The organism is uncultured Streptococcus sp. (genome assembly GCF_963528215.1).
GTDB lineage: Bacteria > Bacillota > Bacilli > Lactobacillales > Streptococcaceae > Streptococcus.
The window spans coordinates 1-48,622 of record NZ_CAURVL010000013.1 but is presented as its reverse complement, the minus strand read 5'-3'; the positions used below and the strand labels follow the sequence as shown (position 1 = coordinate 48,622).

General features: G+C 42.8%; 43 protein-coding genes and 1 other annotated feature. Of the genes, 9 read left to right on the top strand and 34 right to left on the bottom strand.

Annotated elements, in window-relative coordinates; genetic code table 11:
• The 9 genes from RWS24_RS06765 to RWS24_RS06725 all read right to left on the bottom strand — a co-directional run.
• On the bottom strand, positions 1 to 95 hold a 95-nt coding region (locus RWS24_RS06765; protein ID WP_314366265.1), incomplete at its 3' end, for a 50S ribosomal protein L27.
• 17 nt (positions 96 to 112) lie between these two features.
• Entirely contained in the window at positions 113 to 457 is a 345-nt protein-coding gene (locus RWS24_RS06760; RefSeq protein ID WP_314366263.1) for a ribosomal-processing cysteine protease Prp, read from the bottom strand.
• A 15-nt stretch (positions 458 to 472) separates the two neighbouring features.
• Positions 473 to 787, bottom strand: coding sequence for a 50S ribosomal protein L21 (gene rplU, locus RWS24_RS06755; protein WP_002904398.1), 315 nt, complete (start codon positions 785 to 787; stop codon positions 473 to 475).
• 34 nt (positions 788 to 821) lie between these two features.
• Positions 822 to 909 (bottom strand) — a sequence feature (ribosomal protein L21 leader region).
• 171 nt (positions 910 to 1,080) lie between these two features.
• Positions 1,081 to 1,602 (bottom strand): isoprenylcysteine carboxylmethyltransferase family protein, encoded by a 522-nt coding sequence (locus RWS24_RS06750; RefSeq protein ID WP_314366261.1) that lies wholly within the window; start codon positions 1,600 to 1,602, stop codon positions 1,081 to 1,083.
• Between the two features lie 21 nt (positions 1,603 to 1,623).
• Complete coding sequence (thiI, locus tag RWS24_RS06745) at positions 1,624 to 2,838, bottom strand: tRNA uracil 4-sulfurtransferase ThiI (RefSeq protein ID WP_314366260.1); 1,215 nt, start codon at positions 2,836 to 2,838, stop codon at positions 1,624 to 1,626.
• 3 nt (positions 2,839 to 2,841) lie between these two features.
• A complete protein-coding gene (locus tag RWS24_RS06740; RefSeq protein WP_314366259.1) occupies positions 2,842 to 3,984 on the bottom strand; it encodes a cysteine desulfurase family protein in 1,143 nt (380 codons plus the stop codon).
• Between the two features lie 99 nt (positions 3,985 to 4,083).
• Positions 4,084 to 5,994: a fructose-1,6-bisphosphatase gene (locus tag RWS24_RS06735; RefSeq protein ID WP_314366257.1), complete on the bottom strand. Its 1,911-nt coding sequence runs from the start codon at positions 5,992 to 5,994 to the stop codon at positions 4,084 to 4,086.
• Between the two features lie 41 nt (positions 5,995 to 6,035).
• The gene (locus RWS24_RS06730; RefSeq protein WP_314366255.1) at positions 6,036 to 6,854 is read right to left on the bottom strand and encodes a pyruvate, water dikinase regulatory protein; all 819 of its coding nucleotides are present in this window, start codon (positions 6,852 to 6,854) and stop codon (positions 6,036 to 6,038) included.
• Between the two features lie 5 nt (positions 6,855 to 6,859).
• A complete protein-coding gene (locus RWS24_RS06725) occupies positions 6,860 to 7,489 on the bottom strand; it encodes a CBS domain-containing protein (protein WP_002930293.1) in 630 nt (209 codons plus the stop codon).
• A gap of 245 nt (positions 7,490 to 7,734) precedes the next feature.
• On the opposite strand from RWS24_RS06725, the gene ppdK reads away from it, so the two are divergent.
• Both ppdK and RWS24_RS06715 read left to right on the top strand, forming a co-directional pair.
• Positions 7,735 to 10,356 carry a pyruvate, phosphate dikinase gene (ppdK, locus tag RWS24_RS06720; protein ID WP_314366252.1) on the top strand — a complete coding sequence of 874 codons (2,622 nt, stop codon included), beginning with the start codon at positions 7,735 to 7,737 and terminating at the stop codon, positions 10,354 to 10,356.
• A gap of 184 nt (positions 10,357 to 10,540) precedes the next feature.
• Positions 10,541 to 10,957: a DUF6556 family protein gene (locus tag RWS24_RS06715; protein ID WP_125337395.1), complete on the top strand. Its 417-nt coding sequence runs from the start codon at positions 10,541 to 10,543 to the stop codon at positions 10,955 to 10,957.
• A gap of 70 nt (positions 10,958 to 11,027) precedes the next feature.
• On the opposite strand, the gene RWS24_RS06710 is transcribed toward RWS24_RS06715, so the two are convergent.
• The 8 genes from RWS24_RS06710 to RWS24_RS06675 form a co-directional block, all read right to left on the bottom strand.
• The gene (locus RWS24_RS06710) at positions 11,028 to 12,098 is read right to left on the bottom strand and encodes an ABC transporter substrate-binding protein (RefSeq protein ID WP_061595209.1); all 1,071 of its coding nucleotides are present in this window, start codon (positions 12,096 to 12,098) and stop codon (positions 11,028 to 11,030) included.
• Positions 12,095 to 12,868: an ABC transporter permease gene (locus RWS24_RS06705; protein ID WP_002900472.1), complete on the bottom strand. Its 774-nt coding sequence runs from the start codon at positions 12,866 to 12,868 to the stop codon at positions 12,095 to 12,097. Before RWS24_RS06705 ends, RWS24_RS06710 begins: the two co-directional genes overlap by 4 nt.
• On the bottom strand, positions 12,865 to 13,671 hold the full coding sequence (locus tag RWS24_RS06700; protein WP_314366247.1) for an ABC transporter permease: 807 nt from the start codon (positions 13,669 to 13,671) through the stop codon (positions 12,865 to 12,867). Before RWS24_RS06700 ends, RWS24_RS06705 begins: the two co-directional genes overlap by 4 nt.
• Complete coding sequence (locus RWS24_RS06695) at positions 13,652 to 14,809, bottom strand: ABC transporter ATP-binding protein (RefSeq protein ID WP_223311349.1); 1,158 nt, start codon at positions 14,807 to 14,809, stop codon at positions 13,652 to 13,654. The genes RWS24_RS06700 and RWS24_RS06695 overlap by 20 nt, the downstream gene beginning before the upstream one ends.
• 180 nt (positions 14,810 to 14,989) lie before the next feature.
• Entirely contained in the window at positions 14,990 to 15,895 is a 906-nt protein-coding gene (murB, locus tag RWS24_RS06690) for a UDP-N-acetylmuramate dehydrogenase (protein ID WP_314366245.1), read from the bottom strand.
• A gap of 107 nt (positions 15,896 to 16,002) precedes the next feature.
• The gene (locus RWS24_RS06685) at positions 16,003 to 16,914 is read right to left on the bottom strand and encodes a hypothetical protein (protein WP_314366243.1); all 912 of its coding nucleotides are present in this window, start codon (positions 16,912 to 16,914) and stop codon (positions 16,003 to 16,005) included.
• Between the two features lie 122 nt (positions 16,915 to 17,036).
• Positions 17,037 to 17,903 carry a homoserine kinase gene (thrB, locus tag RWS24_RS06680; RefSeq protein WP_314366241.1) on the bottom strand — a complete coding sequence of 289 codons (867 nt, stop codon included), beginning with the start codon at positions 17,901 to 17,903 and terminating at the stop codon, positions 17,037 to 17,039.
• A 1-nt stretch (position 17,904) separates the two neighbouring features.
• Entirely contained in the window at positions 17,905 to 19,191 is a 1,287-nt protein-coding gene (locus RWS24_RS06675) for a homoserine dehydrogenase (RefSeq protein ID WP_314366239.1), read from the bottom strand.
• Between the two features lie 140 nt (positions 19,192 to 19,331).
• On the opposite strand from RWS24_RS06675, the gene RWS24_RS06670 reads away from it, so the two are divergent.
• Positions 19,332 to 20,297, top strand: coding sequence for a polysaccharide deacetylase family protein (locus RWS24_RS06670; protein WP_314366237.1), 966 nt, complete (start codon positions 19,332 to 19,334; stop codon positions 20,295 to 20,297).
• A 105-nt stretch (positions 20,298 to 20,402) separates the two neighbouring features.
• On the opposite strand, the gene RWS24_RS06665 is transcribed toward RWS24_RS06670, so the two are convergent.
• From RWS24_RS06665 to RWS24_RS06630, 8 genes are all read right to left on the bottom strand, one after another.
• Positions 20,403 to 21,359 carry an ABC transporter permease gene (locus RWS24_RS06665; protein WP_314366236.1) on the bottom strand — a complete coding sequence of 319 codons (957 nt, stop codon included), beginning with the start codon at positions 21,357 to 21,359 and terminating at the stop codon, positions 20,403 to 20,405.
• A 1-nt stretch (position 21,360) separates the two neighbouring features.
• Positions 21,361 to 22,455, bottom strand: a complete 1,095-nt coding sequence (locus RWS24_RS06660) for an ABC transporter permease (RefSeq protein ID WP_072073878.1) — start codon at positions 22,453 to 22,455, stop codon at positions 21,361 to 21,363.
• Entirely contained in the window at positions 22,448 to 23,983 is a 1,536-nt protein-coding gene (locus RWS24_RS06655) for an ABC transporter ATP-binding protein (protein ID WP_314366233.1), read from the bottom strand. Before RWS24_RS06655 ends, RWS24_RS06660 begins: the two co-directional genes overlap by 8 nt.
• Positions 23,984 to 24,122: 139 nt before the next feature.
• Positions 24,123 to 25,178, bottom strand: coding sequence for a BMP family protein (locus tag RWS24_RS06650; RefSeq protein WP_002895645.1), 1,056 nt, complete (start codon positions 25,176 to 25,178; stop codon positions 24,123 to 24,125).
• Between the two features lie 71 nt (positions 25,179 to 25,249).
• Positions 25,250 to 25,639: a cytidine deaminase gene (locus RWS24_RS06645; protein WP_002906685.1), complete on the bottom strand. Its 390-nt coding sequence runs from the start codon at positions 25,637 to 25,639 to the stop codon at positions 25,250 to 25,252.
• A complete protein-coding gene (gene deoC, locus RWS24_RS06640) occupies positions 25,626 to 26,288 on the bottom strand; it encodes a deoxyribose-phosphate aldolase (RefSeq protein WP_314366232.1) in 663 nt (220 codons plus the stop codon). Before deoC ends, RWS24_RS06645 begins: the two co-directional genes overlap by 14 nt.
• Before the next feature lie 17 nt (positions 26,289 to 26,305).
• Positions 26,306 to 27,583, bottom strand: a complete 1,278-nt coding sequence (locus tag RWS24_RS06635) for a pyrimidine-nucleoside phosphorylase (RefSeq protein ID WP_314366231.1) — start codon at positions 27,581 to 27,583, stop codon at positions 26,306 to 26,308.
• Position 27,584: 1 nt separating this feature from the next.
• Complete coding sequence (locus RWS24_RS06630; RefSeq protein WP_314366230.1) at positions 27,585 to 28,172, bottom strand: class I SAM-dependent methyltransferase; 588 nt, start codon at positions 28,170 to 28,172, stop codon at positions 27,585 to 27,587.
• Positions 28,173 to 28,266: 94 nt separating this feature from the next.
• Here RWS24_RS06630 and coaA point away from each other — a divergent pair, with 94 nt between their 5' ends.
• The 3 genes from coaA to RWS24_RS06615 all read left to right on the top strand — a co-directional run bounded on the left by coaA (position 28,267) and on the right by RWS24_RS06615 (position 30,073).
• Positions 28,267 to 29,187, top strand: coding sequence for a type I pantothenate kinase (gene coaA / locus RWS24_RS06625; RefSeq protein WP_314366228.1), 921 nt, complete (start codon positions 28,267 to 28,269; stop codon positions 29,185 to 29,187).
• Positions 29,188 to 29,257: 70 nt separating this feature from the next.
• Positions 29,258 to 29,494, top strand: coding sequence for a 30S ribosomal protein S20 (rpsT, locus tag RWS24_RS06620; protein ID WP_002895661.1), 237 nt, complete (start codon positions 29,258 to 29,260; stop codon positions 29,492 to 29,494).
• Positions 29,495 to 29,551: 57 nt separating this feature from the next.
• Positions 29,552 to 30,073 carry a DNA topology modulation protein gene (locus RWS24_RS06615; protein ID WP_314366226.1) on the top strand — a complete coding sequence of 174 codons (522 nt, stop codon included), beginning with the start codon at positions 29,552 to 29,554 and terminating at the stop codon, positions 30,071 to 30,073.
• A 14-nt stretch (positions 30,074 to 30,087) separates the two neighbouring features.
• Here the strand turns inward: RWS24_RS06615 and RWS24_RS06610 are convergent, their stop codons facing one another.
• Positions 30,088 to 30,663, bottom strand: a complete 576-nt coding sequence (locus tag RWS24_RS06610; RefSeq protein ID WP_002895666.1) for a TetR/AcrR family transcriptional regulator — start codon at positions 30,661 to 30,663, stop codon at positions 30,088 to 30,090.
• Positions 30,664 to 30,797: 134 nt separating this feature from the next.
• On the opposite strand from RWS24_RS06610, the gene RWS24_RS06605 reads away from it, so the two are divergent.
• Together RWS24_RS06605 and RWS24_RS06600 are read left to right on the top strand one after the other, a co-directional pair.
• A complete protein-coding gene (locus tag RWS24_RS06605; RefSeq protein WP_314366223.1) occupies positions 30,798 to 31,640 on the top strand; it encodes a DegV family protein in 843 nt (280 codons plus the stop codon).
• Positions 31,641 to 31,744: 104 nt separating this feature from the next.
• Positions 31,745 to 32,518, top strand: coding sequence for an XRE family transcriptional regulator (locus tag RWS24_RS06600; RefSeq protein WP_314366222.1), 774 nt, complete (start codon positions 31,745 to 31,747; stop codon positions 32,516 to 32,518).
• Between the two features lie 82 nt (positions 32,519 to 32,600).
• On the opposite strand, the gene RWS24_RS06595 is transcribed toward RWS24_RS06600, so the two are convergent.
• The 3 genes from RWS24_RS06595 to RWS24_RS06585 all read right to left on the bottom strand — a co-directional run bounded on the left by RWS24_RS06595 (position 32,601) and on the right by RWS24_RS06585 (position 38,075).
• Positions 32,601 to 34,238 carry a hypothetical protein gene (locus RWS24_RS06595; protein WP_314366220.1) on the bottom strand — a complete coding sequence of 546 codons (1,638 nt, stop codon included), beginning with the start codon at positions 34,236 to 34,238 and terminating at the stop codon, positions 32,601 to 32,603.
• Entirely contained in the window at positions 34,228 to 34,971 is a 744-nt protein-coding gene (locus RWS24_RS06590; protein WP_125445124.1) for an ABC transporter ATP-binding protein, read from the bottom strand. The genes RWS24_RS06595 and RWS24_RS06590 overlap by 11 nt, the downstream gene beginning before the upstream one ends.
• Before the next feature lie 152 nt (positions 34,972 to 35,123).
• A complete protein-coding gene (locus RWS24_RS06585; protein WP_314366218.1) occupies positions 35,124 to 38,075 on the bottom strand; it encodes a CocE/NonD family hydrolase in 2,952 nt (983 codons plus the stop codon).
• A 179-nt stretch (positions 38,076 to 38,254) separates the two neighbouring features.
• Between RWS24_RS06585 and RWS24_RS06580 the strand changes: the two genes are divergently transcribed.
• Positions 38,255 to 39,724, top strand: coding sequence for an alpha-amylase (locus RWS24_RS06580; RefSeq protein ID WP_314366217.1), 1,470 nt, complete (start codon positions 38,255 to 38,257; stop codon positions 39,722 to 39,724).
• A 45-nt stretch (positions 39,725 to 39,769) separates the two neighbouring features.
• On the opposite strand, the gene RWS24_RS06575 is transcribed toward RWS24_RS06580, so the two are convergent.
• From RWS24_RS06575 to RWS24_RS06555, 5 genes are all read right to left on the bottom strand, one after another.
• Complete coding sequence (locus RWS24_RS06575; RefSeq protein ID WP_314366216.1) at positions 39,770 to 42,628, bottom strand: MucBP domain-containing protein; 2,859 nt, start codon at positions 42,626 to 42,628, stop codon at positions 39,770 to 39,772.
• 12 nt (positions 42,629 to 42,640) lie between these two features.
• The gene (locus RWS24_RS06570) at positions 42,641 to 43,756 is read right to left on the bottom strand and encodes a glycosyltransferase (RefSeq protein WP_314366214.1); all 1,116 of its coding nucleotides are present in this window, start codon (positions 43,754 to 43,756) and stop codon (positions 42,641 to 42,643) included.
• Between the two features lie 98 nt (positions 43,757 to 43,854).
• A complete protein-coding gene (locus RWS24_RS06565) occupies positions 43,855 to 44,892 on the bottom strand; it encodes a M42 family metallopeptidase (protein ID WP_314366212.1) in 1,038 nt (345 codons plus the stop codon).
• Between the two features lie 210 nt (positions 44,893 to 45,102).
• Positions 45,103 to 47,502, bottom strand: coding sequence for an SHIRT domain-containing protein (locus tag RWS24_RS06560; protein ID WP_314366211.1), 2,400 nt, complete (start codon positions 47,500 to 47,502; stop codon positions 45,103 to 45,105).
• 411 nt (positions 47,503 to 47,913) lie between these two features.
• Positions 47,914 to 48,622 (bottom strand): FtsX-like permease family protein (locus RWS24_RS06555; protein WP_314366208.1); only part of this gene is annotated, 709 nt, incomplete at its 5' end.

Here is a 48,622-nt window from a genome sequence, read left to right as displayed (position 1 = left end):
AGACGTTTCGCTTGTGAATCACGTCCGTTAGATGTAGAACCTCCACCTTTTTTGTGGGCGAATAGTTGCAAGTTAGCAAGATTCATTTTTAACATAATGTTTTTCCTCCGTGTTAGTTTTCTGTGATAACTCTGGTTTGGACGAACTCAGATGAGTCCTCCGATAAGTTTGCCATTCCTAGGAAAAATGATTCAAAGAAAAGCTGAGTCATTTCTCTTTGGTGCGACGGTATATCCTGAGGAATTTCAACCTTCAGATAACCGCCTTCTATTTCGTTTAATTCTAAGTTTGGTTCGTAGCCTGCGAATTTCTCAACTGAATTGACAAAATTAATGGCGAGCGTCGAAACGGACGCACACACGACATCATAGCCGTATTCGCCACTCGCGGCGTGACCTGTGATTTCTGCACGCCTCAGTTCGCCATCTTCGGCTCTTTCAAAGACTGCGTGTATCATTTAATCTCCTTAAAATTAAGCGTTGATAGCGTTGATGACAACCTTAGTGTATGGTTGACGGTGACCTTGTTTACGATGGCTACCTTTTTTAGGTTTGTACTTGTAAGTAACAACCTTCTTTTGCTTGCCTTGTTTTTCAACAGTTCCGACAACAGAAGCTCCAGCAACAAGCGGAGTTCCGACAACAGTGTTTTCACCACCAACAAGAACAACTTCGTCAAAAGTAACGTCTTGACCAGCTTCAGCGTTTAACTTTTCAACGTAGATTGCTTGACCAACTTCAACTTTAACTTGTTTTCCGCCAGTTTTAATGATTGCGTATGTGCTCATTATGCACCTCCTATGATTTTTTAGGGTTTCCCCGAATTTTGTGAAGACTCGCCTAGCATCGTGGGACGAACCACTTCTATCTCACAGAGTGAGCAACGATGTTCGCGCGGTTGCACAGGAATGTGCATAGTCAACTCTATAAGTATAGCACTTCTGCAGCTCTTTAGCAAGCTTTTTTATCTCATGAAAACGGATTTTCACGGATTATCTTTAGATTTTATCCACTAATGAACAAAGACTATTTCTGTTATCCGCTAACTGCTTTATTAAATAATTATTAGTTCAGAAAATTTCTAAATATAACGCCGCACCCTATCTTGATAGTCTTGGTAAGACTTTCCGAATTTTTCAAGACACCAGCGCTCCTCGGAGAGGATAATCCAGTGGGCCGAAGTCTGAAAAATGAATAAAATCAGAAAGAAAATCATTGACTTAGTCAAAAAAGCTATTCCTAAAAAACAAACAAAGTAAGCTACATACATGGGATTACGGGAATAGCGATAAAGACCCTTTGTATTCATGCCGTTTGCATTTGGTCTAGCGAAATCCCTCATACTGATAGCACACAAAGCCAAACCAAGCAGGTAAATAGCTATACCAGCATAAAAGAAAACAGAAAAATCAAACTTAATTTCAAGCAAAAAAGGAGTTATGAACAAGGCTAGATTACTCAATTGATAAATCATATAAGCTATCTTTTCCTTTCCCTGGATTGGTGCAAAATAAGCTGCGCGTGACAAAGCATTTTTTCCAAAATGACTTAATAAAGGAAAACGAATCAGCAGAAAAGGAATTAAGAGAAAAACAGCAAGCATAAACGTCACCTTCTCTCGCTTTTACAAGAGCCCCTCAATCAGCTCATCAACTTCGTCGGTCTCAGCTTCTGGTCTGATTTCTGTAATCATGATTCCTGCAACAGCGCGCTCCACCAAGCCTTCAACATCCAGGTAAGTTTCGTACTTCTCAGCATTCTTGATTTTCGGATTAGTTTTAGGTCGGTCTGGAGCAAAAATGGTACAGCAGTCTTCAAATGGCTGGATGGAAATTTGGAAAGTATCGATTTTTTCAGCAATGTCAATGATTTCCAGCTTATCCATGGTCACGACAGGACGAATAACCGGTGTATTGGTCACTGCGTTGATAGCTTGCATACTTTCAATCGTTTGACTTGCTACCTGACCGAGACTTTCTCCGTTGATGATGACTTGAGCGCCCCGCTCCTCTCGAATCCGGTCCGTAATACGCATCATAAAGCGACGAGTCAGTGTCATCAGGTAGGCTTCTGGAGCCTTGGCCTTGATTTCCTCTTGGATCTCAGTAAAAGGCACTTCAATAAACTGGATATTACCGCCAAACTTGGTCAGTTTCCGTGTCAAATCCTGAGCTTTTTTCAAAGCACCTGGACTGGTGTAAGGCGGACTGGCAAAGTGAACCGCCTCAATATCCACACCGCGCTTAAGAGCCAGATAGCCAGCCACTGGTGAGTCAATCCCACCAGAAAGCATGAGCATACCTTTTCCTGAAGTGCCAACCGGCAGTCCTCCAGCACCACGAATCGTTTCATACGAGATATAGGCCGCTTCTTCACGAATTTCGACCCGCAGCTCAATATCTGGTGCTTTCATCTTGACCTGAACATTGGGAATAGCCTCAAAAACAGCATCACCAAGCGTCTGGTTAAGCTCGCGGCTATCCAATTCAAAGCTGTGGTCACTGCGCTTGCTGGTAATCTTAAAGGTCATCTCTTCCTGATAGACTTGCTTCATGATAGTTTGAACAGCTTCAATCAAGGCTGGTACAGACTTTTTAACCCTATAAGATGGTGAGAAATTCTGAATCCCAAAAATCTGCTTGAGTGATTCAGCGACCGGCTGATAATCGGTTCCTTGCAGATAGATATGAGTGCGGTCACGGTCAGCCTTGACATGAACCCGTGGATAGATTGATAAGACTGATTGGATATTGCGTTTGAGTTTGTTGATAAAGCGCATGCGGTTCTTGCCCTTAGTAGACAGCTCACCGTAGCGTATCATAATTTCTGAATATTGCATTGTTTACCTTACTTTTCTGGTTTTTTCGTAAATGATTTTAAAAGCTGTCAAAAACTGCTCCATCTGGCTCATATCGTTGTCAAGATCCAAACTGATACGAACAGCAGTCTGAGCGAGAGATTTCTCAACGCCCATAGCGATTAGGGTTCCTGCTGGCTTTCCAGCCTTAGAAGAGCAAGCGCTGGTAGTCGAGATATAAATCTCGTAGTCTTCAAATGCATGAACGACAACTTCACCTCGCACTCCCTTGATACCAAAGGTTAGTATATGGGGCGCAAAATCTTCCAGGTCTGAGAAAATCATCACATCTGGATACTTCTGCAGCTCTTCAAGGAGAATCTTCTTCATCTGAGCCGTCCGCTGGGCAAATACTTCTTGCTTTTCCATGGATAGACGCAAAGCTTTGGCTGTGGCAGCAATGCCAGCTAGATTTTCTGTCGTTGAGCGCTTGTCCGACTCCTGACCGCCACCAGTCAAGAGGGGACTGATTTTCTTGCCAGACTTGATATAGACAAATCCTACGCCCCGCAGACCGTGAAATTTATGACTGGAAAATGTCGCAAAATCCACGCGATCCGTCAGATAAGCAGCTGTAGGAATCTTCGTAACAGCTTGTACTGCATCCACATGAAAGGAAATAGTCGGCTTGTCTGCTAGTAGTTCGGATATCTTCTGAATGGGCTGAATACTGCCGATTTCATTATTGACAGCCATGATGGAAATTAGAGTGGTGTCTGGTCGAATCAACTCAGCCAGCTTGTCTACCTCAATAAAACCCGCCTTGTCTACTGGGGCAAAATCTATTTCAAAGCCTTGACTCTGAAGCCAGAGGGCTGATTCTTTAACTGCAGGATGCTCAATGTTAGATACGATGATGTGTTTGCCAAAAGGAACCTTTTCAAAAGCAACTCCCTTTAGCACCCAGTTGTCCCCTTCAGTCCCTCCAGACGTAAAAAAAATCTCCGAAGAAGACTTGGCTAAAAGCTCTGCAATTTGCCTGCGTGAAGCTTCTAAGAGACGGGTTGCCTGACTGCCTAAACTGTGCAGACTGGATGGATTGCCCCAGATTTTAGAAGCTACTTCTGTGTAAGCAGCCAAAGCCTCGGGATAAGGCTTGGTTGTCGCTGAATTATCTAAATAAATCATGTTCTTTCCTCTAAATTTCAATACTCCTATTGTAACACGAAAGAGAAACTGGAACAAGAAAGAAAAAGCCCTAAATTCTGTAGAACTTAGGGATAAATATCACCGGTCATAAAACTCATGCAGCAAGCTAAAGAGTTCCTGTTGTTGAGCTAACAAGCTCTGACCAATGGTAGTAGATTTGATAAGGGTTCGTTCCTCTACATTTTCAACCACCTTTTTCAAAGAGGTCTGAGCAAAAGGCGCCTCCACAATCTTTTGGGCATTTTGGAAAGGCTGATGGGTGACCAACTGAAAACCGTAGGAATTATTGAGCAAGGAATAGCCCGCCGTACCGGTCTTCTTTTGATAGGCTTCACACAGACCGCCATCAATGACAAAGAGCAAACCGCCACCACGGATAGGCGACTCTCCCTTGCCCGTCTTAACCGGAGTATGGCCATTGACCATCCTAGACTCTTGAGAAAAGAGGCCAAATTCTTCCAAAATAAGCTGACAGACTTTCTCAGAATTACGATAAGAAAAATAAGAATTTTCCACTTCCTTGTGGGTGTCCTTATCTTCAATGAAATAGCGCTCCAAGGTAGTCATCTTTTCTTTTCCAAACAGGGGCGATAGCTTACCTTTCCAGCAATACCAAATCAAGTCAGTCGACAAATCATCGCCCACTTCCTTGTTCTTGGCCGACTGTCGAATATGATACTCAAAGAAATCCAGCAATTCCTTGCCTGAATAATGGGCTTGATTGAGAATGAAAGGCTGGAATTCTCCTGACGGCTCCAGAGGAATGCAGCCGTGAAAAAGCAAGTGATGGTTGTAAATCTTATACATAGAGCCCTTGTTCATCAGAAGACTCATATGCTCAGCCATCTTAAGAGAATTTTGGAATGAGGCCATCATACTGTCTACAGCTTGATTTTCTTCTGGTGTCAAAGCTGACGGATTTTCCGGATTGATAGTTTGGAAGCAGGTGTTAACCAGGGGATGCTTGGTATCGTCAATCGTAACACTTTCTTCCCAATAATCAATCTTGTCCAGCATCACATGGTCCTGCATCTGGAATTCAGGCCGCCGTTTGATTAGTTGATTTTCCAGCTTGAACTGGATAATCGCTAAGGCTTGGTGAACCTTTTCCAGTTGCAGAATTTCCTCATCTGAAAACTCCTGCTCTCTAGCACCAAGAATAGGCCTAAACTTGGGATTAGACTGGTAAGTCTTGTCCGCAAAAAGAGTCAAGGAGCGCAGGTTTAAACCATAATCTTTCTCGATATCCCAGAGATAGCCATAGCGAGCTGCGATACGCAGCACATTGAGCAAGCAAGCCTTGGAGCCAAAAAAGGCTCCCATCCAGATAATGTCGTGATTACCCCACTGAATATCAAGCGAGTGAAAATGCTGCAGTTCATCCATGACCTGAGCACTGCCAGCTCCTCGGTCAAAAATATCTCCAACCACATGCAGATGGTCGATCAACAACTGCCGAATACTTCGGGCCAAGCCCAAAATAAAGGGCACCGCTTCTCTCAGCTCAATCACATAAGTCAGGATATTCTCAAAATAAGACTTTTTATCAGCCAGAGCCCTGTCACTATAGAGCAACTCCTCGATAATATAGGCATATTGAGGCGGCAAGGCCTTTCTGACCTTGGACCGACTGTATTTGGCACCTGCAAAAGCTAGCAAATTCAAGAGCTGGGGAATGGTTTCCTGATACCAGTCTTGGCCTTTAGTTTCTTCCCCCAAAACAAGCTCAGGATAGGAAACCAGCGCTGACAAGCGGTCTTTGTGAGCTTCTGACAAGGTGTCCCCAAAACAGTCCTTGATCTTCTCATTGAGGATACCTGCACAGCTTCTCAAAATATAGTCAAAAGCAGCAAACTCCCCATGAATGTCACTGATATACAGCTCCGTCCCTTTGGGCAGGTTCAAAATTGCCTCTAGGTTGGTCAGCTCTGTAATGACCTTCTGGCGACTGTCAAATTCTTTCAGTAAAATACGCTTATATTGCTCCATCTTCAGCCCTCACTCTATAACCGCTCTCTCAATCTTCTCTCTTATCTCAATTTCTTTAAATGGTCTTCAATCAAGAAAGCTGTCTCCTCGATTGATTTGTCCGTGATATTGATGACATGTGCCCGATATTTTTTAAAGACTTCTTTTGAGTAGTCTAGTTCTTCGTATATTTTTTCCAGATCTGTATAGCTGGTCGACTGGGTTAATCCCAGAGAATTCAAGCGATTGCTGCGTATCTTAGACAGTTTTTCTGGCTCACATAAGAGGCCGATAATCCGCTCCGGATCAACCTTTTCCAAGACCTGAGGAAGAGGTACTTCTGGAATCAAAGGCAAGTTGGAAACCTTGTAGCCTTTATTAGCCAGATAAATACTGAGTGGCGTTTTGGATGTACGGGAGACGCCCAAGAGCACCAAGTCCGAATCTAAAAATCCTTGTGGTGCCTTGCCATCGTCGTATTTGACCGCAAACTCAATAGCGGAGATTTTATTAAAATACTCAGTGTCCAGCCGGTGCAAGGTACCCGGCACTTCTATTGGACTGGTGCCTGTTTTTTCTCTGATAATCTCAAAAAATGGATGCATCAAATCCAGATAAGCAAGGCCATTGGCCTGACTGAACTCTCTAGCTACAGCTGCTAGCTTACCATCGACCAGAGTACTAATAACAAGGGCATCGTCCTTGATGGCATCACGCAGAATTTCCAGCAATTCTTCTTCCTTGTTGATAAATGGAAAACGATAGCTGTTATTAAAAATAATATCTGGGTACTGGGCTGTCACTGCAGACAGCAACTTCTGCGAAGTCCCCCCCAAAGAATCTGAAATGCTGTAAACAATAATTTCTTTCTTCATGTTCATTCCTCTTATCTATTAACCTCAGCGCTTCTAGCCTCTTGAATAATATAATCCAGCAGAGCTGACTTGGTCACAGTTCCTAAAATTTTACGCTCATTATCCTCATCAACTACCGGCAGCGAATCAATCGCAAAATCCTGCAAAACTGCTGCCGCTTCCAAAATATTCATATTCTTGTAGCAAGTTTTGATATGGGGCATTCGGGTCATGCAGACCGCTACAGGAGTGCTATCAATGTTAGTATTGAGCGAAGCCCGCAGTAAGTCCTTACGCGACAAAATCCCCAAGAGCAGCTTATGCTCATCAATAACATAGAGAACATCCGCATCATACATAAATAATGTAATAATGGCATCTTGAATAAAAGAATCATGAGATACCAAAACAGGCGAAGTCATAATCTCTGCCACTTCCTTTCGAAAGGTATCGAAAAAGAAAAGCGTCTCTAAATCTGAGCCCGAGTACGTGTAACCAACTTTAGGCGTAGCCTTCAAAATCCCAACCAAGGTCAGAAAAGACAGGTCCGAGCGCAAGGTCGCCCGAGAAATATCTAGTAATTCAGAGATTTTCTCACCGCTGAGTGGCTGGTGTTCTTTTACAATTTCTACAATTTTCTTTTGCCGTTCGCTTAATTTCAAATAGGTCTGACTCCTTCGTTCTTTATAATAGATGATTAGCCGAATTTCGCTTAAAATTTAGGGATTATTGCTCATATTTCATTTTCAAACGTTTAAATAATCATCATTTTGTAACACATTATAACAAAAAAAGAAAAATTGTCAATAAAATAGGATGCTTTTTTCGGTTGACAAATATATGTGATGTATATTACAATGTATTTGTCCTACAATATGACACATATTTCATAATTTTGGAGGTAAATATGGCGAAATGGATTTACTCCTTCGAGGAAGGATGTGCAGATTACAAAGCCCTGCTTGGCGGAAAAGGAGCCAACCTAGCTGAAATGACCAATTTGGGACTGCCTGTCCCTCCAGGTTTTACTATTACCACAGAAAGCTGTATCGAATATTTAGAAAGCCCTTATTTCTTTGAATCTTCTTTAAAAGAAGATATTTTGAAAGCGGTTACCGAACTGGAAGAGAAAACCGGTAAATATTTCAGCGGCAACGACTCAGCCTTGCTCTTAGTGTCTGTTCGAAGCGGAGCCAAGTTTTCCATGCCGGGCATGATGGACACTATTCTCAATCTAGGCCTAAACGATTTAAGAACCCAGACTCTGGCTGAGAAGACCAATGCTGACTTTGCCTACAACTGCTACCGCCGTCTGCTGCAAATGTTTGCTGATGTCGTTTATGGTATCTCCAAGGACGAGTTCGATGACCTCTTGGGCTATTTCGAAAAGAATGCTGGCAAACAGGCCAAGGATTTCACACTGGAAGAGCATCAAGCATTAATTGAGCAATATAAGCAGCTTTACCGCGAGCATCATCAAACCTTTCCCCAAAGTTCGAAAGAACAGCTCTACGCTGCTATCAAGGCAGTCTTCAAGTCTTGGAATAACCCTAGAGCTAAGGTTTACCGCAACTTGAATGATATTCCTCATGATTTGGGAACAGCGGTAAATGTCCAAGCCATGGTCTTTGGCAATAGCGACCAGTCCAGTGGTACAGGAGTCGTCTTTACTAGAAACCCAGCCAGTGGTGAGCATCAGCTATTTGGCGAATTTTTGCTCAATGCACAAGGAGAGGATGTCGTAGCCGGCATTCGGACTCCTGAGCCTATCGCTGCACTTGAGACAGCTCTCCCTCAGGCCTATGCAGCCTTCCAAGACTATGCTAAGATTCTCGAAAATCACTACAAGGACATGCAAGATATCGAATTTACCATAGAAAAGGGTAAACTCTATATTCTCCAAACTAGAAACGGTAAACGGACTGCTAAGGCATCTTTGAAAATCGCCTTAGATTTTGTAGACGAGGGCATTATCAGCAAAAAAGAAGCTCTCCAGCGCGTATCTCCTGCTACGATTAGCCAGCTCATCCATCCTGTATTTGAAGAAAAAGCCCTACAAGATGCTCCTTTCTTGGCTCAAGGACTACCAGCCAGCCCTGGTGCTGCAACTGGCGAGATTGTCTTTACAGCTGAGCGCGCCAAAGACTACCACTCCTTGGGTAAAAAGGTCATTTTAGTACGGCAAGAAACTTCCCCTGAAGACATTGAGGGTATGGTCGTCAGCCAAGCCATCGTAACCAGTCAGGGCGGTATGACCTCTCACGCAGCTGTCGTAGCTCGGGGAATGGGAACCTGCTGTGTGGCTGGCTGTGAAGAGCTAACCATCAGCGAGGACAGCAAAACTGTTTCCTGCGGAAGTCTTGTTTTGACTGAGGGTGATGTCATTTCAGTTGATGGCAGCTCGGGACGCATTTATAGCGGTGAGATTCCAACCGTCCTAGTCGAAAATGACCAAGAACTTCAGCGCTTGCTTTCATGGGCAGATGAGTTCGCACAACTCAAAGTCCGTGCCAACGCTGAGACCGTTCAAGATCTGAAAACAGCTATTAAGTTTGGGGCAAAGGGCATTGGTCTGGCTCGTACCGAACACATGTTCTTTGGTCAAGAACGGATTCTAGAAATGCGACGCCTGATTCTAGCCGACAACGAATTGGAAACCAGGTCCGCCCTCAAAAAACTGCTGGAGTTCCAAGAAAAAGACTTTTATCAAATGTTCCAAACAGTTCAGGACAAACCTATGATTATCCGTCTTTTGGATCCACCGATGCATGAATTTCTACCTAAAGATTCACAGGAAATCAAGGCTTTGGCTGACAAACTACACAAATCACCAGAAAAACTGACTCGCCGCATTGAACAGCTGCAAGAAAGCAATCCTATGCTGGGTCACCGCGGCTGCCGCCTGGGGATTACGCAACCAGAGATTTACAAGATGCAGGTCGAAGCCGTCTTCAAGAGTTCTATCAAGCTGAGTCGGGAAGGATTGACCGTCAAGCCAGAAATCATGATTCCGCTGATTGCAGACAAGGCTGAGCTGGACTCTGTCAAAGCCTTTCTCACCCAACATATCAACAAGCTCTTTAGATATCAAGGTCTGGAACCTTTCCCTTATGAAATTGGCACCATGATTGAACTTCCGCGTGCCTGTCTGGTTGCAGACCAGCTAGCTCAGGAAGCAGACTTCTTCAGCTTTGGTACTAACGACCTGACCCAGATGACCTATGGCTTCTCACGGGACGATATTGCAAAATTCATCGGCCATTATAAGGAGAAAGAAATCCTTCCTTTTGATCCTTTCCAAACTGTCGACCAAGCCGGTGTTGGTGAATTGATGCGGATAGCTATCAGCAAGGGCCGTCAAGTCAAGCCTGACCTTTCAATTGGCATCTGTGGTGAGGTCGGTGGCGATCCGGCTTCCATCCCCTTCTTCCAAGAAATTGGTGTCACCTATGTCTCCTGCTCTCCTTATCGAGTTCCAGCAGCAAGACTGGCTGTCGCTCAAGCGGCACTCCAAGATGAGAAGGCGTAATTACTTTGCTATTCTAGCTCTAGAAGCTGCTCAACCAAAACTTGAGCAGCCTCTTTTCTTGACAGCAATCTTCTGTGTGCGTTTTCATAAATAAAAATTTGATTTTTTTAAGACATTTTCAGATAAAAAACGTATAATGAGAGATAAGAAATCATTGAAATTTTAAAAGGAGATTCTTGCAAGCATGGAAAACTATTCTCGCAGTAATAAAAACAAGACAAAATCATCTAAAAAACCTACTAAACAGCATATTAAAACAGGTCTTTCAGCCTTCCAAAAGACCATTGCAACGGTTGCCAGTATCTTGTCTATCATCATTGCCAGCATCACGATTATGAATCTGACCGGCCAAAAGGATGAAAAATCAAAAACTGATACCAGCAGCTCAACTGCAACGACGACTATTATCAAGGAAATTGAAAAAGAAACAAGCAGCCCTGCTTCAACAACTGCAACTGATACAGCAGCTTCCAGCAGTGATACAGCAGCTGTTGAGACTAGTGCATCCAGTTCTGCGACAGATACAGCAGCAGGCGACACTACCGCTTCTAGCCAGAGTCAAGACACTGCAACCAATACTCAAACAGAAGCTTCAAATTAAGCAAGCAGAAAACGCCCAGCTCATTGAGCCAGGCGTTTTTTTGTATTCATCAAGCAAACTTGTTTGATGATCACTTCCGATACATCTTGACTTGAAGATAGAGGTCGTTGTAGGTCCCCAGCCATTTAGGGCCCAACTGCTCATAAACTTCCAGATGTTTCATCGTTTCCTCAGTCGGATAAAAGGCCTCATCTTCCTGAATTTCCTTAGGCAACATGGCCTTGGCAGGAAGATTTGGTGTCGAATAACCAACATAAAGGGCATTTTTATAAGCATTCTCCGGTCTCAGCATAAAGTTAATAAACTGATAGGCCGCTTTTTTATTTTTGACGGTTTTTGGAATGACGATATTGTCAAACCAAAGATTGCTGGCTTCTGTTGGTACGACATAGCGTAAGTCTTCATTGGCTTCCAGCATCTGCCGAGCCTCACCAGAAAAGGTCACACCGATAGCTGCATTGTTCTGAATCATGTATCCTTTCATCTCATCGGCCACAATGGCCTTGATGTTTGGCGTCAGAGTGTAGAGCTTGTCGACAGCCTCCTGCAACTGATTTGCATCTTTGGAGTTGAGACTATGGCCATCCGAGTTCAGACCAATTCCCATGACTTCGCGGGCTCCATCAATCATCATGATAGAGTTTTTGTATTCAGGTCGCCAGAGATCATTCCAATGCTCAGGAGCTTTATCAACCATTTTTTCATTGTAGACAATGCCCAGCGTTCCCCAAAAATAAGGAATCGAGTACTGATTTCCTGGATCGAAAGGCTGGTCTAAAAAGTCAGATCCGATATTTTCCAAACCTTTAATCTGACTATGATCTAGTTTCTCCACCAAGCCTTCCTTCATCATCTTGGCAATCATATATTCACTGGGGATGGCGATGTCGTAGGTTGTGCCGCCCTGCTTCACTTTCGTATACATGGCTTCATTGGAGTCAAAGGTATCGTACTGGATTTGGACACCGGTTTCCTTAGTAAACTCAGTCAGCAGCTCAGGATCGATATAGTCACCCCAGTTATAAATGACCAGTTTATCGCTCTCCTTGCTCTGCGTCCGACTTTCAATCTGGTAACTAACACCCCACAAGACTAAGATAATCAGCAGAATCCCCGCTAAAAATGAATAGAGCTTTCTCATACGGTCTCCTCCTTCTCACGGGTGATAAAGTAATACCCAATTACCAAAGCAATGCTGAAGAGAAAGACCAAGGCTGATAGGGCATTAATTTCTAGAGAAATCCCCTGCCGAGCGCGGGAGTAAATCTCAACAGACAGAGTCGAGAAGCCATTGCCTGTAACGAAGAAGGTCACAGCAAAGTCATCTAGCGAATAGGTAAAAGCCATGAAGTAGCCAGCGATAATGGCTGGAGTCAGATAAGGCAGCATGATTTCTTTCAGCATTTGCAACTGGCTGGCTCCTAGGTCATAGGCAGCCTTAATCATATCATCATTCATTTCCTTCAGACGCGGAAGAATCATCAGCACCACAATCGGAATAGAAAAGGCCACATGGCTAGCCAGCACTGACAGGAAGCCCAGCTGGAACTTTGCAGTAGTAAAGAGAATCAGAAAACTGGCCCCAATCATGACATCCGGTGCCACCATAAGAATATTGTTGATAGACAGAAAGGCATCCTGATATTTCTTGCGGGCTTGATAGATATAGATGGCTCCAAAAGTTCCAATCAAAGTCGCAATCAACGAAGACAGGAAAGCCAGAAAGAAAGTCTGGACCAAAATCAGAATCAGACGTGAATCCTCAAAAAGATTTTGAAAATGACTGAGACTGAATCCTGTAAAACGATTCATGTCTTCCCCAGCGTTAAAGGCATAAGCAATCAGGTAAAAGATGGGTATATAGAGCACCAAAAAGACAAAGGCTAAATAGAGATTTGCAATTTTTTTCATCGCCCTCTCCTTTCCTTGGTTGCCCACATGGTAAAGAGCATAGCAACAATCAGTACCACTCCGATAGTAGAGCCCATGCCCCAGTTTTGAGTAGTCAGGAAGTGCTGCTCAATGGCTGTCCCCAGAGTAATCACTCGATTACCACCAATTAAGCGGGTCAGCATGAAGAGACTGAGACTTGGGATAAAGACCGACTGCACTCCACTTCTGACACCATTCAATGACAAAGGGAAAACAACCCGACGAAAAGTCTCCCAGCGATTCGCTCCCAAGTCATAGCTGGCATTGATAAGATTTGGATCCAAATCATCCAGAACATTGAAAATGGGCAGAATCATAAAAGGCAGCTCGATATAGCTGGCTACAAAGATAAATGAAAAGTCCGTAAAGAGAATCTGCTGCGGCCCTACTCCGATAAAGGTCAGAAATTGATTAATTGAGCCATTCTGGCCGAAAATACCAATGAAAGCATAAGCTTTGAGCAGGAGATTAATCCAGGTCGGCAGGACAATCAGCATCAGCCAGAGCTGCTTGTGCTTGAGCTGAGTCAAAAAGAATGCGGTCGGATAGGAAATCAGCAGGGTTGCGACAGTAATAATCCCTGCATAAAGGACCGAGTTCAGACTCATCTTGAGATAGGTCCAGTTCTGCGATGTAAAGTAGGTCTGGTAATTTTCCAGCGTAAACTGGCCTTCAATGTTAAAGAAGGATTTCCAGATAATCATGACAACAGGTGCCAAGACAAAAAGGAAAATCCAGAGCAGGTAAGGCAAGAGAAAAAGATTAGAGGTTGTTTTCTTCATCGCGTTCCTCCTCAATAGCATTGATCAGACCCGCTTCTTGCTCTTCTACTTCTACATATTCTTCGATACGGGCATCGAATTCTTCTTCTGTTTCATTGAGACGCATGATGTGGATATCCTCAGGCTCGAAATGCAGACCGATTTCTTCTCCGACAATGGCCTTACGAGTCGAGTGAATCATCCATTCATTGCCAAGCTCATCATAAGCGATGATCTCATAGTGGACACCACGGAAAAGCTGTGTGTCGACCTTAACCTGCAGCTTGCCTTCTTCTGGCAGAGTGATCCGCAAGTCCTCCGGCCGAATCACCACTTCAACAGATTCATTTGGCCGCATCCCACCATCCACTGCTTCAAAGCGCTTGCCGTTAAACTCAACCAGATAGTCTTCAATCATCTTACCAGGCAGAATATTGGACTCGCCAATGAAGGTTGCGACAAAGTGGTTAATGGGCTCGTCATAAATATCAACAGGCGTTCCTGACTGAACAATCTCGCCGTCATTCATAACGAAAATCCAGTCACTCATAGCCAAAGCTTCCTCTTGGTCGTGCGTGACAAAGACAAAGGTAATACCCAGACGCTGCTGCAATTCCCGCAGCTCATACTGCATGTCCGTGCGCAGCTTCAAATCCAGAGCAGAAAGCGGCTCATCCAGCAAGACAACCCGCGGCTGATTAATGATTGCCCGCGCGATGGCTACACGCTGGCGCTGACCGCCCGACAGTTTGCGAATAGAACGGCGCTCAAAACCTTCCAGCTGAACCATTTTCAGCACTTTTGCAACTCGCTCTTGAATTTCTTTTTTGTCAACCTTGCGCAGACGCAGTGGAAAGGCCACATTTTCAAAAACATTCATATGCGGAAACAGTGCATAGGACTGAAAGACCGTGTGAACATCTCTTTTATTAGTCGGAATATCATTGATGCGGACGCCATCAAGAAAAATATCCCCGTCTGTCGCGTCCAAAAGACCGGCAATAATGTTCAGAATCGTTGATTTTCCTGAACCAGAAGACCCCAGCAAAGTATAGAACTTTCCTTCTTCCAGCTCGAAATTAATATCTTTCAGAACGACAGTATTATTATCTTCAAAAACTTTTGAAACGTTTTTAAACTCGATGATTGGTTTTTTCAATTGTCATAAATTCCTTCTTTCTCGTATTAACAGATTAAGGGTTCTGTCAGACCGCTGCTACCTCGTGAGGGCTGTAAAGGCCCTTTATAAATTCCGTGTCGATAGGCTTTCACCCCCTTACTAAGTTGCAGCCAGCTGCAGTTCCTGATCCAGCATACTTCTACTGGAAATCAATCTGTCTTACAGAGATTCACCAATGATGCGGACTTCGCGCTCCAGAGTAATACCTGAATTTTCCCGCACTCTTTCAATCACATGAGCGATAAGATTTTCATAATCTTGAGCCGTTCCTTTATCAACGTTAATCATAAAGCCAGCATGTTTCTCTGATACCTCTACACCGCCGATACGATGACCTTTGAGACCTGCTTCGCTAATCAGCTGACCAGCAAAGTGACCCAAAGGACGCTTGAAAACAGAGCCGCAGGATGGATATTCCAAAGGCTGCTTTAGTTCTCGCAGATGGGTTAAACGATCCATTTCCTGACGAATAGTTCTGTGAACACCAGGAGAAAGAGCAAACTTAGCAGAAATAACAATGTCGCCTGTTTCCTGAACTAGTGAGTGACGATAGCCAAACTTCATATCCCGAACATCCAGCGTTTTGACTTGGCCCTGAGGAGTCAGTACCTTGCAAGACACCAAAACATGAGCAATCTCGCCGCCATATGCCCCAGCGTTCATAAAGACAGCTCCGCCGACGCTACCAGGAATGCCACAGGCAAACTCAAAGCCAGTCAGACTATTCTGCAGGGCGATATGGGTTGTCTGAATTAGATTAGCTCCGGCCTCTGCCTCAATCATATAGCCATCTACCGCTACATTGTTGAGCTTGTCAAACATAATAACGAAACCTCGGATACCGCCGTCTCGCACAATGATGTTACTAGCATTTCCCAGCACCATCCAAGGAATGTCTTCTTGATTGGCAAAATTAACAATGCGAGCCAGCTCATAACGATTGCGGGGGAAAACTAAGAAATCAGCTCCGCCTCCGACCTTTGTGTAGGTGTATTGACTCAAAGGCTCATTGAAGCGAATGTCGATTCCTTCTAATTCGGTTTTTAATTTCTCTAGTTTTTGCATGATTTTCTCTCTTTTATGTAAACAAAATACACTCTATTATATCAAAAATCTATGGCATTTACGATAGATTACAAAGAAAAAGCTGAGAAAGGTCAGCTTTTTAATGATTATAATTGCCTAGTAGCAAAACGTTGTGTTTGAGTAGAAAGAGCATTCCTGATGGCACCGAAAGCTCCCGCTCCAGTGAAAACATATAGCAAGATCAAGTTGAACCAATAGTTATCTGGGATAATTCCATTAAAAATTGATTCGTTAACAGCTGAAAAGGCATCAAATACATTCGCGTCTGGATATTCTCGAACAAGTAACAAAGCATAGTCAAACTGATTGACTAAGAAAGTCACCAAGACCATAAACACGATACTAATAGCAATACCTGCTTTAGATAGTTTTTTACCCAGCAACTCATACCCTTTGATAGTACAGTAACCCATGGCCAATCCTCCAGCAACAGCCACATAGTTCATCTGTGCAATCAACAAGATCACCGCTCCTCCAATGAGACTTCCGACAAAAGCACCGACAATACCACCAACGATACTTTCTTTTTGATTATCATAGATCTGATTTTCCAGCGAAAGACCTGAACTCAGACTTTCAAAGCTTTGTCGTGACAAAATCAGGATATTTCCTCCCAATTGATAGACATCAATCTGCCCAGGCTCACCACTCTGCTCACAAACATTTACAAAGCCTCTTTCCTTGAAAAAGACAAGTGCTTCTTGAACAGCTTGTGCAAGAGCTTCATTGGTTTTGGCTTTAGCATAAAGTACTAGCTTATAGTGATTCAGTTGGCTACTGGTTAGAACCTCTGAGTTTTTAATCAAATCATCAAAGGCATTTGGCGCAGTAAAAGCATCGCCAGCCTTAACAGAAAAACAAATCCTATATTGCTTTCTTTGCTCTGTGGGCTCAATATAGAGCGTGTAACCTTCTATCTGTCCGAAGACAAGAGACGAAAATTCATCAAACTGTAAGCCTAGCTCAGTCGCTAGAGCCTGTAATTCTAAATGATCCATAAAGTGAATTATCCTCCTTTAAGCTAGACCCATTATAGCACAGTTAGGTATAAAAAGATAGGGATATCAAATCCTTATTTTACAAAAAGAAAAAAGAGGTTCATTGAAAACCTCTTGATGATTTATTTTTCTACCCGGACACCCTCAGTATCCACCTGAAGCCGGAAGATTTGCCCCTTGAAATTCTGTTTTTGCAGAAGCTGATAAATCATCTCCGTCTTGTGCTTAGGCGATAAGACCATAACAGTCGGTCCCGCTCCTGAGATATAGGTTGCATAAGAGCCTTTTTTTCTGGCTAAGAACTTAATATCTGAAAATTCCTTGATCAAAGGCTGACGGTATTTTTCGTGGAACAAATCAGACTCGATAGCCCGACCAGCGATTTTCATATCACCTTTTAAAAGAGCAGCAATCGCAACATTGGCAATGGAGCTGGCCGCAACAGCTTCCTTGTAAGAAAGCCGATTTGGTAAGACTTGGCGGCTCTCAACCGTCCGAAGCTCATAGTCTGGGATATAGGCGATGAAGTCTGCATCCGGAAAGTCCGCTACCACAGCAGACACCTGATTTCTAGATGAGCTAGATACGACCAAATTACCATAAATCGCCGGCGCAACATTGTCAGGATGTCCTTCAATCTTTGTAGCGATTTTCAGCTTCTGATAATCCGACAAATTAAGATGAGCCAACTGGTTGGCCAATTCAATCCCAGCTACAATGACCGAGCTAGAAGACCCAAGTCCACGAGCCAATGGAATATCACTGGTCATTTTTAAACGACGCGGCTGAATATCTGGAGCTAACTGCAGGGCAATCTTAACCAGTAAATTGCGTCGGTCCTTAGGAATTCTCGGATTGAGGTCATGCTCAATCACCCACTCCTGACTTTCTTCCAAAACTTCAATTTCCAGATATTTTGACAGGGCCACTCCAACGGAGTCAAAGCCAGGACCAATATTGGCACTGGTCGCCGGTACAATAATTTTCATCTTAATCTCCTAATACTTTGAAGGTGTTGAGCAAGTCGAACTCAGCAACTTCTTTAAGCTTAGCAGTGACATTTTCCAGCTGTGTCTTGCTGACCGCATGAGTAATAATCACCACGCGAGCCTTCTCACCATCTGTACCTTCCTGCAGAATCTGCTTAAAGGAAACATCCTCAGCATTGAAAATCTCAGCCAAATGCAGAACTTGACCTTTAGAATCAGGTGCCAAGATAGAGAAGTAATAGCTGCTCTTCACATCTTCTGGCTTAGCTAGCACAAGCTCACGGCTGAATTCATTAAAGGCCTTGCCAACTGTTCCTTCATTCAAACGGCGGCTGATACGGACAATATCTGCCACAACACTAGTTGCGGTTGGTTTTTGACCTGCTCCTGGTCCGTAGTACATGGATTCTCCGATACCGATGGACTCAACAAAGACAGCATTCATCACCCCATTGACACTAGCCAAAGGATGCGCTTTAGGCAGAAATGTTGGAGCTACTTCTGCTGCAATACCCGATGCCGTTTCTTCGATAGAACCAACCAGCTTGACTACATAGCCCAGATCTTGAGCAACAGCCACATCCTCTGGTGTGATATTTCGAATTCCCTGATGGCTCACATCTTCAAATTTAACATTCATACCAAAGGCGAACTGGCTAAGAATCACCATCTTGTAAGCCGCATCAATGCCATCTACGTCATTGGTTGGGTCGCTTTCAGCAAAGCCAAGGCGTTGTGCTTCAGCAAGAGCGTCTTCATAAGACCAACCCTCTTCCACCATCTTGGTCATCATAAAATTAGAGGTCCCATTAACCACACCCAAGATACGAGTGATTTTGTCAGAAGCCAATGAATTAACCAAGGTACGGAGGATTGGAATTCCGCCGGCAACAGCTGCTTCATAGTAGAGAGCCACATTTTGCTTTTGAGCAATTTCCAGCAACTCTGCTCCGTGAACAGCCAGCAAATCCTTATTGGCCGTTGCCACATGTTTGCCAGCTTCAAGAGCACGAGTGATGAACGTTTTCGCCGGCTCAATCCGTCCCATCAATTCTACAACGATGGTAATCTCAGGATCCTTCAGAATTTCTTCAACATTTGTTACAAAATTAAAGTCATTTCCAGCTGCTAAAAGACGATTTTTTTCATCATCATCTTTGACCAAAACTTTAGCAACCTCAATCTCTGAATGAGCTGCTTGAACGATTTTTTCTCCGTTTTCTTTCAGCAAAAAAGGCACACCGCTGGCCACTGTTCCAAAACCAAGTAAAGCTATTTTTATAGACATGAAGCACTCCTTGAAAATTTCTTGTATAAAAAATATTATAACAAAATTATATAAAAATGCCTACAAAACTACTTCTTTATTTGTTATAATAGATGTAAATTTCCGCAAGGAATTGTAATTTTTTTAAAAAAGGAGATATTATGACAGGAAAACACCGAGGAAATCGCATGCAGCAACGCAAAGCTAGAAAAAGAGCTATTTTGCTTTCTTTAACGAGTTTATTACTTTTTCTTGTCCTGATTGTAGGTGGCTTTTCTTTACTAGCCAAGCTGCAAAACTCGCACAATCAAAAAGAAGCTAATAATGTGTCAACGAACCAGGTCAATACTTCATCTAAAACTTCGTCAGCACCGACTCGGGAAAAAAAGACAACTTCGGATGACAACAGTAAAGACAAGATTAAATGGGTTAAGCAAGACCAGCCAGTCCAAGTTCCTATCTTGATGTATCATGCCATTCACGTCATGGACCCATCAGAAGCAGCTAATGCCGGTTTGATTGTAGATCCAGCCACATTTGAAAGTCATCTGAAAGCTTTGAAAGACGCAGGCTACTACCCTCTGACACCAGCTGAAGCATACAAAGTCCTGACGGAGAATGTCTTGCCAGAAAACAAAAAAGTCGTCTGGCTGACCTTCGATGATAGTTTAAAGGATTTCTACACTAATGCCTTTCCACTTCTCCAGAAATATGACATGAAAGCAACCAATAATGTCATTACTGGATTTGTTCAAGCGGGTCGTGAAGATATGCTGACACTGGATGAGATAAAGGAAATGAAGGACAAAGGCATGTCCCTTGAAGACCATACCGTCAACCATCCCGACCTCTCAGCAACGACAGAAGACCAACAAAAAATTGAGTTAAAAGACTCCAAGTCTTACTTAGATAAAAATCTGTCTCAAACCACAACCACCGTTGCCTATCCATCTGGACGATACAGTGATGCAACCTTGCAGATTGCTGAAAGCCTTGGCTACAAGATGGGACTGACAACCAATAACGGACTAGCTTCCCTATCCAATGGCTTGCTCACACTCAATCGCGTTCGCGTTAACCCGACCACCACTGCAGAAGACCTGCTAAATGAAATCGCAACAAACTAATCTTAAAAAGCCCGCTTCAGACGAAGCAGGCTTTTTCAATCCCTATGATTATAACTTCTTTCAATCACCAAAAAAACACCAGTTGCAAAGAACTGGTGTAAAGGTTTATTTAGACTTGATATAGTTGATACCATCCGCTTTCGGAGCAACAGCTTTACCGAAGAATGCCGCAAGGACTACAATCGTCAATACGTAAGGCGCAATCTGCAGATAAACCTTTGGAACGCTTGAAAGCAATGGCAACTGGTTCCCGATTACGGCCAAACTTTGAGATGCCCCAAAGAAGAGACTAGCCAACATGGCACCAATAGGGCTCCATTTACCAAAGATCATAGCCGCCAAGGCGATAAATCCAGGACCTACGATAGTTGTCACAGCAAAGTTTACTGAGATTGACTGAGCATAGATAGCTCCACCAATACCACCGAGTAGACCAGAGATCATGACACCGCAATAACGCATGAGGTAAACATTGATTCCCAAGGTATCTGCTGCCTGCGGATGCTCTCCGACTGAACGAAGACGCAGTCCGAATTTAGTCTTAAACATGACAAACCAAGCAAGGAAAGAGAAAGCAATGGCAAGATAACCAACCAAGCTTGTATGCTTGAAGAAAATGTCTCCCAAGACTGGAATATCAGATAGGACAGGGAAATTAAACTTCCCGAATGAACGCTGAATATTATCTGTTTGTCCCTTGTTATAAATAGCTTTAACAAGGAAAATCGCCAAGGCTGGCGCTAGCAAGTTCAGCACTGTACCACTCACAACATGGTCCGCACGGAAGGTAATGGTCGCAACAGCATGGATAAGAGAGAAGACAACTCCGACTAAACCAGCAGCAATCAATGAAAGCCATGGAGTCGCACTACCCAAGCTCTTCTCGAAAGTCAGGTTAAAGAGAACGCCTGTAAAAGCTCCCATAACCATGATTCCTTCCAAGCCGACATTAACCACACCAGCATGCTCAGAGTAGGCTCCGCCAATACTTGTGAAAATCAAGGGAGCCGCATAAATCAGCATAGATGATACTAATAAACCTAATACCGTTACAATATTCATCCTAGTTTCCCTCCTTCACTTTTTTAGCTTCCTGCCGACGATTTTTAAGGAAATCAAAGATCGTCATACCTGTCATACGCTCAATCAGATAGTGGGCGCTGACAAAGAAGATGATAGAAGCTGTTACGATGTTTACAAGTTCTGTTGGAATCTGAGCCACGTTCATACCTGGAGCACCAACACTCAGAACTGCAAAGAGGAAGGCTGCAAAGAGAATTCCAATTGGAGAATTGGCTGCCAAAAGACTTACCGCCATACCATTGAAACCAACACTCAAGGAACTTCCTTGAACAAAGACATTCTGATAAGTTCCAAGTCCTTCTACTACTCCTCCAAGTCCTGCAAGAGCTCCGGAGATAATCATAGACACAATGATGGTACGCTTAGATGACATCCCTGCATACTCGGATGCATTTGGATTAAGCCCTACAGCACGAATTTCAAAACCAAGTGTTGTTTTCTTAAGCAAATACCAAATAACCACTACTGCAATCAAGGCAAAGAAGATACCGATATTCATCCGAGAGTTAGATGTAAGACTTCTCAACCACTCTGTTTGATAAATCGCATTAGCAGAAACACGCTTACTAGAGTCAATACTCTGCATCACAGATTTAGGGAAACTATGAATAACAGCATTTCCAACAAAGAGAACAATATAGTTCATCATAATGGTTACGATGACTTCACTTGTTCCCAGATAAGCACGCAGAATTCCTGGAATAGCGCCGATAACACCACCAGCTGCTGCTGCAATGACTACAGTAGCTAATAACATCAGCGGACGAGGTAAATTAGGGAAGGAAAGTGCAAACCAACCAGCCATAATCCAGCCAGCCAAGGCCTGCCCTGGAAGTCCGACATTAAAGAATCCAGCCCGGCTAGCTACAGCAAAGCCCAAACCGATGAGAATCAGAGGTCCCATTGCACGAGAAATTTCACCCAAACTTCTCAACGAACCAAAAGCTGTTTTAAAAAGGGATTCATATCCCCAGAGTGCATCATAACCAAAGATGAGCATGACAACCGCTCCCAATAAAATCCCGAGAACAACTGAGATTAAGGGAACTGCAATCTTTTGTGATTTCTTAGACATTTGATTCTCCCTTCTGGATCTTACCGCCGGCCATGAGAATACCAAGCTCTTGCTTATTGGTTTCCTCTGGATTTACAATCCCCTGAATCTTACCATCATGGATAACTGCGATTCTATCAGAAACATTGAGGATTTCATCTAGCTCAAAGCTGACAACGAGAACAGCCTTGCCTTGAGTCCGCGCTTCAATCAGGCGTTTATGGATGTATTCAATCGCCCCAACATCAAGTCCGCGAGTTGGCTGACTGACAATCAGAAGGTCTGGATCACGGTCCACTTCCCGAGCAATGATAGCTTTCTGCTGGTTTCCTCCTGAAAGAGCTGAAGCAGGTACATATTCGCTAGCCGCCCTAACATCAAATTCATCCATCAACTTGCGTGCGTAAGAATAAATGTTACCGTAATTCAGGATTCCATTTTTACTGAGCGGTTCTTTATAGTAAGTCTGTAAAGCAATATTTTCAGAAATGGACATTGCCAGGACTAAACCATCACGGTGGCGGTCTTCAGGAACGTGGCTGACTTTCATTTCAGTTATCTGCCGCGGCTGCTTACCAATAATAGACTGGTTCTTAATTGTAATCTCGCCAGAGCTAGCTTTTCTAAGTCCTGTAATAGCCTGAATCAGCTCGGTTTGACCATTGCCGTCAATACCAGCAATACCAACAATCTCACCAGCTCGGACATCAAGAGAAAGTCCCTTAACAGCTGGAACACCACGGTTTTCTTCAACAACAAGATTTTTTATTGACAAGACAGTTTCTTGAGGATTAGCTGGCTCTTTCACAGTCTTGAAGGAAACAGCCCGTCCCACCATCATTTCAGCCAAATCTTGGTTAGTTGCACCAGCGATTTCAACTGTTTCAATGGATTTTCCGCGACGAATAACCGTTACTCGGTCAGAAACTGCCCGAATCTCATCCAATTTGTGAGTGATGAGAATGATAGATTTTCCTTCTTTGACGAGATTCTTCATGATTTTCATCAATTCATCGATCTCAGCTGGCGTCAGAACGGCTGTCGGCTCGTCAAAGATGAGAATGTCCGCCCCACGATAAAGAGTTTTCAGAATCTCAACCCGCTGCTGGGCACCGACAGAAATATCTTCAACCTTAGCAGATGGATCAACTGCCAAGCCGTATTTCTCAGAAAGTTCCTTGATTTCTTTAGTCGCACCTTTCAAGTCCAACACACCATTTTTTGTGATTTCACTTCCAAGGATGATATTTTCAGCAACAGTAAATGCTTCAACAAGCATAAAGTGCTGGTGCACCATCCCGATACCAAGTGAGGCCGCCTTTGATGGAGAGTCCAGCTTAACTGACTTTCCATTCACTACAATCTCACCGCTGGTCGGTTCAAGCAGGCCAGCCAGCATATTCATCAAGGTTGACTTGCCGGCACCATTTTCTCCCAAAAGAGCGTGAATTTCACCTTTTCTGAGTTCCAAATTGATTTTATCATTGGCTACAAATTCACCAAAAATTTTGGTAATTTCTCGCATTTCAATGACATTTTCATGTGTCATGGCTCTTTCCTTTCCAGAATTTCATTATATTTCAATAAAAGTAACTGGCACTACTTGTGCTAATAAATTCTATTGATACAAAGGCGTCTCAATTTCAAAAAGAAGCGACCCTGCACGGTCGGATCGCTCTTAAATTGTTTTATTTGTCAGGAACAGTGATGCTGCCGTCAAGGATTTTTGCTTTCGCTTCTTCAACAGCCTTTTTAGTATCTTCCGACAGGTTTGTAGTTGTCAAGTCAACTCCACCGTCTTTCAGACCGAAGGTTGTAGTTTTACCGCCTGGGAATTTACCTTTGGCAGTTTGGTTAGCAATGTCTTGGACAGTCTTACCAACTTGTTTCAAGCTTGATGCCAAAACAAAGTTAGATTCTTTACCATCTTTAGACTTGTATTTACCTTCTTCAGTTTGGTCACGGTCAACACCAAGTACCCAAACTTTTTCATCTTCATTTCTTGTTTCGTTGATTGACTTAGCTTCGTTAAATACTCCAGCACCAGTTCCACCAGCAACTTGATAAACCACATCTGCACCTGCAGCATATTGAGCAGCAGCAATTGTCTTACCTTTAGCAGCATCGCCGAATGAGCCAGCATAGTCTACTTGAATCTTGATAGATGGATCAACTGATTTCACACCAGCTTCGAAACCTTTTTCAAAACGTGTGATAACTGCGCCTTCTATACCACCTACGAAACCAACTTGTTTTGTCTTAGTAGTTTTTGCAGCAGCAACACCAGCAAGGTAAGCAGCTTCATTATCAGCAAAGACAGCTGAAGCAACATTCTTTTGTCCTTCGATAACATCATCGATAATAACATAATTGATTTCTGTGTTATCTTTGGCAGCAGATTCAACCGCATCACGAAGGGCAAATCCGATACCAAATACTAGCTTGTAACCATCTGTAGCAGCTTGATTCAGGTTGTTTGCGTACTGAGACTCATCATTAGATTGGTAGTAAGTGTAACCATTGTCTTTTGAAAGACCGTTTTCTTTACCCCAAGCTTGCAAACCTTCCCAAGCTGACTGGTTAAATGATTTATCATCAACACCGCCAGTATCTGTTACGATAGCAGCTTTCAAGTCAGTTTTCGCATCTGAAGAATCTGAGCGAGAAGCACGGTTTCCACATGCAGCAAGTCCGATTGCTGCGACAGTTACTAGACCAAGACCTAGCCATTGTTTTTTGTTCATTTCTGAACCTCCTAATTAAGATGTGCAACACAGTTGCAAGTTTGAGTTTGGTCAGATGACCGATAACAGACTTATGTTAAATCTGTAAAAGAATATGGAAGTAATTCCTTGACCGTCATCACGACCGTCGATTTATCTTTAGCGACCAAGGTCACTTTTAGATCTTCAGCAAAAAATTCTGCCATTACTTGGCGGCAAGCACCGCAGGGTGATATGGGTTTTTCCGTCTCACCATAGACAATCAACTCCTCGAAGTCTAACGCTCCTTCTGAAACTGCCTTAAATATAGCTGTCCGCTCTCCGCAGTTGGTCAAGCCAAAACTGGCATTTTCAACGTTAACGCCGGTAAATACCCGTCCGTCTTTAGCGACCAAAACTGCTCCAATCGGGAAATGAGAATAGGGAACATAAGCATTTTTGCTGGCTTGAACAGCCAAGTCAATCAACTCAGTAGTCGCCACTGGATTCTTCTCCCTTCATAATAGCCACACCGGCCGAAGTTCCGATCCGAGTCGCACCAGCTTCAATAAAGGCCTGAGCATCTTCGTAAGAACGAGCACCGCCAGAAGCCTTAACCCCCATGTCTGGACCAACTGTTTTTCTCATGAGGGCAACATCTTCGACTGTCGCACCTCCAGTTGAAAATCCTGTAGAGGTCTTAACAAAATCAGCTCCAGCTTTCTGAGCTAATTGGCAAGCCTTAACCTTTTCCTCATCTGTCAGCAAGCAAGTTTCCAGAATTACCTTGACCAAGGTACCGTTAGCAGCTTCTACAACCGCACGGATGTCTCGCTCTACCAAATCATAATCTTTAGACTTCAGAGCGCCGACATTGATGACCATATCCACTTCGCCCGCACCCTTTTGAATTGCGTCCTGCGTTTCAAAAGCTTTCACATCGGAAGTGTTGGCTCCTAAAGGAAAACCAATTGGCACACAAACCTTGACGTCTGAGTCTTTCAGCTGCTCCGCAGCAAACTCTATCCAGGTTGGATTGACACAGATACTGGCAAAATCATAAACTTTTGCTTCTTCAATTAACTTCAGAATCTGCTCTTCTGACGCTTCAGGTTTTAAAAGCGTATGGTCTATGTATTTGTTTAATTTCATGTTGGCTTCTCCTAGAATTAAGCAATAACCTCGATAATCTCGCTTACTGCAACGCTTTCATCACCTATTTTAACATTTTTTTGAAAATCTGTAACTAGTTCTTGAGAAATTTTTTCATTTGAATAAATTTTTGCGAAAACTTCTCCAATTTCGACCTTGTCTCCGACTTTCTTTTCGAAAACAATTCCTGTTTCATAATCTAAGTCGTCAGATTTAACTGCCCGTCCTGCTCCAAGTCTCATGGCAAAGAGGCCGAATTCCATAGCAGGCAGTTCAGTGATATAACCTGCCTGTTCTGCTTTCACATCTACAATATAAGCTGCACTTGATGGACGATAGAGATCTTCCAACTCGCCACCCTGGGCTGCAACCATAGCTTCAAATTGCTTCAAGGCAGCACCGTTGGTCAGCTGTTCTCTCACTTCTTCCACCGTTTTCTCAACATCTGCCAGTCCAAGCATAATCTGAGCCAACTCACAAATAAAAGTTGTGATGTCTTCACGGCCCTTGCCCTGCAAGATATCCAAGGCTTCCAAAATTTCCAGCCGATTACCGATGCTGGTTCCCAAAGGCTGACTCATATCTGTCAAAACTGCAACTGTTTTTCTGCCGACAGCCTTGCCCAAATCCACCATGGTACGTGCTAGGACACGAGCATCATCCAGATTTTTCATAAAGGCGCCTTCACCAACCGTCACATCCAGAAGGATGCTATCGGCACCAGCTGCAATTTTCTTACTCATGACAGAGCTGGCTATCAATGGAATGGTATCAACTGTTGCAGTGACATCGCGCAAGGCATAGAGTAGCTTATCCGCCAACACCAACTGATCTGACTGACCGATTACAGATAGGCCGATTTCCTGCACCTGCTTGATAAAGTCTTTCTGACTACGCTCTACCTGAAATCCTTTAATGGATTCCAATTTATCAATGGTTCCTCCAGTATGGCCCAGCCCACGGCCGCTCATTTTAGCAACGGGAACACCGAAACTAGCCACCAGAGGTACCAAGACCAGAGTTACCTTATCACCAACACCGCCAGTAGAATGTTTATCTACTTTTATTCCCGCGATTTCTGACAGGTCAAACTGCTCTCCAGTTCCAACCATGGTCATGGTTAAATCCGAAATTTCCCAAGTCGTCATGCCCTTAAAATAGACAGCCATCGCAAAGGCTGCCATCTGATAGTCTGGCACAGTCCCATCCACATAGCCCTCAATCAGCCACTGGATTTCCTGACTGGTCAGTTCAAGACCATCTCTTTTCTTTTGGATAATATCTACAGCACGCATCCTATTTTTCGCTCCTTAGTATATAGTAGCCTTTGTCTTTCTTAACAATCTCACAGTTTCCAAAAACAGCTTCCATCTTCGACTTGGCACTGGGTGCTCCCTGCTTTTTCTGAATCACAAGGGTCAAATCACCGCCTTCTATCAAATGCTCATAGCTTCCGCCGATGACTTCGTGCACGACTTGCTTACCAGCACGAATAGGCGGATTACTGATAATATGGTCGAAAATGCCACTGACCTTTTCATAAACATTTGACTGGAAGATATGAGCAGATACCTGATTCCTCTCAGCATTCTTCTGAGCCAAGTCCAAGGCCCGCTGGTTGATATCTACCATGGTCGCAGCCACTCCGTGCGCTTTGGCTAAGGTCAAACCTAATGGGCCATAGCCACAGCCAACATCCAGCACCCGTTCTTCAGCTTCAAAGTCTAAGACAGACAAAAGAACCCGACTGCCATAATCAATCATCTTTTTACTGAAGACACCAGCATCTGTCAAAAAAGTTAGCCGCTGTCCTAACAGTTCTACATTTAATTCATGAATATCATGTTTGGCATCAGGATTTTCTGCAAAATACATTTTAGTCATACAACCATTTTATCATAATTTTCCTAGATTTGTAAATCGTTTTCATTTCTCCAAAAAGTATGTTATACTAAAGTCCATCATACAGGAGCAACTTATGACTAACGAATTTCTTCATTTTGAAAAAATCAGCCGCCATACTTGGCAAAACCTGCATCGTAAAACAACTCCGCCTCTGACCCAGGCCGAGCTTAACTCTATCAAGAGTTTCAATGACAAGATTAGCTTGCAGGACGTGACGGACATTTACCTCCCCTTGACCAATCTCATTCAAATTTATAAACGTTCTAAGGAAGACTTGGCTTTTTCCAAGGGGATTTTTCTACAAAAAGAGAGCCGGAAACAGCCCTTTATCATCGGAGTTTCTGGCAGTGTGGCCGTTGGGAAATCCACCACCAGCCGGTTGCTGCAGATTCTGCTTTCTAGAACTTTTTCAAATGCGACAGTCGAGCTAGTTACCACAGATGGTTTTTTATTTCCGAACAAAACCTTGGAAGATCATGACATTTTAAACCGCAAGGGTTTCCCAGAAAGCTATAATATGGAACTGCTTCTTTCCTTTCTGGATAGCATAAAAAACGGACAGGATTTCCAAATTCCTGTCTACTCGCATGAGACTTACGATATCGTTCCTCAAGAAATGCAAGAGGTAAAGGCAGCCGACTTTGTTATTGTCGAAGGGATTAATGTTTTCCAGAATCCACAGAACGAGCGCCTCTATATGACAGACTTTTTTGACTTTTCAATTTATGTCGATGCAGAAGTCGAAAATATTGAAAACTGGTATCTGGATCGCTTTAAAAAAATGCTGACGTTGGCTGAAAACGACCCAAAAAACTACTACCACCGCTTCACCACGCAATCAGAAGAGGAAGTAGTAACCTTCGCCCATAATGTCTGGAAAAGCATTAACCTTGTCAACCTGCTAGACTACATTGAGCCAACCCGCAATCGGGCAGAAATTATCCTGCACAAAGCTGTAAATCATGAAATTGATGAAATTTACTTAAAAAAATAAAAAAGCTTGTCAAATCCTAACTTTTCATATATAATTAGATAGTTAGTATTTTCAATGGAGGTGAAACAACTTGGCAAACATTAAATCAGCTATCAAACGCGCTGAATTGAACGTGAAACATAACGAAAAAAACTCAGCTCAAAAGTCAGCTATGCGTACTGCAATCAAAGCATTTGAAGCAAACCCATCTGAAGAACTTTTCCGTGCTGCTAGTTCAGCTATCGATAAAGCAGAAACAAAAGGTTTGATCCACAAAAACAAAGCAAGCCGCGATAAAGCACGCCTTTCAGCTAAACTTGCTAAATAATGCATACAAAGGGAGCTCTCAGGAGCTTTTTTTGTTTCTCACATAAAGGAGGTAGGGATGAAAATAGCAATTATTGGTTATTCCGGTTCTGGCAAATCCACTCTAGCAGCACAACTGTCCAACCACTACTCCATTCCCAAACTTCACATGGATACATTGCAGTTCCAACCCGACTGGAAGGATAGCGACCGTGATTGGATGAGTGAACAGATGGATATTTTTTTGTCAAAAAATACCGACTGGATCATTGACGGCAACTACTCTTGGTGTTTTTATGAACGTCGGATGGCAGAAGCCGACCAAATCATCTTTCTAAACTTCTCTCGCTGGAACTGCCTTTATCGAGCTTTCAAACGCTATCTAAAATACCGTAATCGAACCAGAGAAAGCATGGCTCCCGGCTGCCCCGAAAAGTTTGACTGGGAGTTTATCTGCTGGGTCCTCTGGAACGGACGGCGTCAGACTGCACTGGCAAGATATAAGAGAATCCGACAAACTTTTCCTCAGAAATTCTACGAATTAAGAAATCAAAAAGAACTGACCAACTTCTTACAGAAGCTAAAAACAAGCGAGCCTTAATGACTCACTTGTTTTTATTTGATTTTCTTTTTCTGCGGGAAAAGAGGTAGGCCTAAAGAAGCTATTTTTTCAGCTGGAACCTTCATCCCGTCCTTAATCCACTTGGAAAGAACGGAAACAACTGCCGAACTCCAGAAGGAATTCATGTAAGAATTAGTCGTTTTCTTAGCATTGCGATTGCGCTTTTCCAAAAAGTCAAATACGGCCTGAGTCAGCAGCTTTTCAAAATTATAGTCAATGGCTAGACTGATAACTCGAGCTTCTTTCTTGGCTTCCTTAAAAAGAAAAAGCCAAATCTGATACATCTCAGTTTTAAAGTTAAACTCTTCCAATTTATCCGTAATACCTTGAACAGTGTTTTTGAAAATTTCTTCAAGAATCTGCTCCTTAGAGCTGTAGTTGCGGTAAAAGGCAGCGCGGGAAACTCCAGCTCGCTCAACCAGCTCTGAAATCGTGATTTTTTTGAGTTCTTTCTTCTCCAACAGCTGCATGAGAGAAATTTCCAGAGACTCTCTCGTGATTTGATTGGATTCCTGATTGTATTTCTTTAAATTCGCGAGTGATTTTTCCGATATTTTCTTTTCCGACATAACAATTTCTTCCCTCTTGTCTCAGCTGACAGTTTCCGCTTTCTAGTAAGCATCCTTCATGTTATAATTTTAAAAAAAGACAGGTTTTTTGTCAATTTTTTTATTGTACATACTTGACAAAAAAGGAGAAAAATATGACTTGGAAAATTATAGCTGACTCTGGCTGTGACTTTCGTGAAATGGCAAACTTGGCCAAAGACACTCAATTTGAAAGTGTTCCCTTGACCATTCAAGTGGAAAATGAAATCTTTGTAGATGATAAGCAACTTGAAATTGACCTGATGATGGAGAAGATGTATGCTTCTTCTGCTGCTTCAAAGTCTGCCTGCCCTAGTCCAGATGACTATCTCAAAAGCTTTGAGGGAGCTGATAAGATCTTTGTGGTGACTATCACTGGAACTCTATCTGGCAGCAATAATAGTGCACAGGTTGCTAAGAAAATCTTTTTGGAAGAACATCCTGACGCACAGATTCATGTCATTGATAGTCTTTCTGCTGGCGGAGAGGTGGACTTGCTTGTGACTAAACTCAATGAACTCATTCAGCAAGATCTCAGCTTTGATGAAGTCGTTGAAGTCATTAGTCGCTATCAAGAGAAAACCAAGCTTCTCTTCGTTCTGGCAAAGGTAGATAACTTGGTCAAAAACGGTAGACTTAGCAAACTTCTGGGAACCGTTGTCGGCTTGCTCAATATACGCATGGTCGGTGAAGCTAGCCAGACCGGCACGTTAGAGCTTCTGCAAAAGGCACGCGGTCCGAAAAAGGCTCTTGCTTCTGCAATCGAAGAGCTACTCAAAGCTGGTTACAAGGGTGGCCGACTCATCATCGCTCACCGCAATAACGAAAAGTTCTGCCAGCAATTTAGTCAGCTGATACAAGAAAAGTATCCCCAAGCTCAAATCGAAACGGTGCCAACTTCAGGACTCTGCAGCTTCTACGCTGAGGAAGGCGGAATCTTAATGGGCTATGAAATTTAATACAGCTTATAAAAAAGTAAAGGATTAGGCTAAGATAATTGACCTAATCCTTTACTTTTTCGATTTAATTCGCTATAATAAAACCAAGTAAAGGAGTTGATATTATGGCCAGAGGACGAGGCGCAGCAAGCCCCCAAGACAAGGAAGCAAGTCTTCTCATTTCGAAAAAACTTAAAGAACTTCTCAAGGAAACAGGTAAGAAACAAGTCGAGCTATCTCGTGAAACAGGCATTCCTGCTAGTACGTTGACTGGCTATATGAAAGGGACATCTCTGCCTATCGCAGCCAATCTAGAAAAGATTGCAAGATTTTTTGAGGTAGAGGTTGAAGAAATCGACCCTCGTTATCGCCTCATCGCAGACATTCCTCAACAATTTCCCGATTTAAATCGTATTTATCAACAACTTGACCAAGACAGACAGGAACAAGGATTAAAGTTGCTGGAAACCTGCCTAGCTGAACAAGAAACACATGCCGGCTTAAAGGACGACTACTTCCCCTACTTGGTCCATGAGAATTACTATCTCTCTCAGCATAAACCAGATCAGGCTGATTTGGTCTGGCTGGACAGAGAAATTGACTACGATATTGCTCTTTGGGTACGAACAGACTCTCTTGAGCCCAAGTATCCGAGAGATTCCGTAGCGCTAATCAAGCAGACTCATTTCGAGCTTGCCGGTGCAATCTATGCTATTGACTATGACGGCCAAACCATTATCAAAAGGGTTTTCAATGATCCAACAGGAATTCGCTTAATTTCCCTTAATAAAAAATATAGTGATAAGTTTATCCCGCATGAGGAAGAGCCTAAGCTCATCGGCCGAGTCATGGCGACTTTCATGCCACTGGATGTAGAAAAAATAAAGAAAAACAAATAACAGCTCTGCAAATGTACAGAGCTGTTATTTTTATGATTATCAGTCAAAAAATCAGAAAGTCTTTCGACTTCCTGATGCTCTTTTAATAAAATACTGCTAACTCTTCATTCAGCTTTTTCATGTAGTGTTTGTGGACTATGTAAGACAACACAGTTAATCCTACTAGAACTAGAGCTACTATCGTATAAATTACCAGAGGCGCAAGAACATTGGATATAAAGAAGAGAAGAGTAATGACAATCAACATTCCTAAAATCAGGGCGATAGCTAGAAGAGTTTTCACCATATTATTATCTCGGCTCATCAATTCTGTGACATTGGACCAATTGATCACGAGATGCTTATAGTCTCGGTAGTAACCCCAAGAACTCCACATTAGACTAATCAAGGCCCAAACAATCACCATGCCCAAGAAAGTCACTGGATGCATACCGGAAACAAGGCTGGTTATCAAAAGCAAGGTCAGAGGCAGGATAGACTGGACAGCAAAGAGCTGCCAAAACTTCAGACGAATATATTGCTTCAAATCAAAGGGGAGAACCTTGAGATAATCAAAATTTTCCCTTTCCAGAGAAATCCCAATAGCCGTGAGGTTGCTACCGCCTGAGTTTAGTGTTGCAATCAAAACAGCCAGGGCCATCATTGGCAAGAGGAAACGTGGTCCCAGATAAGAAGTCAAAGACAGGCCGCCTTGTATCATCCCCATTCCCATACTGAAAATGACAATGTAAGGGAGAAAGGCCGACATAAAAATGGCCTGCATAATGACAGAACCCTCGCTCAAGAGCCTGATATTGTAGCGCAAGACAAACTTTTTAAGATTTTTTGCTTCCGCAATATTGATGTCATGCACGCGCTCTCGCTTTCCTACTGAAGAGCCCGTCATGAGAGCTGCCTCATAAAATTCTGGAATTACCTTAGTCTTTACGATAAAAAATAGAAGAGCCGCAACTGCCACCCATCCCAAAAATCCCAGCAAGGAAGCTGCACGAAAAGGATGAAGAATAAAATCATAAAAGGCCTGAACTGGAGGGAAGAAAGCTTTAACCTCTGTACGATTTATGACGCTTCTGCTGTTCATTTGATTAATCATAAAATAGAGGAAAAAGGATCCGACGGAAACAAGAGCCAAAATGACATTGGACAGGATGGTCTTGTACTTTCTGAAAAATGCTGTCTTGGTAATAAAGTGGACGGCAATCAAAATCAGAAAGGTGATGACCGAACTTAAAATCAGAATAGCAATCAGAGCCAAGGGCAGGCCCAAGAAAGGATTACCACCTTGAAAAGCCAAAACCAAGAAATAACTGAACATAGGCAAAATGGCAATCAGCAAGGTCAGGATAACCGAAATGCTTTTGCCGACGATGATTTCTGCTTCGCTAAAAGCATAGGGACGGTAAGATTGCAAGTCCTTGCTTTCATAAAATACATTGTAAAAGACCAGAAAGCCCTGAGACATAGAAAAAAGAGCAAAAGCAGAAACCAAATTGGCAAAGAGACCAGGATTACCAACCAGTTGGTTCAGGGAGCCCATCAAACCGAAAAGAAAGAGATAGACCAATCCTAAAATCAGATACATACGGATAGCCTTCAGCGATACATTGACCTTGCGCTCAGGATTCTTAGCTTGCATCTTGCGGTACTGTTGCAGCTGAGACGGCTGAATAGCGTAGAGGATGTTGATATCAACAAGTTTTTTTATAGCTTTAATGCGCATCTGGACTCACCTCTTCTCTACGGCCTGCCAGACTAAGATAAATGGTTTCAAGAGACTGTTCTGGATGTTGGCCTTTTAGTTCTTCAATAGTTCCGTAGAAAATCAATTTCCCTTTTTTGAGAATGGCCACCTTATCACAGAGCTGCTCTGCAACTTCCAAGACATGGGTTGAAAAGAGAACTGTATTTCCTTTATCTGCATGCTGGCGCATCATCTGTTTGAGGTCAAAAGCTGCCTGCGGATCAAGACCGGTCAGCGGCTCATCCAGCACCCAAATATCCGGGTCAGACAAAAGCGCCGCTATGACGAAGACTTTTTGTCTCATACCGTGAGAGAATGAATCAATAACCTCATATCGATGAGAACCAAAGTCAAAAATATGGAGCAGATTTGCCAGTCGCTCTTCGACTTCTGCATTTGTCATATCGTAAGAAGTCGCTACCAGCTCCCAGAACTCATTGGCAGTTAGGCGCAAAAATAAATCTGGTGAGTCAGCTACATAGCCGATTTTTTTCTTGACTTCCAAGCGATTAGCTGATAATTCTTTCCCATCTACAAAAATCTGTCCACTACTAGGATTGATGACGCTGACCAATGACTTAATGGTAGTAGATTTTCCGGCGCCATTGTGACCAATCAGACCGACGATTTCTCCGCTTTGCAAGGTCAAATTCAGCTGATTGAGAGCTACCGTTCCTTCATAAACTTTAGTGACATCTTTAAATTCAATCATAAGAGAGCTCCTTTACCGATTTCTATACAGATTAGTATACTCTTTTTGCGCCTTTTTGTCTCGTCTCTGCCTAACGATTGCTACAAGATAAAGCTAAAAGCAGCTGAACTTCATCTAACTATGAAATTCTTGCTGCTTTTCGAACAGAGCCACTAACGTTGTGAGTGTTTCTTTGCTAAACTAGATAAGCCTAGTGTGCTGATCAGCAGAGCAAGACCAAGATGCAGAATTCCCTTATCTGAATTGCTGCCAGTTTCAGGTAAGGCAGCTGGAGCTTGCTGCTTGCTTATCTTCTGAACTTTTCCTACTGCCTGTTCATAATGTTCTGCATAGTGAACCACCACCTGAACTGATGGAGCCTCTCTACTTTCCACGTTATCTAAGATATACTCAGGAACTTCTAAAATTGCTGGTGCGACTAATTTCGCACCAATAATCTCTGGTAGAGCTGCATAAGCTGTATCAAGAGCATTCGGTATATAGTTTGCCTTTTGCAGGCGACTAGCTTCCAAAGTAGGTATTAGGGCACTGATGGAGTCCGTCTTGAAAGTCACTTCATATTGACGATCAATTTTGAGGTCGCTTGGGTCGTATGTGTTGAAAACCAGAGCCAGCTTATGGCCTTTTTTCACCGTATAGAGATTAGGCTGCAAATAGACTGTATAGTCGTGGAATTGACCAATTTGAGGATCAATACTATTTTGCGAGCTGGATGGTGTGTAGCCCGATTCTGGATTAGTCAGATTGACCCAACCTTTGGCAATGACTTTGTATTTGGTTTTGACAGTCGCAAAATTTTTGATATCCATATTGCTGAGATTGCTGCCCATCCAGAAGCCGTCTTTCTGACTTTCATCACTGGCTGCTCCGTTTCCAACCACATTAAACTCTTGGTCTGATACATCTACTAGGAGAGCATTGACTTGCAGATTACTGCCGCCCCCCTTGGCAAGAGCAGCCTTGAAATGGACTGGGATATGTCCTTTAATGGTCATATCCTCTTTGACATCTGTCATAAAGGTCAAATTAGCCTTAGAAGAAGCTTTGCTAACCGCTTCATCACGCTTGCTGGTATCAATTCCCGCTCCTGCGTAGTCACTGGAAATCGTTTCTTCTAAGCGCTTGGACTGAGCTGTCAGAATCAAGCGATTACTGCTTTTCCAGTTATCATAACTGGTCCATTTATTTGGATCATAGTTATTTTGCGCCAAAACAGCAGGAAGTTTGCTAACATCATTTTCCACATCATAGAGGTAATGAGAGAACCAAGTATTGAGCAGGTCATAAAAATCTTGCTTGTTAGCTGTAATACCAAAGCCTCTAGATACGGCAGCAGGATTGATATGATTCCCTTGGTGAAGATAAAGTTTCACATCTTGACCGGCTTTTTTTAGCGAATCATACATGAGCTCAAAGTGTTTGGTTTTGACATTGTCATCATTCAAACCATGCACTAGCAGGGCACTGGTCTTTATCTTTTCTGGATGCAGTGTATAATCCCGTTCCTGCCATACCGGACTATAGTTACGGCCGTGCGCATTCTGGTCCTTATTTAACTGATTGATGTAGGCAGCATACTTGTTACTGATAGCAGCCCAATCTTTTTGATCCAGCAACCGTGTAGCGACATAGAGAGAAAGCCAAGATAAATCACTGTAGGGAGGATTGGTGTAAGCCGCCCCTTGACTATTGAAATAATCATACCAGCTGGCAATTCCAGCAGCTGGAACAATGGTTTTCAAGCCTTCAACACCAGTCGTGGCCACACCGAAAGTTGTCGTACCAGCCCAAGACAGACCAGTCATACCGACCTTTCCATTAGCCCAGTCGGCCTTGATTTCGATATTATTAGTCCTATCTGTGTAGGCCGTTCGTTTACCATTGACCCATTCGACAATATTTTTAAATGCTTCAATTTCTAAATCTGAGCCAGTTGTATTAAAACCCTCAGAACCTTTTGTTCCTAGACCAGCGCTTGAAACAAAAGCATAGCCTCGGACGAGGAAATAATCATACCAGTTCAAGTTTTCATAGTCATAGATCGCCTCATAAGGACTGTAGTAATACCAATCCGATGACAATGCTCTTTTTGCTGCATCAATACTGCTCATACTAGAAACTGGCTGGCGCTTAGATGGCTGATTACGGAGGCTCTTCATGTCATAAGAACCGTTTGTCGGCAGATTGAGACTTTCCAGTGTCACATGGTCTTCATCTAAGGTTCCAGCGACATAAGGCCGGGCTTCCAAAATTGTCGCAGCCTTATAATCACCCTTAGCAGCTGCTTTAGGAAGCTGCACAATAGCCTTGACCAAATCTCGCTTACCGTCACCATCCGTATCGTGGTCAGTCTCTACATAGACAGGGAAACGAACAATCTCACTGCCTTCATAAGTATACTCCTCATATCTATCTTCACCACTACTATATGGAAAAATTGGTTGTGAACGACCATTCAAAAAGAGGGGCTCTTTCTTTTCAGACCGATAGGCATCATGCAGTCGCTTGGCAACCGAATACATAGATTGCAGATTATCACCCTGGACACTGGCTGTCAAATCAGCTTCTTTTTCAATCATCCCCAGACTCTTTGCAAGATTTGCTCTGTCCTCTGCACTGCTGCCCAACTGAGAATCACTGACTGCTGCCCATTTGAGCAATTCATCTACAGCCTCTTGCAGGGTTATTTCCTTATCAGCGAGGGAAGGGTTTGAAAGGCCGCCAGTATAGGCAGACAAATCTTGGCCTTTCACAGCAGTTGAGCCAGCGGAAGGCGCTGAGCTGACATCTTTAGCCAGAGCCAGAAGCTCCTGCTCCTGCGCTTGGCTAAGGCTAGGTGCTGCTTCATCAGGCACAAGTGGTGCCTTTTCTTGCTTTTCCGAAACCGGTTCTTCTAAAGAAGTCTGACTTGCAGTTTCTACTGCCGTTGATTGTTGATCCTGAGAGCCAGTTTCAGAAGCCTTTGCAACTGTTTCTGTCTTGAGATTGTCCGTGCGCTCGCTACTAGCTTGAGTCGCCTCATCCGCCTGAACAGCTTGCGCCAATACCAAAGGTGCAAGTAACAAACTTGGTAAGAGTAATGTAACTAGTCTTTTCTTTCTCATAAAGACACCTTTCCTTAGATAAAATCTTTTATAATAAGCCCATTATACTATGTAAGCGCTTTTATTTCAATCTATTCTATCTTTTATCTATGGAAATGTCAAAATATCTATAGAAGCAGAAAGACGCAAACGATTGCGCCTTTCTGTTTCTTTTGGTACAATAAAGCCAATCAGTGAGAATGAAAAGGATAATTTATATGGAAAACCAAACCTTAATGCAGTATTTTGAATGGTATCTGCCAGATGATGGTCAGCATTGGAATCGCTTGGCAGAAGATGCCCCAAACCTAGCAGACAAAGGAATTCGCAAGATCTGGATGCCACCCGCTTTCAAAGGAACCGGCTCTAATGACGTTGGCTATGGTGTTTATGACCTTTTCGATTTGGGAGAGTTTGATCAAAAAGGGACAGTCCGCACAAAGTATGGATTAAAGGAAGAATACCTTCGAGCGATTGAGGCACTTGCTCAAAACGGCATCGAAGCTATTGCGGATGTTGTCCTCAATCACAAGGCCGCAGCTGACTATAAAGAGCGCTTTACCGTCGTTGAAGTTGATCCTAACGACCGCACAAAGATCTTGTCAGAACCTTTCGAGATTAAAGGCTGGACTAAGTTTGTCTTCCCAGGCCGCAATAAAGCCTATAATGACTTTGAATGGCACTGGTACCACTTCACCGGCACTGACTATGATGCCAAAAACAACAAGTCAGGCATTTTTCTCATCCAAGGGGACAATAAAGGTTGGGCAGATGATGAGCTAGTGGACAATGAGAATGGTAACTACGACTATCTCATGTATGCGGATATTGATTTCAAGCACCCCGAAGTCATCCAAAATCTCTACGACTGGGCTCATTGGTTTATTGAAAGCACTGGTGTACATGGCTTTCGCTTAGATGCTGTTAAGCATATTGATTCCTTCTTTATGAAGAATTTCATCCGAGATATTACTGAAAAATACGGTGACGATTTCTATGTCTTTGGGGAATTTTGGAATAGTGACGAAACAGCCAATAACGATTATCTAGAAAATATTGACTACCGCTTTGACCTAGTCGATGTTAAACTTCATCATAATTTATTTGATGCCAGCAAATCTGGAGCAGATTATGACCTGCGAACTATTTTTGATCAGACACTTGCAAAGAATCATCCTGAATCAGCTGTAACCTTTGTGGACAACCACGATACTCAGAGAGGTCAGGCTTTGGAGTCTACCGTCGAAGAATGGTTCAAACCAGCTGCCTATGCTCTTATACTTCTAAGAGAAGCTGGATTGCCCTGCGTCTTTTACGGAGACTACTATGGCATTAGCGGTGAATTTGCTCAAGAGAGCTTTAAGGATGTGCTGGATAAACTCCTAGACATCCGTCTCAATCTAGCCTATGGTGAGCAGACCGACTACTTTGACGATGCAAACTGTATCGGCTGGACTCGCCAAGGTAAGGACGATGATGGTCAGCCAATCGCTGTCCTTATCAGCAATGGCCAAGCAGCCAGCAAATCCATGCTGGTCGGTCCGGAATGGGCTGGAAGAGAATTCAGCGACTATCTAGGCAACAGCTCTCAAATCGTGACGATTGACGAAGAAGGCTGGGGAGAATTTCCAGTGGAGGAAAAATCAGTTAGTGTCTGGAGTGTTAGATAAGTCACAGCAAAAATATGGAAATAAAAAAATAAGACCAGATTGGCCTTATTTTTTTCGTTCTTTCTTAGAATTTAGTAAGCCAACAGAAGCCAAAAGGCTAATAATTGCTGCTCCCAAGAATGATGAATTTGTGTTTCCAGTATTTGGTAATTGATGTTTGGACACTCGAGACAGAACAGGAGTAGTCTCAGAGTTCTCAACCCTTGCAGGACTCTTCTGCTCAGAAGTTTCTGTTCCCAAAGCTATTTGAGCCTTCGTTTTTGGCGCGTATACATAAGTTCGAACGCCATTTGCATCCGTTACAGAAACAAAACCATATTTTTCAAAATCCTTTGCATCAAGCAAACCAAATTCTGCCGCTGCCAATGGACGTCCATCTACATCTAGGAAACGAGTGATTTCAATAGCCGGTTTGTCCTCAACCGGAGCATCTTTCGGTACTTCATACACGCTGGCGCGATAGACATGGGTACGAATGCCGTCCTCGTCACTGCTGGATTGGTAGTCATAGCCGGCGATTGTCTTAGACGCCACTAAACCGAGTTCTGGATCTGATAGCTCTTGACCTGATTCATCTACAAAGCGAGTCATTTCTAAGACTGGTTTCTCTTCTCGTGGAGCGTCTGTCGGCAGTTCATGCACACTTGCGCGATAGACATGAGTGCGAACACCATCTTCGTCGGTGCTGGACTGGAAGTCATAGCCAGCGATACTCTTAGACGCCACCAAACCGCGCTCAGGATCTGATAACTCTTGACCAGTTTCATCTACAAAACGAGTCATTTCTAAAACTGGTTTCTCTTCTCGTGGAGCGTCTGTCGGTAATTCATGAACACTTGCGCGATAAATATGAGTGCGAACACCATCTTCGTCGGTGCTGGACTGGAAGTCATAGCCAGTGATACTCTTAGACGCCACCAAACCGCGCTCAGAATCTGATAACTCTTGACCAGTTTCATCTACAAAACGAGTCATTTCTAAAACTGGTTTCTCTTCTCGTGGAGCGTCTGTCGGTAATTCATGAACACTTGCGCGATAAATATGAGTGCGAATGCCATCTTCGTCGCTGCTGGACTGGAAGTCATAGCCGGAAATACTCTTAGACGCCACTAAACCTTGTTCAGGAGCTGATAACTCTTGACCGCTTTCATCTATAAAGCGGGTCATTTCTAAGACTGGGCGCTCTTCACTTGGTGCATCATTTGGAAGCTGGAACTGGCTTAGTTCATACTCATAGACGATTTCTTTGGTTCTTCCTGCTGCATACTCTCCCGATTCAGCATCATAGACAGTTAGCCGAGATTTATAAGTATAGAACTTATTATTATAGGAAATTAGAGGTTTAGGACTGACTGTGTATCTAGTCTTAGCCGGCTTCTCATCCATAATGGGGTTAGCAATAGCATGCCCCTGCTCGTCTTGGTAACGGACAAGAACCTTGCCCGGTCCGGTCTCTCTCTCATTAACCTTCTTAACATCCGAAACTTTAAAGACGAAACCTTCAGCTTTGACCGTTCTGAAAAGTTTATCTAGCTCATCTTTATTAGGCGAAAAACCAGTTCTTGAATAACCAGTTCTTGAAAAACTTGGTTTTACAATTTCGACTCCACCATCTGATGTCTCAGTCATGTCTGGGACACCCATAATCTCTATCGTGTAATCTCTATCAATATAATAACGAGTTTTATCACCCGGTTTCATCAGATACAGTTTATAGTGGAAGGTTTTAATATTGTTTTCACCAAACCAAGGCTTCACTAAAGATGGATTATTTCCTAACCAATCAATATAAACGATATTCCCATTCTCATGTACTTCACCGTACTCTTTCCATCTCCCGTTATAATTTCCTAAATCGGGGTAGAGTGGCATCATAGTGCTATAATCGAAAGGTTTATTACGCAAATGGTAACCTGCATTATCATAGTTTCGCGGATCCGTTTGCATAGCATTTACTCTGCTATTATAAAGGTCACGATACTCTTTCACTTCCTTCCCATTGACCAGCAATTTTTGAAAAAAAGGATTCATTAAAAAAGGAAAATTTTCAGTCCAAGCTTCTATTCGGAACATATCTGGATTTTCAGAAAGAATCTGCCTAATCTCTTGCCTAGATAGTACTCTATTATCAGAATTATCAAAATACTTTCTAGAAAAACCTATATCAAAGCTAACATTAGAATTCTCTAGCCAATATGATCGCCTCAAATAAGTACGACGAGGGATTGTATCGTCCAGCATCAAATCCAATTCAGAACGCGGAATAATAGCTTTTGGTATCTTCGCTACTTCTTCAGGTGTTGGATTTACATTCAATGTCGACTCCCACTTATTTAAAAAGAAGAGGGCCGTATCATTTTGGATAAGTGTTGCTCTTCGAGAACCTACATCCCTAAAATCCTCATCTCTAACTAGATTTAAATTTTCTACTTGTTTTAAATCAATATATTTAAAGACACCATCTATCTTACGGATAGCATAAGCACGATCATACTTTTTAGCTGCTTCTTGTATTTGTTCGTTTGACTGCATCTCCGGCATGACTGATGTGAAGTTTGCAGCCTTAGTTATTTCAGAGCTATTTTCCTTAGTATGATAGTCATAAAACTCTTGAGCTAATTGTTTGATTTCAGGCGAGACTTGGGCCACACCCTTCTCTCCTTCTTCTGAGATGGTCAGACCGGAAGCTTCCTCTGCTGGTGTATTTTTGATCGTTCCATCATTAGGCAGCTCTTGATTGACAGGAGGTGTCGTCTGGTTATTCTGGACTTGATTCCCCTCTGTTTCACTACTTACCTCCTCTGCTTGTACAGTCACTGCCATTGTCCCAGCAAGTAATAAGGACAGAGGAATTGGAACTAATTTCATTCCCATTTCTACTTTTTTCCCTAAAGTCTTTTTCATCTTCTTCTCCTTTTAATCTCCTATTTTAGATAATTTAAAAACTTTTTCCCATAGATTGACTAGTAATTCTTTGTGATAACGATTGGCAAGTTCTTTGGATCTTGCCGAAAACCCCCTCCATTCTTTTTCTCCAAATTGGCTAAACTGCTCCAGATAGGCAATATATTGATTAGCGTCATTTTGCGGTATCAGCCAGCCATTCTCTCCATGCTTAATATAAGCCTGATTGGCATAACGGACATCCAGACCTATCAGAGGCAAGCCATTGACCAAAGCCTCATAGAGTGATGTCGCAAAGGCTTCCGATAAGGAAGTGCTAATATAGGCATCATAAGCTTGATAAGGCGCCTGAGACTGATAGCCCTTAAAATGAACCATATCTTCCAAATCATTGAGCTGAACCACATCTTGCAGCATAGCCATGTCAGGACCATCTCCATAGATGTCAAGAGTAAACTGCCTATGGCCTTTAAATTTCAACAAAGCCATAATTTTCAGCAATAACAGAACGTTTTTCTCCTCAGACAAACGACTGACTGTCACCAAGTGAATCTCCTTAGGATCCAAGACCCTCTCTCTTGGATCTTGGACCACTTGATCTGCATAGGTGGTTGGAATAAAGAGCGCCTTTTCCCTCATCTCTTGAGGCAGATAAGCATCTTGGCCTTCCCCAACCAATATCAAAGTGTCTAATACATCCTGATCCAGCCAGCCCATCACCTTTTTATCTAACTCTTGCCCGAGGGCAATCATGTGATCCTGATGAAGGACGCGCGCTACATGAAAATCTTGTCCACGTCTCAAGAGAATATTTTCTGGAATATCCAGACGCTCCATTATCAGCCAGTCTTCTGGCTCAAGCTCCTCCTCAGCAAACTCCTGGACACTTCGTCCCCCTAACTCTAAACCTAGAAAACGAACCTTGGTCCTATCAATGCCCAAGACATCATAGCTTTCTAGCACTCTTCTCCTGGTACCGACATCACTATATATATCTGCATCCGCTTCAGAAACCCACAATTCATAAGGAACTTTCATTTCTTCAAAAAGTTCAAATCGATTGCGGAGGGCAATGTCAATCCCAAACGCTCTAGAACGGATACAAGCATCCACACAAACTACTTTCATTTTCTCCCTTTTAACCTAAAGTAATTCTATATAATAATATCTCACAACTTACAATTTTATGCAAGCGTTTCAGATAATTTTTTCTAAAATTTAATTGCTCACTCCACCAAGCCACTTCTCAGATAAGCATCGACCATACGCTCCGTCGCGATGACTGAATCAATATGGGTACGCTCATAAGAGTGGCTGGATTCGATGCCAGCGCCTAACAGGGCATGCTTGACTTCTGCTCCTGCGCTCATGGCTGCAGAGGCGTCTGATCCGTAAAATGGATAGATGTCCAGTTTGTAAGGAATGTCTTGCTCCTTGGACAAATTTACCAAATGCTGGCGGAAGCCATAGTGATAAGGTCCTGATGCATCCTTGACACAGATGGAAACCGTATACTCATCTGTCTGCTGGTCGTCACCCATAGCCCCCATATCAACCGCCAAATACTCCACCGCTTGCGCTGGCAGGCTGGAATTAGCCCCATGACCAACCTCTTCAAAGACACTGAAAGCAAAATGTGTCGTCACTGGTAGCTGAATATTTTCCTCTCTATAAATGCGCAAAAGATTGAGCAAAATAGCTGCGCTGACCTTGTCATCCAGAAAGCGGGACTTGATAAAGCCTGACTCAGTAACTGTGGTACGCGGGTCAAAGGAAATAAAATCTCCGACTTCGATTCCTAAATCCCGTGTCTCTTTCTCACTCGTCACCTTTTCATCCAAACGGACTTCCATATTGTCCTGAGTTCGCTCAACCGTCCCAGCATCCTTGTAAACATGGCAGGAAGTCTGGTGAACTAAGATAGTCCCACTGATAGTCTTTCCACTGCTGGCCACATGGACCAGACAGTTTTCTCCTTCAATCATGTTCCAAGGGAAACCGCCAATCCGATCCAGCTTGAGACGACCGTCAGACTTAATAGCTCGAACAATAGCCCCCAGTGTATCCACATGGGCAGTCACTACACGATGCTGGGCGTCATTTTCCCCCTTAACCACGACATGAACTCCGCCTTTATTGGTCCGGACAGGCTCATAGCCCAATCCTTCCAGCGTGTGTACCAAATAGTCTGCCACCTCAGCCGTAAAGCCTGTCGGGGAAGGGATACCCGTTAATTCTTGTAAATATTGAACAGTTTGATTCATGAATGTCTCCTCATCGTTTTTCTTTATTATAGCACAAAGAAAGCCTGAGCAAATAGATTTTCAGCAGGCTTTTAATGATTTTGAGAAATTTTGAAACCTCTACTTCTATTATTTCATTTCCATTCTTCCTCATAGAAAAGCTAAAATCATCTAGGTACAAAGACAAGAAAAAATCATCTCAGCTAGCTGAGATGATTCGTTTGGCTAATATTAATTAGCTTTTTTGAAACGATAGACAAGAGCTGATAAAAGAATCAGAGCAAATCCTGCTGCTATCGCAAAGATAGATGTTTCACTGCCAGTTTTCGGCAAAACTTTTTTGCCAGTTGCTGATCCAGTAGCATCTTTTCCATCTTTATCTGATGAATTACCTGGGTTTCTATCAGTCGAAACGCCTGGTTTGTCACCAGATGATGACGGTGGTGGCGGCGTACCTGGTCCTTGTGGACGTCTAGCTTCAAATGTCCATGTGCCTGTAAATTTGACATCTGCGCCTGCAATAGTTTTACTATCTGCGTCATATTTGAGGAATTTCCAAGTACCATCACTTGCTTCAACAGTTTTCTTAGCTGGCTGAACCGCTTGAACGGCAGCACCGTCTGCATATTCAGTGGCATCATTTGGTAACAATGCTGTGACTTCTGCTGGCAAGCTACGGTTCGGATCTGCGCTTACAAATTCATAAGTTGCCTTATATTTTGGTGCTGGAGTGAAATTCCATTTACCAGTAAATTTAAGGTCCTTGTCCGCAACAGTTTGTGCATTCGTTTCTGCATAGCCATCGAAAGTCCATGTGCCTTCAGTAACTGTAACACTTGTTTTAGCAGGTTGCTTAGCGTCTACATTAGTACCATTAGTGTAGCGATTAGCATCTGCTGGAAGCAAATCAGTTACTTCTTTTGGCAGATTTGGAAAGGCTGGATTGCTGCTGAGAAACTCATAGCTGACGCCATGGTCTTTATAAGTGTTTGTGAATACTGGATTATTGCCTTCGACGGTAGCTTCCAACTTGCCCTTGCTTGCGGTCACTGTGACAGTCACTGTATGCTCTGCGCTATCGTAGGTCACACCAGCTTCATTTCCAGCTACTTCCGTCAGCTTGTAAGTATAAGTGCCTTCTTTATCATAGTTGATTCCAAGGAACTTGATATCACCATTGGCATCGTTAGCTGCTTGAAGCTCCAAGTTATTTCCGCCAACCTCAGTCAGTTTGAAAGTATACTTTTCAGCTTCAAGTGCTTTACCATCCAGAACTTTCTTAGCGGTAATCGCTACAGTAGCTGGCTCTAACTTGTATGTATTAGTGAAAGTATCACGGTCATAGGCAACAGCCGCTGTCTTAACGCCGTTGTTGTCTGTTACAGTAACAGTAACATTGATGTCTGAATTGGCATCGTTTGTCACACCTGGCAAATTGCTTGCTCGTTCACGAATGATGTAGTTAAAAGTTCCTTCTTTTTTGAAACGAAGTTTCTTAAAGGTTACGGCACCAGCTTTATTGGTTACCGTTTGAACAACTTTATCGTTGTCATCCTTATTGATCAAATCAAAAGTAAATTCACCATCTGCCAAATTGCGGCCAGTCAATTCCTTTTTGACTTTGAAGATAACTTCATCCGAACGGGTACCTTCCCCGACACCATCAAGAGTTGTCAAAGGTGCGAATGGACGTGCTAACAAATCAGGCATCTTTTGTCCATTAGCCGTAACGGTTATATCGTTAAAGGCTTTTTTGGTCACCTTATCAACTGGCTCTGTCAAACGTGTCCGGTAGATAACATAAATACCTCTTCCGCTCAAATCCCCAGCATTAACTGTGAAATGATTGGAGTCTGTAATTGAAACGACATCGCTTGGGTTAAAGGATTTACGTGTGCCAGAAGCACCTTCCCACTCAGTAAAGTAGTAACCTGTAATCCCTGAATCTTCATCCAGCTCTTGACCTTCTGGAATGGCGTCCTCAATGACAACTTGACCAAGATTTTGGACATCGCGATTGACACGGATACGCCAGTTGACGTAGTTTGGATCCTTAGAATCCTGAACACCCCACTTGGAATAACCCTGAGGCTCCTCATCAACCTTGATTCGCTTCAGCCTATAGGTTCTAGCACCTGGGAAATTAACTTCTTGCTCTTGGTCATAAGGCATATTATCAGCCCAAACCACTGTGAAAGAAGATTGAATAAGCTTGGTATCTGGCATTTTCGCAAAATACTCAGCATTTGTGACAGTAATGGTTGCTGTATTTGTAACAGGATCTGTCACCAACTTAGCAACAACAGTGCCATCCGGTGCGCTTATATTTTCCTCCAAAGTTCGCTCAATTTTGAACTGTGATGGAACACGATAAACCATGGTATCACCATTATTTAATACTTTGCTATCTGCAAATGTATAGGTCGGTGCAATGTAAAATTTACCTTCACCATAGCCTGTATCCTTTAAAGGATTAGTATTAATAGTGACGTTTGTAGTTAGTTGATAGTCGCCATCACCTAACTCTGCAGCAGAAACCCTAGGACTTGAGCTTAACAAGGGAATAAAGGTTGATACCAAAAGCAGCAAAGTCATCAGAGCATGAGACACTTTATGATAAGTTTGTTTCACCTTGAATGCGGTCCTCCTTCTTTTTATATTTTATTTTCGACAAATGCTGGCAGGCACACCATCACTTGTCTACCCCCTCATTTTCAGTCGATTCTAAATCAAGATTTATTACCAAACTAAAAATGAATGTGTTTGTATATGATAAGCAAATATGACATATACATATCAATTATAACATAAAAATTATAATTTACGCTCTGTAAACTATAATTTTTATTAGCATTTTTCTATTCTTTGTCTACTTTCGTTACAAAAAAGTTACAGATTATTTTTTTAATCTAACTCGGATGGATTATTATTGATTTATTAGAAATAAATAGCAGAAAAAATACCTAGACTATAAAGAGTCTAGGGATTTTTTCCAGAATGTTTAGCTCTAATGGGATTTCGCTTATAAAAGGAGATTGATTATTATTCAGCTAACATAATCTCTTTGAGTGTCATTCGTCTTATTGCTTTGAAATAGTATGTGACTAAAAGTTCATATAAGATCACAAAGGCTAAAAAGGTGATTAAGAAATTATGAACATCAAATGAGTAGTCGGGGACACCCTGAGCATCTTTTACAATAACTTTAAGTAGTAACTTCATAAGACCATACTGATATACCGTCCCTAAGACAAAACCCAGATAAGCCACCAGACGATAACGAGTGAGAATAACTAGACTACATTCTTTTTGGCTATAGCCAAAGGCTTTCATGAGAGCCAGACTGGCTTTATTTTCTTGGACGACAGTGCCTAGACAAAGGAGCAAAATAGAAAGTGACAATAGAACGCCTATTCCCATCATCATGACTTGAATTGTGCCATCTATAAAGTCTTTCATTCCTAGGGAAAGCTGCATCATGGCTGCAAAAGAAAATGCTGCGAAGATAACAAAGAAAATCAATATTTTCTTTTTATAAAAATGAACAGCTCCCAACTCCTGCAAAAAAGCTTTATTTACGTTAGTTTTGTGATGCTTTTGCTTTACTTGTGCTAACTCTAATCTCTTCAGCAAATAAAGGCACGGCTGCTTCAATTTAATCAAAGCATAGCCGATTCCTAATAAGGCGAATAAGAGAGTCGGCAAGATGACCATAGCGAGGAACAATTGCCAATGAAAATGAATTTCAATG

Coding starts and splice junctions, on each gene's coding strand:
- deoC (WP_314366232.1), bottom strand. CDS start 26,288: ATGAAATTAAACAAATACATAGACCATACGCTTTTAAAACCTGAAGCG.
- RWS24_RS06675 (WP_314366239.1), bottom strand. CDS start 19,191: ATGTCTATAAAAATAGCTTTACTTGGTTTTGGAACAGTGGCCAGCGGT.
- RWS24_RS06585 (WP_314366218.1), bottom strand. CDS start 38,075: ATGAGAAAGAAAAGACTAGTTACATTACTCTTACCAAGTTTGTTACTT.
- RWS24_RS06685 (WP_314366243.1), bottom strand. CDS start 16,914: ATGGATCATTTAGAATTACAGGCTCTAGCGACTGAGCTAGGCTTACAG.
- murB (WP_314366245.1), bottom strand. CDS start 15,895: ATGCAAAAACTAGAGAAATTAAAAACCGAATTAGAAGGAATCGACATT.
- RWS24_RS06705 (WP_002900472.1), bottom strand. CDS start 12,868: ATGAAAAAAATTGCAAATCTCTATTTAGCCTTTGTCTTTTTGGTGCTC.
- thiI (WP_314366260.1), bottom strand. CDS start 2,838: ATGCAATATTCAGAAATTATGATACGCTACGGTGAGCTGTCTACTAAG.
- RWS24_RS06760 (WP_314366263.1), bottom strand. CDS start 457: ATGATACACGCAGTCTTTGAAAGAGCCGAAGATGGCGAACTGAGGCGT.
- RWS24_RS06605 (WP_314366223.1), top strand. CDS start 30,798: ATGACTTGGAAAATTATAGCTGACTCTGGCTGTGACTTTCGTGAAATG.
- rplU (WP_002904398.1), bottom strand. CDS start 787: ATGAGCACATACGCAATCATTAAAACTGGCGGAAAACAAGTTAAAGTT.
- RWS24_RS06610 (WP_002895666.1), bottom strand. CDS start 30,663: ATGTCGGAAAAGAAAATATCGGAAAAATCACTCGCGAATTTAAAGAAA.
- RWS24_RS06650 (WP_002895645.1), bottom strand. CDS start 25,178: ATGAACAAAAAACAATGGCTAGGTCTTGGTCTAGTAACTGTCGCAGCA.
- RWS24_RS06590 (WP_125445124.1), bottom strand. CDS start 34,971: ATGATTGAATTTAAAGATGTCACTAAAGTTTATGAAGGAACGGTAGCT.
- RWS24_RS06565 (WP_314366212.1), bottom strand. CDS start 44,892: ATGAATCAAACTGTTCAATATTTACAAGAATTAACGGGTATCCCTTCC.
- RWS24_RS06635 (WP_314366231.1), bottom strand. CDS start 27,583: ATGCGTGCTGTAGATATTATCCAAAAGAAAAGAGATGGTCTTGAACTG.
- RWS24_RS06630 (WP_314366230.1), bottom strand. CDS start 28,172: ATGACTAAAATGTATTTTGCAGAAAATCCTGATGCCAAACATGATATT.
- RWS24_RS06735 (WP_314366257.1), bottom strand. CDS start 5,994: ATGGAGCAATATAAGCGTATTTTACTGAAAGAATTTGACAGTCGCCAG.
- RWS24_RS06595 (WP_314366220.1), bottom strand. CDS start 34,238: ATGCGCATTAAAGCTATAAAAAAACTTGTTGATATCAACATCCTCTAC.
- RWS24_RS06740 (WP_314366259.1), bottom strand. CDS start 3,984: ATGATTTATTTAGATAATTCAGCGACAACCAAGCCTTATCCCGAGGCT.
- RWS24_RS06660 (WP_072073878.1), bottom strand. CDS start 22,455: ATGTCTAAGAAATCACAAAAGATTGCAGTTCCCTTAATCTCAGTTGTT.
- RWS24_RS06570 (WP_314366214.1), bottom strand. CDS start 43,756: ATGAAAGTAGTTTGTGTGGATGCTTGTATCCGTTCTAGAGCGTTTGGG.
- RWS24_RS06655 (WP_314366233.1), bottom strand. CDS start 23,983: ATGACACATGAAAATGTCATTGAAATGCGAGAAATTACCAAAATTTTT.
- RWS24_RS06615 (WP_314366226.1), top strand. CDS start 29,552: ATGAAAATAGCAATTATTGGTTATTCCGGTTCTGGCAAATCCACTCTA.
- RWS24_RS06665 (WP_314366236.1), bottom strand. CDS start 21,359: ATGAATATTGTAACGGTATTAGGTTTATTAGTATCATCTATGCTGATT.
- RWS24_RS06670 (WP_314366237.1), top strand. CDS start 19,332: ATGACAGGAAAACACCGAGGAAATCGCATGCAGCAACGCAAAGCTAGA.
- coaA (WP_314366228.1), top strand. CDS start 28,267: ATGACTAACGAATTTCTTCATTTTGAAAAAATCAGCCGCCATACTTGG.
- RWS24_RS06715 (WP_125337395.1), top strand. CDS start 10,541: ATGGAAAACTATTCTCGCAGTAATAAAAACAAGACAAAATCATCTAAA.
- thrB (WP_314366241.1), bottom strand. CDS start 17,903: ATGAAAATTATTGTACCGGCGACCAGTGCCAATATTGGTCCTGGCTTT.
- RWS24_RS06750 (WP_314366261.1), bottom strand. CDS start 1,602: ATGCTTGCTGTTTTTCTCTTAATTCCTTTTCTGCTGATTCGTTTTCCT.
- RWS24_RS06580 (WP_314366217.1), top strand. CDS start 38,255: ATGAAAAGGATAATTTATATGGAAAACCAAACCTTAATGCAGTATTTT.
- RWS24_RS06575 (WP_314366216.1), bottom strand. CDS start 42,628: ATGAAAAAGACTTTAGGGAAAAAAGTAGAAATGGGAATGAAATTAGTT.
- RWS24_RS06600 (WP_314366222.1), top strand. CDS start 31,745: ATGGCCAGAGGACGAGGCGCAGCAAGCCCCCAAGACAAGGAAGCAAGT.
- RWS24_RS06730 (WP_314366255.1), bottom strand. CDS start 6,854: ATGAACATGAAGAAAGAAATTATTGTTTACAGCATTTCAGATTCTTTG.
- RWS24_RS06710 (WP_061595209.1), bottom strand. CDS start 12,098: ATGAGAAAGCTCTATTCATTTTTAGCGGGGATTCTGCTGATTATCTTA.
- ppdK (WP_314366252.1), top strand. CDS start 7,735: ATGGCGAAATGGATTTACTCCTTCGAGGAAGGATGTGCAGATTACAAA.
- RWS24_RS06700 (WP_314366247.1), bottom strand. CDS start 13,671: ATGAAGAAAACAACCTCTAATCTTTTTCTCTTGCCTTACCTGCTCTGG.